49 protein-coding genes, 1 tRNA gene and 2 pseudogenes (2 of these 52 running past the window's edge) are annotated in these 57,671 nt (G+C 43.9%); 31 read left to right on the plus strand and 21 right to left on the minus strand.

Annotated features, from left to right (window positions below; genetic code table 11):
• The 6 genes from hemA to kdsA all read left to right on the plus strand — a co-directional run.
• On the plus strand, window positions 1-1,055 hold the 3' portion of the coding sequence (gene hemA, locus ACYX4W_RS10630; RefSeq protein WP_474807622.1) for a glutamyl-tRNA reductase. The gene continues 220 nt to the left of window position 1, outside the view; only the last 1,055 of its 1,275 coding nucleotides appear in the window; the start codon falls outside the window, past its left edge; it ends in the stop codon at window positions 1,053-1,055.
• Window positions 1,056-1,070: 15 nt separating this feature from the next.
• Window positions 1,071-2,156: a peptide chain release factor 1 gene (gene prfA, locus ACYX4W_RS10635; protein WP_474830967.1), complete on the plus strand. Its 1,086-nt coding sequence runs from the start codon at window positions 1,071-1,073 to the stop codon at window positions 2,154-2,156.
• Window positions 2,157-2,192: 36 nt separating this feature from the next.
• A complete protein-coding gene (gene prmC, locus ACYX4W_RS10640) occupies window positions 2,193-3,032 on the plus strand; it encodes a peptide chain release factor N(5)-glutamine methyltransferase (protein ID WP_476073152.1) in 840 nt (279 codons plus the stop codon).
• Window positions 3,033-3,189: 157 nt separating this feature from the next.
• On the plus strand, window positions 3,190-4,755 hold the full coding sequence (locus ACYX4W_RS10645; RefSeq protein WP_476073153.1) for a DUF3369 domain-containing protein: 1,566 nt from the start codon (window positions 3,190-3,192) through the stop codon (window positions 4,753-4,755).
• A 332-nt stretch (window positions 4,756-5,087) separates the two neighbouring features.
• Window positions 5,088-5,453 carry a SirB2 family protein gene (locus ACYX4W_RS10650; protein ID WP_474807615.1) on the plus strand — a complete coding sequence of 122 codons (366 nt, stop codon included), beginning with the start codon at window positions 5,088-5,090 and terminating at the stop codon, window positions 5,451-5,453.
• Between the two features lie 20 nt (window positions 5,454-5,473).
• Window positions 5,474-6,328, plus strand: a complete 855-nt coding sequence (gene kdsA / locus ACYX4W_RS10655) for a 3-deoxy-8-phosphooctulonate synthase (protein WP_476073154.1) — start codon at window positions 5,474-5,476, stop codon at window positions 6,326-6,328.
• Between the two features lie 61 nt (window positions 6,329-6,389).
• On the opposite strand, the gene ACYX4W_RS10660 is transcribed toward kdsA, so the two are convergent.
• Window positions 6,390-6,668 (minus strand): hypothetical protein, encoded by a 279-nt coding sequence (locus ACYX4W_RS10660; protein ID WP_474855752.1) that lies wholly within the window; start codon window positions 6,666-6,668, stop codon window positions 6,390-6,392.
• 216 nt (window positions 6,669-6,884) lie between these two features.
• Here ACYX4W_RS10660 and ACYX4W_RS10665 point away from each other — a divergent pair, with 216 nt between their 5' ends.
• The 9 genes from ACYX4W_RS10665 to ACYX4W_RS10705 all read left to right on the plus strand — a co-directional run bounded on the left by ACYX4W_RS10665 (window position 6,885) and on the right by ACYX4W_RS10705 (window position 16,273).
• Complete coding sequence (locus tag ACYX4W_RS10665) at window positions 6,885-7,787, plus strand: transcriptional regulator GcvA (protein ID WP_474807609.1); 903 nt, start codon at window positions 6,885-6,887, stop codon at window positions 7,785-7,787.
• 70 nt (window positions 7,788-7,857) lie between these two features.
• Entirely contained in the window at window positions 7,858-8,508 is a 651-nt protein-coding gene (locus ACYX4W_RS10670) for an alpha/beta family hydrolase (RefSeq protein WP_476075465.1), read from the plus strand.
• A 42-nt stretch (window positions 8,509-8,550) separates the two neighbouring features.
• Window positions 8,551-9,063, plus strand: a complete 513-nt coding sequence (locus ACYX4W_RS10675; RefSeq protein WP_476073155.1) for a DUF423 domain-containing protein — start codon at window positions 8,551-8,553, stop codon at window positions 9,061-9,063.
• Window positions 9,056-10,153, plus strand: a complete 1,098-nt coding sequence (gene rlmM, locus ACYX4W_RS10680; RefSeq protein WP_476073156.1) for a 23S rRNA (cytidine(2498)-2'-O)-methyltransferase RlmM — start codon at window positions 9,056-9,058, stop codon at window positions 10,151-10,153. Before ACYX4W_RS10675 ends, rlmM begins: the two co-directional genes overlap by 8 nt.
• A 183-nt stretch (window positions 10,154-10,336) precedes the next feature.
• Window positions 10,337-12,424 (plus strand): elongation factor G, encoded by a 2,088-nt coding sequence (gene fusA / locus ACYX4W_RS10685; protein WP_474807604.1) that lies wholly within the window; start codon window positions 10,337-10,339, stop codon window positions 12,422-12,424.
• 305 nt (window positions 12,425-12,729) lie between these two features.
• Complete coding sequence (locus ACYX4W_RS10690) at window positions 12,730-13,860, plus strand: hypothetical protein (RefSeq protein WP_476073157.1); 1,131 nt, start codon at window positions 12,730-12,732, stop codon at window positions 13,858-13,860.
• Window positions 13,857-14,930 (plus strand): hypothetical protein, encoded by a 1,074-nt coding sequence (locus tag ACYX4W_RS10695; protein ID WP_476073158.1) that lies wholly within the window; start codon window positions 13,857-13,859, stop codon window positions 14,928-14,930. The genes ACYX4W_RS10690 and ACYX4W_RS10695 overlap by 4 nt, the downstream gene beginning before the upstream one ends.
• 11 nt (window positions 14,931-14,941) lie before the next feature.
• The gene (locus tag ACYX4W_RS10700) at window positions 14,942-15,367 is read left to right on the plus strand and encodes a hypothetical protein (RefSeq protein ID WP_476073159.1); all 426 of its coding nucleotides are present in this window, start codon (window positions 14,942-14,944) and stop codon (window positions 15,365-15,367) included.
• A 21-nt stretch (window positions 15,368-15,388) separates the two neighbouring features.
• Window positions 15,389-16,273: a peptidoglycan-binding protein gene (locus tag ACYX4W_RS10705; protein WP_476073160.1), complete on the plus strand. Its 885-nt coding sequence runs from the start codon at window positions 15,389-15,391 to the stop codon at window positions 16,271-16,273.
• Window positions 16,274-16,480: 207 nt separating this feature from the next.
• Here ACYX4W_RS10705 and cynS read toward each other — a convergent pair whose 3' ends face one another.
• From cynS to ACYX4W_RS10740, 7 genes are all read right to left on the minus strand, one after another.
• Window positions 16,481-16,930, minus strand: a complete 450-nt coding sequence (cynS, locus tag ACYX4W_RS10710; protein WP_476073161.1) for a cyanase — start codon at window positions 16,928-16,930, stop codon at window positions 16,481-16,483.
• A gap of 18 nt (window positions 16,931-16,948) precedes the next feature.
• Window positions 16,949-18,061, minus strand: a complete 1,113-nt coding sequence (locus ACYX4W_RS10715) for a serine/threonine protein kinase (RefSeq protein WP_476073162.1) — start codon at window positions 18,059-18,061, stop codon at window positions 16,949-16,951.
• Window positions 17,976-18,860 carry a PP2C family serine/threonine-protein phosphatase gene (locus ACYX4W_RS10720; RefSeq protein WP_476073163.1) on the minus strand — a complete coding sequence of 295 codons (885 nt, stop codon included), beginning with the start codon at window positions 18,858-18,860 and terminating at the stop codon, window positions 17,976-17,978. The genes ACYX4W_RS10715 and ACYX4W_RS10720 overlap by 86 nt, the downstream gene beginning before the upstream one ends.
• A gap of 127 nt (window positions 18,861-18,987) precedes the next feature.
• Window positions 18,988-19,836 (minus strand): formate/nitrite transporter family protein, encoded by an 849-nt coding sequence (locus ACYX4W_RS10725; protein WP_179982984.1) that lies wholly within the window; start codon window positions 19,834-19,836, stop codon window positions 18,988-18,990.
• Between the two features lie 494 nt (window positions 19,837-20,330).
• Window positions 20,331-22,397: a transglutaminase TgpA family protein gene (locus ACYX4W_RS10730; RefSeq protein ID WP_476073164.1), complete on the minus strand. Its 2,067-nt coding sequence runs from the start codon at window positions 22,395-22,397 to the stop codon at window positions 20,331-20,333.
• On the minus strand, window positions 22,394-23,578 hold the full coding sequence (locus ACYX4W_RS10735; protein WP_476073165.1) for a DUF58 domain-containing protein: 1,185 nt from the start codon (window positions 23,576-23,578) through the stop codon (window positions 22,394-22,396). The genes ACYX4W_RS10730 and ACYX4W_RS10735 overlap by 4 nt, the downstream gene beginning before the upstream one ends.
• Before the next feature lie 27 nt (window positions 23,579-23,605).
• Window positions 23,606-24,553, minus strand: a complete 948-nt coding sequence (locus ACYX4W_RS10740) for an AAA family ATPase (RefSeq protein ID WP_476073166.1) — start codon at window positions 24,551-24,553, stop codon at window positions 23,606-23,608.
• A 233-nt stretch (window positions 24,554-24,786) separates the two neighbouring features.
• Between ACYX4W_RS10740 and seqA the strand changes: the two genes are divergently transcribed.
• The 8 genes from seqA to ACYX4W_RS10780 all read left to right on the plus strand — a co-directional run bounded on the left by seqA (window position 24,787) and on the right by ACYX4W_RS10780 (window position 36,285).
• Window positions 24,787-25,611: a replication initiation negative regulator SeqA gene (gene seqA, locus ACYX4W_RS10745; RefSeq protein WP_476073167.1), complete on the plus strand. Its 825-nt coding sequence runs from the start codon at window positions 24,787-24,789 to the stop codon at window positions 25,609-25,611.
• A gap of 46 nt (window positions 25,612-25,657) precedes the next feature.
• Complete coding sequence (pgm, locus tag ACYX4W_RS10750) at window positions 25,658-27,310, plus strand: phosphoglucomutase (alpha-D-glucose-1,6-bisphosphate-dependent) (RefSeq protein WP_476073168.1); 1,653 nt, start codon at window positions 25,658-25,660, stop codon at window positions 27,308-27,310.
• 218 nt (window positions 27,311-27,528) lie between these two features.
• Entirely contained in the window at window positions 27,529-30,006 is a 2,478-nt protein-coding gene (locus tag ACYX4W_RS10755; protein WP_476073169.1) for a glycogen/starch/alpha-glucan phosphorylase, read from the plus strand.
• 316 nt (window positions 30,007-30,322) lie between these two features.
• Complete coding sequence (locus ACYX4W_RS10760) at window positions 30,323-31,627, plus strand: putative bifunctional diguanylate cyclase/phosphodiesterase (RefSeq protein ID WP_476073170.1); 1,305 nt, start codon at window positions 30,323-30,325, stop codon at window positions 31,625-31,627.
• A 286-nt stretch (window positions 31,628-31,913) separates the two neighbouring features.
• Window positions 31,914-32,945, plus strand: a complete 1,032-nt coding sequence (astE, locus tag ACYX4W_RS10765) for a succinylglutamate desuccinylase (RefSeq protein WP_476073171.1) — start codon at window positions 31,914-31,916, stop codon at window positions 32,943-32,945.
• Entirely contained in the window at window positions 32,938-33,348 is a 411-nt protein-coding gene (locus ACYX4W_RS10770; protein WP_476054449.1) for an HIT domain-containing protein, read from the plus strand. The genes astE and ACYX4W_RS10770 overlap by 8 nt, the downstream gene beginning before the upstream one ends.
• 54 nt (window positions 33,349-33,402) lie before the next feature.
• Window positions 33,403-33,729, plus strand: a complete 327-nt coding sequence (locus tag ACYX4W_RS10775) for a heavy metal-binding domain-containing protein (protein WP_025254804.1) — start codon at window positions 33,403-33,405, stop codon at window positions 33,727-33,729.
• A 138-nt stretch (window positions 33,730-33,867) separates the two neighbouring features.
• Window positions 33,868-36,285 carry an alpha/beta hydrolase family protein gene (locus ACYX4W_RS10780; RefSeq protein ID WP_476073172.1) on the plus strand — a complete coding sequence of 806 codons (2,418 nt, stop codon included), beginning with the start codon at window positions 33,868-33,870 and terminating at the stop codon, window positions 36,283-36,285.
• 125 nt (window positions 36,286-36,410) lie between these two features.
• Here ACYX4W_RS10780 and ACYX4W_RS10785 read toward each other — a convergent pair whose 3' ends face one another.
• The 7 genes and pseudogenes from ACYX4W_RS10785 to ACYX4W_RS10815 form a co-directional block, all read right to left on the minus strand.
• On the minus strand, window positions 36,411-37,724 hold the full coding sequence (locus ACYX4W_RS10785) for a dicarboxylate/amino acid:cation symporter (protein WP_476073173.1): 1,314 nt from the start codon (window positions 37,722-37,724) through the stop codon (window positions 36,411-36,413).
• 177 nt (window positions 37,725-37,901) lie between these two features.
• A complete protein-coding gene (locus ACYX4W_RS10790) occupies window positions 37,902-38,168 on the minus strand; it encodes a DUF2897 family protein (protein WP_476073174.1) in 267 nt (88 codons plus the stop codon).
• Window positions 38,169-38,182: 14 nt separating this feature from the next.
• Window positions 38,183-38,863 (minus strand): M15 family metallopeptidase, encoded by a 681-nt coding sequence (locus ACYX4W_RS10795; RefSeq protein WP_476073175.1) that lies wholly within the window; start codon window positions 38,861-38,863, stop codon window positions 38,183-38,185.
• A gap of 14 nt (window positions 38,864-38,877) precedes the next feature.
• Window positions 38,878-40,014: a succinyl-diaminopimelate desuccinylase gene (gene dapE, locus ACYX4W_RS10800; RefSeq protein WP_476073176.1), complete on the minus strand. Its 1,137-nt coding sequence runs from the start codon at window positions 40,012-40,014 to the stop codon at window positions 38,878-38,880.
• Entirely contained in the window at window positions 40,008-40,355 is a 348-nt protein-coding gene (locus ACYX4W_RS10805; RefSeq protein ID WP_476073177.1) for an ArsC family reductase, read from the minus strand. The genes dapE and ACYX4W_RS10805 overlap by 7 nt, the downstream gene beginning before the upstream one ends.
• A gap of 241 nt (window positions 40,356-40,596) precedes the next feature.
• Window positions 40,597-41,097, minus strand: coding sequence for a PTS sugar transporter subunit IIA (locus tag ACYX4W_RS10810; RefSeq protein WP_476073178.1), 501 nt, complete (start codon window positions 41,095-41,097; stop codon window positions 40,597-40,599).
• Between the two features lie 4 nt (window positions 41,098-41,101).
• A pseudogene (locus tag ACYX4W_RS10815) lies at window positions 41,102-41,492 on the minus strand (ACT domain-containing protein).
• A gap of 622 nt (window positions 41,493-42,114) precedes the next feature.
• Between ACYX4W_RS10815 and ACYX4W_RS10820 the strand changes: the two are divergent.
• A complete protein-coding gene (locus ACYX4W_RS10820; protein WP_476073179.1) occupies window positions 42,115-42,480 on the plus strand; it encodes a VOC family protein in 366 nt (121 codons plus the stop codon).
• A 195-nt stretch (window positions 42,481-42,675) separates the two neighbouring features.
• Here ACYX4W_RS10820 and hppD read toward each other — a convergent pair whose 3' ends face one another.
• Window positions 42,676-43,749, minus strand: coding sequence for a 4-hydroxyphenylpyruvate dioxygenase (gene hppD, locus ACYX4W_RS10825; protein ID WP_474807561.1), 1,074 nt, complete (start codon window positions 43,747-43,749; stop codon window positions 42,676-42,678).
• 299 nt (window positions 43,750-44,048) lie between these two features.
• Window positions 44,049-45,344, minus strand: coding sequence for a homogentisate 1,2-dioxygenase (gene hmgA / locus ACYX4W_RS10830; RefSeq protein ID WP_476073180.1), 1,296 nt, complete (start codon window positions 45,342-45,344; stop codon window positions 44,049-44,051).
• Between the two features lie 220 nt (window positions 45,345-45,564).
• Here hmgA and ACYX4W_RS10835 point away from each other — a divergent pair, with 220 nt between their 5' ends.
• The 3 genes from ACYX4W_RS10835 to ACYX4W_RS10845 all read left to right on the plus strand — a co-directional run bounded on the left by ACYX4W_RS10835 (window position 45,565) and on the right by ACYX4W_RS10845 (window position 47,535).
• Entirely contained in the window at window positions 45,565-45,993 is a 429-nt protein-coding gene (locus ACYX4W_RS10835; RefSeq protein ID WP_476073181.1) for a MarR family winged helix-turn-helix transcriptional regulator, read from the plus strand.
• Window positions 45,994-46,225: 232 nt separating this feature from the next.
• The gene (locus tag ACYX4W_RS10840; protein ID WP_476073182.1) at window positions 46,226-47,299 is read left to right on the plus strand and encodes a patatin-like phospholipase family protein; all 1,074 of its coding nucleotides are present in this window, start codon (window positions 46,226-46,228) and stop codon (window positions 47,297-47,299) included.
• A 159-nt stretch (window positions 47,300-47,458) separates the two neighbouring features.
• Window positions 47,459-47,535 (plus strand) — tRNA-Val (locus ACYX4W_RS10845).
• Window positions 47,536-47,572: 37 nt separating this feature from the next.
• Here ACYX4W_RS10845 and ACYX4W_RS10850 read toward each other — a convergent pair.
• Complete coding sequence (locus tag ACYX4W_RS10850) at window positions 47,573-47,788, minus strand: hypothetical protein (protein ID WP_476073183.1); 216 nt, start codon at window positions 47,786-47,788, stop codon at window positions 47,573-47,575.
• Window positions 47,789-47,921: 133 nt separating this feature from the next.
• On the opposite strand from ACYX4W_RS10850, the gene ACYX4W_RS10855 reads away from it, so the two are divergent.
• The 4 genes and pseudogenes from ACYX4W_RS10855 to ACYX4W_RS10870 all read left to right on the plus strand — a co-directional run bounded on the left by ACYX4W_RS10855 (window position 47,922) and on the right by ACYX4W_RS10870 (window position 53,393).
• Window positions 47,922-48,065: a hypothetical protein gene (locus ACYX4W_RS10855; RefSeq protein ID WP_476073184.1), complete on the plus strand. Its 144-nt coding sequence runs from the start codon at window positions 47,922-47,924 to the stop codon at window positions 48,063-48,065.
• Between the two features lie 549 nt (window positions 48,066-48,614).
• Complete coding sequence (locus tag ACYX4W_RS10860; protein WP_476073185.1) at window positions 48,615-49,484, plus strand: Lcl C-terminal domain-containing protein; 870 nt, start codon at window positions 48,615-48,617, stop codon at window positions 49,482-49,484.
• Window positions 49,485-49,980: 496 nt separating this feature from the next.
• Window positions 49,981-51,076 (plus strand): annotated as a pseudogene (locus ACYX4W_RS10865) (IS3 family transposase).
• Window positions 51,077-51,665: 589 nt separating this feature from the next.
• Window positions 51,666-53,393, plus strand: a complete 1,728-nt coding sequence (locus tag ACYX4W_RS10870) for a sensor domain-containing protein (protein ID WP_476073186.1) — start codon at window positions 51,666-51,668, stop codon at window positions 53,391-53,393.
• Window positions 53,394-53,498: 105 nt separating this feature from the next.
• On the opposite strand, the gene ACYX4W_RS10875 is transcribed toward ACYX4W_RS10870, so the two are convergent.
• The 3 genes from ACYX4W_RS10875 to ACYX4W_RS10885 form a co-directional block, all read right to left on the minus strand.
• Window positions 53,499-55,433 carry an EAL domain-containing protein gene (locus tag ACYX4W_RS10875; protein ID WP_476073187.1) on the minus strand — a complete coding sequence of 645 codons (1,935 nt, stop codon included), beginning with the start codon at window positions 55,431-55,433 and terminating at the stop codon, window positions 53,499-53,501.
• A 300-nt stretch (window positions 55,434-55,733) separates the two neighbouring features.
• Entirely contained in the window at window positions 55,734-56,756 is a 1,023-nt protein-coding gene (locus tag ACYX4W_RS10880) for an MBL fold metallo-hydrolase (RefSeq protein WP_476073188.1), read from the minus strand.
• Window positions 56,757-57,058: 302 nt separating this feature from the next.
• A protein-coding gene (locus ACYX4W_RS10885; RefSeq protein ID WP_476073189.1) for an efflux RND transporter permease subunit crosses the window boundary here: on the minus strand, window positions 57,059-57,671 show its 3' portion. It continues 2,435 nt past the right edge of the window; the window shows 613 of its 3,048 coding nt (coding positions 2,436-3,048); its start codon lies off the right edge, out of view; its stop codon occupies window positions 57,059-57,061.

Consider the following 57,671-nt stretch of genomic DNA (forward strand, 5'->3'; position numbering starts at 1 on the left):
TTCATCACTTAGACGTAGAAGAGATTGCCAGCAATAGCTATGTGCTCGCGCAAGATGAAGCAGTAAAGCACATTATGCGAGTAGCCAGCGGCCTTGATTCACTCATCTTAGGCGAGCCTCAGATATTAGGGCAGGTAAAGCAGGCGTTTGGTGATGCAAAGCATTCAGGTATGGTGAGCAGTGAGTTTGATAAGCTGTTTCAACATACCTTTTCAGTGGCCAAGCGCGTTCGCAGTGAAACTGATATAGGGGCGAACGCAGTTAGCGTAGCCTATGCAGCAGTGCAACTTGCCAAGCATATTTTCGCTGAATTACCAAAGCGCTCAGTGCTACTAGTAGGCGCTGGTGAAACTATTGAATTGGTTGCACAGCACTTGAAAGAGCAGGGGGTAAGCTGCTTAGCCGTTGCAAACAGAACAGTGGCTAGAGCAGAAGCCTTAGCCGAAACACTGGATGCGAGCGTGTTTACCTTGTCACAAGTACCAGAGCACTTAAAAGATTTTGATATCGTGATAAGCTCTACCGCTAGCCAACTGCCCTTAATTGGCAAAGGTATGGTGGAAAAAGCGCTTAAACAGCGTAGAAACATGCCTATGTTTTTGGTCGACTTGGCAGTACCGCGAGATATAGAGTCAGAAGTAAACGAGCTAGGTGATGCCTATCTTTATACTGTCGATGACTTACAGCACATTGTTCAAAAGAATTTAGAAAACCGCGAGCAAGCTGCAAAAGAAGCGGAAAAGCTTATCGACAAGCAAGCTGGCGACTATATGACATGGAAACAGTCGCAGCAATCTATAGATTTAGTAAGACAGTATCGCCAGAAAGGCATGGCGCAGCGTGACGATATTGTGGAAAAGGCCAAAGCGCAATTAGCGGAAGGTAAGAATGCCGAAGCGGTATTAGAAGAAATGGCGTATAAACTAACCAATACGCTGTTGCATTCAACAACCCTAGCGTTACGCGAAGCTGCCATGCACGATGACCCGGCGTTAAGCCGTTGGATGGGACAGGCATTAGATTTATCTGACTTTTCGTCAGACAATAATAAATAAGGTAATAAGAAGCATATGAAAGAGTCGGTAGTTAGGAAACTCGAACACTTAGTCGAGCGTTTCGAAGAAGTTCAGGCGTTACTCGGTGACCCTGAAGTTATCGGCGATCAGGATAAGTTTCGCAACTTGTCAAAAGAGTTCAGTCAGCTAGAAGATGTAGTCGCTGGCTTTAATGCCTATCAGCAAGCGCAAGAAAACTTAAGCTCAGCACAAGAAATGCTGAACGAAGACGATGCTGAAATGCGTGAAATGGCACAAGAAGAGATGAAAGAAGCTAAGGCAGAAATTGAGCGCCTTGAAACTGAGCTTCAGGTATTACTTCTGCCAAAAGATCCTAACGATGACAACAACTGCTTCTTAGAAATTCGCGCAGGTGCGGGTGGTGACGAAGCGGCAATATTTGCAGGCGATTTATTCCGTATGTATAGCCGTTACGCAGAAAGCCGCGGTTGGCGTGTTGAGTTGGTGAATGCCAACGAAAGTGAACATGGCGGCTATAAAGAGGTGGTTGCGAACGTTAGTGGTGATGGCGTCTACGGGGTGCTCAAGTTCGAGTCGGGTGGTCACCGCGTACAACGTGTACCAGAAACCGAATCACAAGGTCGTATCCACACTTCTGCATGTACTGTTGCCGTATTACCTGAGATCCCTGAGTCAGAAGCCATCGAAATCAACCCGGCTGAGCTTCGTATCGATACCTTCCGTGCATCGGGCGCAGGTGGTCAGCACGTTAACAAAACTGACTCTGCTATTCGTATTACTCACTTGCCAACAGGCTTGGTTGTAGAGTGTCAGGACGAACGTTCACAGCACAAAAACCGTGCTAAGGCTATGTCAGTACTTCAAGCGCGTTTAAACCAAATTGAAGAAGAAAAGCGCGCGGCTGAAGAAGCTTCTACCCGTAAGAGCTTAGTAGGTAGTGGTGACCGCTCAGAGCGTATTCGTACTTACAACTTCCCGCAAGGTCGCGTTACCGATCACCGTATCAACCTGACTATCTATCGTTTAGATGAAGTAATAGAAGGGGATCTAAAACAGCTCGTCGATCCGATTTTGCAAGAACATCAGGCTGACTTGTTAGCCTCGCTTTCTGACGAGTAAATTCGTCTTGCAGCAAAAATAGCGTTAAAAAAGATAATGCGCATAGATAGCGCCCTAGCATGGGCTGTTAAACAACTAGAGGGTGGTGAGTCACCCTCTGTTGATGCCAAAGTGATATTGGCAAATATTCTAGGCAAGTCTCAAACTTACCTTTTCACATGGCCAGATAAAACCTTGGGTGACACTGAGCAGGCGCAATTTGAATCTGCAGTGGCAAAAAGAAAACGGGGTGAGCCTGTTGCTTATATTATCGGCAAGCGCGATTTCTGGACTCTATCACTATTTACCTCGCCGGATACGTTAATACCGCGCCCTGATACTGAAGTGCTGGTTGAGCAAGTGCTTAACTGGGCCAATGAACATCTAGCTCATCCTCTATCAATCTGCGACTTAGGAACAGGCACGGGCGCTATTGCTCTGGCGTTAGCAAGCGAATTACCTGAATCATCAGTTACTGGTGTGGACTTCCAGCAGGGAGCGGTAAAACTTGCTACTCGCAATGCACAAGCTAACAACTTAACTAATGCCCGCTTCGTGCAAAGTGACTGGTTTAGTGCACTCAATGGCCAAACTTTCGACATTATTGTTTCAAACCCGCCTTATATCGAAGAAGCCAGCCCATACCTTGATGAAGGCGACGTGCGTTTTGAACCGAAAACAGCCTTAACCTCGGGCCATGATGGCTTAGACGATATAAAACACATCATCAAGAATGCGCCTGAATACCTCAATAAAGGGGCTTTGTTAGCCTTCGAGCACGGCTTTGATCAAGGAAATGCGGTAAATACACTGCTCACCAATGCAGGCTTTGTTAAGGTTAAGACTGTCAAAGATTTCGGTAACAACGACCGCGTGACGCTAGGTCAGTGGCGCTAGCGCTTTCATTACTTTCATTACGCATAGAATTGGCAGTAATCATTGCTGTTTAATTGCAAACTTGCTTATATCTGGTTTTGCATTAGTATTTGTTTAGCGTCAAAGAAAACTAAAAAGCGCCAAGTTAAACAATCTCTTACAGGACAGGACGTACCAGATGAATGATGACTTTCTTTTCGCAGAAGACGACGATGAAAATGAAGTGGATGATCTGGGTAGCTGGAAAGTACTCATCGTTGATGATGAAGCTGAAGTCCACGCCGTTACCAAGTTGGCGCTAAATGACTTTAGCTTAAATGGTAAAACATTAGAGTTCGTAAGTGCCTATAGCGGTGAAGAAGCCAAATCTATTTTTAAAACCCATGACGATATAGCAGTTGTGTTACTAGATGTAGTCATGGAAACCGATGATGCCGGCCTTCAAGTGGCAGACTACATTCGCAACGAACTCGATAATCACTTCACTCGCATTATTTTACGCACCGGTCAACCCGGCCAAGCTCCAGAAAAAGATGTCATCATTAACTACGACATCAATGACTATAAATCTAAAACCGAACTAACTGCACAAAAACTATTCACTGTTATTATTGCTGCACTGCGCTCTTATCGCGATATTATTGTTATAGAAGAAAACAGGTGCGGGCTAGAAAAGATCATTGATGCATCTGTTGATTTGTTTTCTTCACGTTCTCTCGAAAAATTCATGCAGGGCATCATCCAACAGTTGGCCTCGATTTTAGGCTGCTCGAAAGATGCCGCCTATATCACTACTGCGGTTGCCACTACATCGCGAACAATCAATACAAACAATAGTCAGTTGGGCAAAGACGAACTGTATGTGTTTGCAGGGAATGGCCAATACGCCAGCAAAGAAGGCGTGCCGCTAAAAGAGGCGATTAGTGCAGAAGAATATGCACTATGTGCACAGGCAATGCGCGATAAACAGATTGTATATGCAGAAGATCACGTGGTGGCTTACTGTAACAGTAAAACTCACGACGGTGCATTGTTGTATTTGTCGGGCTTGCCCAGAAGAATTGGTGATAATGATCGACATTTGGTAAAACGCTTTTCAGATAGTGTGCAGCTGGCGTTCGATAACGTACTAAAAACCGTTGATGTTGAAGCAACGCAGAAAGAAATTATTGAACGTTTAGGCCGCGCTTTAGAGCATGAATCAAATGCGTCAAAACATCTAACGAGAATGGTTGAGATGGCGCAACTACTGGCAGAAAAAGCAGGGCTTAGTGAACAGGAAGTTGATACTCTGCGCCTTGCTATACCGTTGCATGATATTGGTACCTCTATTGTGCCTAAAGCTATTTTGCAAAAAACAACGTCTTTAACCGAAGAAGAGGTTTTTAAAATACGCCAGCATGCAGAGTTTGGGTATCAAATTTTGCAAGACTCAAGCCGCCCAACGGTTCAGCTTGCCGCCATGTTAGCAAAACAGCATCACGAGCGTTGGGATGGGACAGGTTATCCCGATGGGCTTAAGGGCGAAGAAATAGATATTAAAAGCCGCATTGCCACATTGGTAGATGTGTTTGATGCGCTAATAAACTCGCGACCCTACAAGCCAGCATGGGCAGTTGATAAGGTCGAAGCTGTATTGAAAGAGGAAAGTGGTAAGCACTTCGACCCTGGCCTGGTTCAAATTATGCTGACTGAGCTCCCAGCATTTATAGCGATACAAGCTCAATATCCTGACGCGAAGTGATGCATTTCCCCGTTATTTACGTATTGTAATACGTTACAATAAACGCCTTTAAACAGGCGCCATAAAAATAAGGCAGGAGTAAGCAAATGCATCTGCCTTTAAGATGACAGCTCGTACTTTAAGACGTGAGGCTAAGGCAATTGCATATTGCCTTAGCTCTTGTAGTGAAATACTTATAGCAAAATACCTTAAAGAGAATGACCTCAACTTAGTTGTCTTTCACAGGTTTTTTGATTTTGATATTAAAGATCAAGCAATGCCCAATTAGCACATGTGGTAGAGTAACGAGCAGCAGGCTCATCATCTAATAAAAACAGGAACACACTATGTACATGATGGCAAAACACCTTCATTTAACCGCCGTTGGCTTAAGCATTTTATTCTTTGTCTTTCGGTTTATTTGGAGCCAATTCGACGCAACAGCATTGAGCAAGAAGTGGGTTAAAATCCTCCCTCATATCATTGATACTGTGCTGTTAGCTAGTGCAATTTGGCTATGCTTCATTTTATCTCAATATCCTATTGTCAATGCATGGCTTACATTCAAAGTTATCGGCGTAGTTTTGTACATTGTGTTTGGATTATTTGCATTGAAAAAAGCCAAAACAACCTTGGGCAAATGGAGCTTTTTCGTAGCAGCACTCGTTGTGCTTATGGCAACAGCAATGGTTGCTGTAACCAAACAACCTCTTTTTTAAGATTTAATTGGAAATAAATAATGTCTGAATCAAAACAGATTATTAATGTAGGTAACGTCGAGGTTGCCAATCATTTACCTTTTGTACTGTTCGGCGGGATGAACGTACTCGAGTCTCGTGACCTTGCGATGCGTATTGCCGAGCACTATGTTGAAGTAACACAAAAGCTCAATATCCCTTACGTTTTTAAAGCCTCGTTTGATAAAGCTAACCGTTCATCAGTAACCTCGTACCGCGGCCCTGGTATGGAAGAAGGCTTAAGTATTTTTGAAGAGATTAAGTCGACTTTTAACGTTCCTCTTATCACTGATGTACACGAACCGCACCAAGCGGCACCTGTAGCAGAAGTGGTTGATGTTATTCAGTTACCTGCTTTTCTGGCGCGTCAGACCGACCTTGTGGTTGCAATGGCAAAAACAGGTGCCGTAATAAATGTTAAGAAGCCTCAGTTCTTAGCGCCTCACGAAATGCGCCATATTATTGGAAAGCTAGGTGAAGCGGGCAACGATAAGGTTATTCTTTGTGAACGCGGCAGTTGTTTTGGCTACAACAACCTTGTTGTAGATATGCTTGGTATGGATGCAATGAAAGAATATGCGCCAGTGATATTTGATGCGACTCACGCACTACAGATGCCAGGTGGTCGTGCTACCTCTGCAGATGGTCGACGAGCACAAGCTGCTCAACTAGCAAGAAGCGGTATGGCGTTGGGCTTAGCGGGCTTGTTCATTGAAGCACACCCTAATCCTGATAAAGCACTATGTGACGGACCTTGTGCACTGCCGCTGGCGAAATTAGAACCATATTTGCAGCAAATGAAAGCGTTAGACGAGTTAGTGAAAGGTTTTGACGCGTTAGATACCAGTAATACCTAAGCAGATGTTGATGGCGTATGCCGGTGCAAGCACCGGCATGCGTATCAGGTGTGTGAGTAGCTTATTCCGCTTCAGAAACGTTTATGCGCTCTTCACCTTTTGCCATTGCTAATAAGTTTTTGTGAAGCTGAACTTGCGTCTCTTCAGCTAAAATTGCCTTTGATTGCTTCTTAACAACAATGTGAGCATCGTTTTCTGGCAAGACTTCAGCCATTTTTACACTGGTCATTGCCGTGTTGATTAACGATTGTAGATTGATCTTTTCTGGTTGTGCGTTAGCATTTGCAGCAGCGCTTACGAAAGCCATAACAGAAACGCTAGCTAAAAGTAATTTTTTCATTTTCACACCTAATAAAAATAATTAAAAAATTGTTGATGAATGTTAAAATGTTTAACATTTAATCATTATAATATACTGAAATTTAATGGTCTTTCTTAATTTCGGGTAAATTATAATCAGCGTGTGGTGAAAAATAAAACGAGTAAAAGTATGGGTTATCATTAGAAAAACTAATGAATTTGTCATGCTTCGGTCAAACTGGATTCAAAACAAACTATGCACCGACGGTTACCCCCTCTTAATGCCCTCAAATCGTTTGAAGCGGCTGCGCGCCATTTGAGCTTTACTAAGGCTGCCGATGAGCTGTTTGTTACTCAAGCAGCAGTAAGTCATCAAATAAAAGCGCTTGAAGATTTCTTATCTATGAAGCTGTTTTTAAGAAGAAATAGAACTTTGCTTCTCACCGAGGAGGGGCAGGCCTATTTCCTAGAGTTGAAAGATATCTTTAAAAACTTACAGGACGCGACAGAAAGATTGCTTGCGAAGGGAAGTAAAGGTGCCATTACAGTCGCAATGCCGCCGAGCTTTGCAAGCCAATGGTTGGTGCCCCGAATTCATAAATTTAGTTTGGCACACCCAGATATTGACGTACGCATAAAAGCAGTAGATTTCGACGAAGGTTTCTTAGAAGACGATGTGGACGTTGCCATATATTACGGCAAAGGCCGCTGGGCAGGGCTACAGGCTGATCAGCTGCACCGAGAGTTTTTAACGCCGCTATGTTCACCTATGCTTTTTCAAGGACCTAAGCCTCTTTCTAGTTTGTCTGACTTACGACACCACGTGTTGCTTCACGACTTAAGCCGTACTGCGTGGAAAAACTGGTTAAAACATGTTGGCGTTGTTGGCGTGAATGTAAATCATGGCCCGGTTTTTAGCCATTCTATGTTGGTATTGCAAGCGGCTGCGTTAGGACAAGGTATCGCGTTGGGTAATACAATATTGGCTAGGCCAGAAATTGAAGCAGGGAGACTCGTGATGCCGTTTGAAGAACGGGTAGAGAGTCGCGACGCATTTTATTTAGTGTGTGAAGAATCGCAAGCTGAATTAGGAAAGATTGCAGCGTTTAGGGACTGGATCTTAGCGCTAGTTGAAGCTGAACAAGAGGATTTGTTGTAGTATGGCGAAATTAAAAGAAAGCAACACACAAACTGATACAGAAAAGAATACAAACGAAGTTGTTTTCGATATGGAAGTGCACGCTGCCAAATCACCTGTCGCTTGCTTAATACTTGGGCATGGCGCTGGTGCAGGTAAAGAGCATGAATTCATGCAAGACATGGCAAACGAACTTGTGGCTCAAAACATATCAACGGTGCTCTTCAATTTCCCTTATATGCAAACCATTAAGGCTACGGGTAAGCGCAGACCTCCTGATAAGGCCGACAAACTCATGTCACACTTTACTGCGGTAATTGAAACCTGCAGTAAAGATAACAATGCCTTACATAACTTGCCTGTGTTCATCGGCGGGAAGTCCATGGGCGGGCGTATGGCCACCATGGTATATGAAGGTATAAGCAACGTAAAAGGCGCGATAGCGCTGGGCTATCCATTTCACCCACCGGGTAAGCCGGAGAAAACCCGCACAAAACACTTGCTAACAGCAGCGAAACCTCTGCTTATTATTCAGGGGGAAAGAGATACCTTTGGTACTAAAAATGAGATTGAAAGTGGTGAAAAGAACTACACGCTACCATCAACTATTGAGTGCGTATTTTTAGAAGACGGTGACCACAGCTTCAAACCAAGAAAGGCCAGTGGTAAAACCCAACAAGAGCATATTGTTAAAGCTGCTGAATTAACTGCGGCGTTCATAACCCGCAATCTGTCCAGTTGATAAATAAAACAACATTTGAAATGAAAGCGAACGATTAAATTAATGAGTAACGAAAAACTTAGTTTGGCTAGCCTTGCTAAACCTTATCTTGTTATTGGAGCGGCGCTTGCAGGCTTAGCGGTCGTGCTAGGCGCGTTTGGCGCACATGGTTTAAAAAGTGTATTAAGTGCACAGCAACTCAATACATTTGAAATAGGTGTGCGCTACCAAATGTATCACGCGTTAGCTTTGATACTGTTGCCTGCTCTGTCTGCTTATGTTTCATCGAAGTGGGTTAATCGCGCGGCGTTTTGTTTTGTTACCGGTACGGTATTGTTTAGCGGAAGTTTATACGCGCTCGCCATCAGCGGTATTAAATGGTTTGGCCCAGTTACCCCATTAGGCGGTCTATTCTTTATCGCTGGGTGGACTTTATTAATGATTGGTTTGCTTGTGGGGCGGTCTAAAGAGAACGAAAGCGCACAGCAAAACTTATCTGATTTAGACCGGACAAATGCTAAACACATGGCGCAAGCCGAAACAAACGATAAAAACAGAGGAGCAGGTAATGTCTAATGCTAGTATTTTAGGCTATTGCCGACCGGGGTATGAAAATGACACGGCGAATGAACTCACGTCGAAATATGGTGAAGCGCAGTGCTACGGTTACCCTGTGTCTAAGAAGAATAGTGGCTTTGTGCATTACCATTTATACGATGCTTCGCAATTAGAGCAAACCATTACCCAGTTTACTGTTCACGACAGCATCTTTCCTCGCCAGTTAGTGGCCGTTTTTACCACGTTAACTGAAGTGGAAAAAGAAGATAGAGTGGGGCAGGTACTTGAAGCACTAAAAGAAGTAGAAAAGCCGTTCTCTATATTTGGTGCTATCGACGTGGAGTACCCAGATACCGAGAATGGGAAAACCCTCGCTAAGTTTTGCCGTAAATTTACCGTACCCCTTCGCCAAGCGCTAAGAAAAGCAGGGTGGCTTACTGCAAAAGAAAATTTAGGTAAACCTAAGCTGCATATTTTCTTTGAGTCATTTGAAATTTGTCATATTGGCTATACATTACCTAGCCACGCAAGTCGTGATCATCTCGGTATCTGCCGATTGAAATTTCCAAGTGATGCGCCTAGCCGGTCTACGCTTAAACTCGAAGATGCACTTGTAAACATGCTGAGCGACACTCAGCAAACGAAAGTACTTCGAAGCGGTGGTCGTGCGGTTGACTTAGGGGCGTGCCCTGGCGGCTGGACCTATCAATTGGTGAAGCGCGGCATGTATGTGGAAGCTATCGATAATGGACTTGTAGCCGATAGTTTAATGAGTACCGGGTTGGTTGAACATCACGCAGCAGACGGGTTTACTTATCGACCACAATTTGGTCGCGTCGATCTGCTTGTCTGTGATATGATAGAACAACCCGATAGAGTAGCGAAATTGATGGGGGATTGGCTGGTCAAGCACTGGGCGACCCACGCCATTTTTAACTTAAAGCTACCTATGAAACAACGCTATGAAACTGTAGTCGAAGCCATGGCGTTGCTAAATAGCCGTTTAAATGCCTTAGATGATGCATTCGCGGTTAAGGTTAGGCATCTCTACCACGACAGAGATGAAGTTACAGTAACAATTGTTCGCACTTCAGCTGATGAGGTGTGATTTTGTTATTTTTCAAAAAAGTGTCATAACATATTAAGTTGTTGATACTTATAGAAAAGAATTGATGCTGGCGCGGATTTTGACAAGCGAATTTGAGGTTTATGCTAAAAAAGGTGTAAATCTGGTATAGAAATCCTTTATAATCCAGCCGTTTTTTTACTCTGAACCAATGAAAGTGAACTAATGTCAGACTTATCTTTATACAGAAACATTGGTATTTTCGCCCACGTAGACGCGGGTAAAACTACCACAACAGAACGTATCTTGAAGCTTACTGGTAAAATCCATAAAACTGGTGAGGTTCACGATGGTGAATCAACAACTGACTTCATGGAGCAGGAAGCTGAGCGTGGTATTACCATCCAGTCAGCGGCAACAACCTGTTTCTGGAAAGATCATCGCATGAACATCATCGATACTCCGGGACACGTTGACTTTACAGTTGAAGTATATCGTTCACTTAAAGTACTAGACGGCGGTATCGGTGTATTCTGTGGTTCTGGCGGTGTTGAGCCTCAGTCAGAAACTAACTGGCGTTATGCTAACGAATCTGGCGTTGCACGCTGTATTTTCGTTAACAAGCTAGACCGTATGGGTGCAGACTTCTACCGTGTTGTTGGCCAAGTTAAGAAAGTACTTGCTGCTAACCCACTAGTAATGACACTTCCAATCGGTATCGAAGACGAGTTTACAGGTGTTGTAAACCTTCTAGACATGAAAGCGTACATCTGGGACGACTCAGGCCTACCTGAGAACTACGAAGTAGTAGATATCCCAGAAGATATGGTTGAGAAAGCTAACGAATACCGTGAGCAACTAATCGAGACTGCAGTTGAGCAAGACGACGACCTAATGATGGCTTACATGGATGGCGAAGAGCCGTCTCTAGAAGACATCAAGCGTTGTATCCGTAAAGGTACTCGTGACCTAGCGTTCTTCCCAACTTACTGTGGTTCTGCATTTAAGAACAAAGGTATTCAGCTAGTTCTTGACGCGGTTATCGACTTCCTACCTTCTCCAACAGAAGTAGACCCTCAGCCTCTTACAGATGAAGAGACTGGTGAACCTACTGGTGAAGTAGCAACAGTATCTGTTGACGAGCCGTTCCGTGCGCTTGCGTTCAAAATTATGGACGACCGCTTCGGTGCGCTTACGTTTATCCGTATTTACTCTGGTGTACTTAACAAGGGTGACACTGTCCTAAACAGTGCTACAGGTAAAACTGAGCGTATCGGCCGTATGGTTGAGATGCACGCTGATGAGCGTACTGAACTTACTTCTGCACAAGCGGGTGACATCCTAGCTGTTGTTGGTATGAAGAACGTTCAAACTGGCCACACACTTTGTGATCCTAAGAATGCTTGTACACTAGAGCCAATGATCTTCCCTGAGCCAGTAATCTCGATTGCTGTTAAGCCAAAAGACAAAGGCGCTAACGAAAAGATGTCTATCGCTATCGGTAAACTAGTAGCAGAAGATCCATCTTTCCAAGTTGAAACTGACGAAGATTCAGGCGAAACCATCCTTAAAGGTATGGGTGAACTTCACCTTGATATCAAAGTAGACATCTTGAAGCGTACTTATGGCGTTGAGCTAGAAGTTGGTCAGCCACAGGTTGCATACCGTGAAACTATCACGCTACCTGTTGAAGACAGCTACACGCACAAAAAGCAGTCTGGTGGTTCTGGTCAGTTCGGTAAGATTGATTACCGCATCAAGCCAGGCGAAACTAACTCTGGCTTCAAGTTCACATCTACTGTTGTGGGCGGTAACGTACCTAAAGAATTCTTCCCTGCAATCGAAAAAGGTTTCGCAGGTATGATGGAAGTGGGTCCTCTAGCTGGTTACCCAGTACTAGACGTTGAAGTTGAGCTATACGACGGTGGTTTCCACGCAGTTGACTCATCAGCAATCGCGTTCGAAATTGCAGCGAAAGGTGCATTCCGTCAGTCAATGCCAAAAGCAGGTCCTCAGATTCTTGAGCCTGTGATGAAAGTTGACGTATTCAGCCCAGAAGACAACGTTGGTGACGTAATCGGTGACCTTAACCGTCGTCGTGGTATGATCAAAGACCAAGAAGCTGGCGCTACTGGCGTTCGCATCAAGGCTGACGTACCTCTATCTGAGATGTTTGGTTACATCGGTCACCTACGTACTATTACATCTGGTCGTGGTCAGTTCTCTATGGAATTCAGCCACTACTCAGCATGTCCTCAGAACGTAGCTGACAAAGTAATTGAAGAAGCGAAAGCACGTAAAGACGCTAAGTAATTAGCCTTTGCGAACGTTAGCTAGCTTGTGTTAGCTAACGCTTCAAAAAAATACAAAAAAGCCGGTCGCATGACCGGCTTTTTTTTGCATGGAAATTACGGGCACAGAAAAGGAAAGGTTATCGGTCCCTAGTGCGTGTTTGTGAAAATTGTACGCAGGATAAAAAGACGAAAGTAGAATTATTTGAAATTGTTTAAAAAGTGAACTATTCTGAACGGGTCAACATCTCTTTTAATAACGGAAAAGCGTATCTAGGTTAGTCATTAGCCTGTAGTTGATTTAAATGCTCGCCAGGGATTGGGTTTATGCATAACACGACGTCAACCAAACGCCCCGGACAAACCTTTGTCCACTTTATTATCATTGCCACCGTTGCGTGGATCATTCTCTACATCTTGTTGCATTTGGCTATCGATCCTGAAGGTCGGTTTGCTAAAAACAATATCAATGACGCTTACTACCTGACCGCTCAGGGAGAGTTTTTGTTATTTGATGCGACAACATTGACCTGGAATGTAGGCAAAACCAAAGCGACCACCATTCTTCAGCGATTAGATGAGCGCAATGTGACTATCCGGCAGTCAATGGAAAATCTTCGTATTGATGCCGCACGGTTAAGGGAGAGCTTAGACAGAGAATTAGGTGACACTAAAATTACAGGTGAGGCGCATCCCACTTATATAATTGAAATGGCTCTCAGCGCGGGAACGGATGATAACTGCAAAACGTCTGCAACAGAGTGCTATCAACCTACATGGGATGCGCCTTTGCGCAAAGTGTCAGCTTTATATTTAGAACTGCAAAATATAGAGGGACATCAAGAGTCTAATGCCGCACTTGCCCGCATAACGAGCTATTTATCTCAACTTAAGCAGCAATCAGATGCGCAATATATTGATGCTAATGCTTTACGTGGGAGTCGTGCCCAGTCATTTTTTTGGTCCAGTCCTGAAGGGAGTTCAGCTGAAATTATATTCTTCGCGGTATTCGGCGTACTGGCTAACCTTCTAGTTAACTCAGCTGAGTATTTAAGAAACAATAACTTTAAACAGAATGAGCGTTGGGTTGCTTATACCAAGTTAGTGTATGGCCCAATTATCGCGTGGATCTTAGTGACGGCAATTGCAGTAGGATGGTTAGATTTGGGGGAGTATCAAATTGGCACGTATAGTCTACCTCTACTGGCTTTTGTGCTGGGGTTTTATTCGCGAAAAACAGTTAACCTATTCAGTCGATTTGGCGACCATTTACTTGGTAAGGCCAGTGAATCCATTGAAAAGGGGCCAGCTGAAATACTGGCAAGTCGGCAGGCCTATCAGGCGCAGTTTCTCAATACACAACGTCCCCGTTCATATCAGGATCTGAAACAAACGGCATTTGATATTCAATATGAAATAGTGAAAACGGAAGTCATGGAAATGGAGGCACGCAAATGAAAATTAGCGTAATGCTTATTATGTTTTTAATAGTGTGTGGCTGTCGTTCTACAGACACTGTTCCCCGTCTTCACGAGGCGCTTAATAAAGAAGTCGATTTTTTGCACAAGCGCCATATTGAAACCATCGAAGCTTATGGTACGTCGCTGCAGCAAACCAAATCTGACGTTACTTCTATCAGTAGCGCGCTAGAGGCGTCAGATCGTGAACGTTTGTCTGCGTTAAGCCAGCGCAATCAGGCAACGCAAAATGTGTTGGTCAGCGAAGTACTTAGTCAGTATGACCAGCGCGTTTACGATGAAATTATCGCCACCTTTGATCAGACTCTCGAAGCGGTGTTTTGGCCGAACATTGTTAATAATCAAAATGCCTATCGCGATAAAGAAGAGGCATTGGGGGCGCAACTGGCTGCCCATCAGTGTCACAAAGTCAATAGTGGGTGTAGTAATATCGGCTTTGATAATTACCGCAAACTTGCCGAACAATATCGCACTTACGGCGTGCTTAGTGAGTACATTATTCATTTGGGTTACAAACAAGAAAGTGAAATCTGGCAGCGATTGTCAGAGTTAACCCACCAATTTAAGCAGTCAGCGAAAGCCCAGGCACAACAGGTGTCAATAAAGACCAATGGCAGTGAAGATTTACTACAACCTTTGAAAGGCCAATTTAAAGTAGTGACTGAGAAATTAGATTCCGGTATTGATGCGTTGCAACAAGAGCGCAATGCGATGACAGAACACTGGACGATAACGAAGCAGTCGTTAGTCCTGTTACAGCAAGAGGTTAACAAACCTGAAGTGTGGGAGCTCATTTTAGCCGGCGGAACCGAGCGTGTAAAAGACGAAGTGGCTATTTACACCAGTGCCATTCAAGAGACAGTGGGCGGTATAGCGGGGGCACCTGTTGGTAATGTCGCAGCCACCCTTTTTGATCAGACAGTAAATGGCATTGTAGATAACAGTGTCAGGTCACTGGGCAGATCGATAGAGATGCTTTTCAGTAACGCCGAAAACCAAGTACATAGCGAAGTGACTGATTTCTTGCAGTTAAACAAACTTAATCCATAGGGAAAGATGATATGCCGACTTTCAGACCGCCTAATATTGACCCCGTTTTAAGCCAAGAGGCGCAACATCTGGTAAGCACAGCAGCTGCTAAAATGGATGAGTGGTTAACCAACGCGTTTAAAAAACTTGAGGCAGACTTAGCCGACGACCTTAAAGACTTACAGGCAAAAATGCAGGCAGAGCACGCGCAGTTTATTGCAGAAGAAAGAAAGCGAAGTGAAGAGCTACTTGAACAAATAAAGCGCCTGAAAAGTGCTGGGAATAATCTTACGCCTTTAGATCCTGAACAAAAGCAAGTTATAGAACAACTGGCGCAACTTACGAACCAGGCCGAAACTGAGTTAAATGCCAGAGAACAACGATGGAAGGAGTTCGGTAATAAAACCACATCACTTGCCCTTAATGGGGTGAAAACCCTATTAAAAGGTATTATTTGAAGGGATTAAAGGCAAAATAACATGCTCAAACTTGACGATGGTTTTGCAAGAGGCCGTCCCGGCTGCAAAGCGGAAGTAATGCATTTACAGCGGTGTTTTAACAAGCTGTCTATCCACATGGCGGTGGACGGTTATTTTGGTAAAAGTACAGAATTAGCGGTGGCAGAGTTTCAACACGCACATGGTTTACCTGTGACCAAGGTAGTCGACAATGGGACCTGGCTTCGCATTGAGCAACTATTGTTTGACCAGTATGAGGCAACAGGAGCCTCAACCACACCAGATGCCCCTCAGACTGACAAAAGTGAAACAGCTTCAAGTAAGCCAACTAGCGACATTTGGACATGGTTTCGCGGTGATCTAGCTTGGTTACATGATAGAGAAGGGCACGCTGGCAAAGCATACTGGCCGGGCAGTGCATCTGGGATTACCCTCGACCCAGGCTTTGATTTGGGCTATCAAGAGCCCGAAGAATTGGAAAAGCATTATGCGTCTATGCTTAACTCTGCTCAGCTTGAGGCATGCAAAGGCGTTTTAGGATTAAAGGGGCGGGGGGCGAAAACATTTCTCAATCAATCCCTTGATCTATTGAGCATTCGCATATCGAAAAACCAAGCGCTTAAGGTGTTACCCCACATTGCAGAGCCTTATTGGGTGGCAGTGACAAAGCGCTTCCCTATCGTGAAGGATGTTAGTTGTCCTGGGGCAGTACATACTGCCTTGTTATCACTGGCGTTTAATCGTGGGCCAAACAACGATGCGCTGGAATGTTTACATGCGCCGCTTGCTCAACAGGACTGGCAAGCTTGTGCGACAGAAATTGGTAATATGCAGCAAGATCACGCGCTTGCTGGCATACGCAAGCGCAGGAAAATGGAAGCTGAATTGATTACAAAGAGCGTGTAGCAATATTTTGCGTTAACTTGGTTTACACCAAGCTATCGCCCAACCTTTGCAATCTCGTTCTTTTATAAGCTCGCTTATGCAGCACCTAGAGCCCTTTAACTTAGTTCAGCTTTTTGGCTATTGGGCCTCAAGGTCTGTTTCGCAATTGAAAGGCGTCCAGTTAGAACACAATTCGCAAACCAAAGATCAACAGGTTCTCGTTGGATGTTAATACATTTTGTAAGGTAAGAATTTACCAGACATTACAACATGGACGCGATCACCTTTAGGATCGTTTTCGCGCTGTAAATCCATAGAAAAATCAATTGCACTCATGATGCCGTCGCCAAACTCTTCATGAATTAATTCCTTTAAGGTAGTGCCATACACATTCACCAATTCATACCAGCGGTAAATTAGCGGATCGGTAGGGACTTCTGTTGGTAACGAGCCTTTGTAAGGCACAATTTGAAGCCAGGCAATCGCTTCGTCGGTAAGCTCAAGTAATTCGCCCACGGCTTCAGCTTGCTGCTTTGTCATGGCCATTTGGCCTAAACAGGCTGCAGTACTCCATTCTTTCGATTGGCCAACAACCTCAGCAATATGGCTCCATTTTATGCCTTTTAAAATCTTGGCTGACTGGATCATGTCGGTAACTTGGGTTCTCGATGTAATCATTTGCATTTCCTTAAACGTTTAGTTAAACAAAATGAGCGTAACTAGATTGCTGAAAATAAGTGCCAGTATTAGCACCTTGTACACAAAAAGAGGGTGTCGTTTTACTAACGGCTGGTACTCCGTATGTTGTGATGGATTTGGGTAGCGAAGCGAAAAGAGAAACTCAGATAGTGTTGAGAAGCGTTTGTCAGGGTTCACATGTAAAGCGCGTTTAAGGGCGCTATCAACCCAATTGGGTATAGGTCGTTTAGGGTCTAGTGCGGTTTGGTATGTTAACTTTTTCTGCTCGGCCAAGGTGCGACAGTGAGCGAGCTTTGTACGATAGGGGTAGCGACCGCACAAAAGATAGTAGGTGAGTACGGCTAAGGAGAACAGATCAGAGCGCTCTGAGCCGACATTTCCTATAAAGTACTCAGGTGCGGCAAAAAGTGCCGCGCCAGGAATAGGTGTGTCACTATAAAGGCTTGGGGCATCGGCTAAGGCTGCTGAGCCCAAGTCTATAATAGTACAGTGCCCTTGTTCGCTAATAATAATATTGTCGGGTCGTACATCCCTGTGAAGAATTCCCTGACGGTGCATCGCCTGTATACCTTTACCAACCTGCTCAATTATATTCCTAACTTGCTCTAAAGGCGGTGTAGGATTATCAATAGCCCATTGAGCTAGCGTTTGACCTTGTACATACTCACTAACGCTGTAATAAGCAGAGGGAGAGTACGGTAAACCCAAATCAGTAAACGTTGGGCTTTTAATAACATGTGACGAATTAATCCGTCTCGCAAACCAGCTTTCTATTAAGAACCCGTTTAGCATTTCCGGTGATAGGGCAAAGTCTGTAGCCGGCGTTTTTACAACCACAGGGCTGTTTGTGTGTATAGCTTCACAAGACGAATGGGTGGCAATAAAGACATGACTTCGGGCCGACGTATAAAGCTGTCGCTCTAACTTCAACCCATCAATTTCATCACCCGTTGAAAGGTTTGCAGTAGCGGGTTCTTCGCATACTTGTAAATCAGACTGCTGATTTGAGTAATTAACCACAGCATCAGATACCTCGGAATTGGTTATCAGACTGGTCGCCCAACGGCCTGTTAAGTACAGATGAATGAGGTGAAGTTGAAACGCCTTCATACGGTGGGTGTCTGTGAACGTTTAGGCCATCTGAGCTAGCTACAAGAACCTTTACGAGAAGTAAGGTGAGGTTGTCGTCGCTTCCTCTACTAAATGCCTCATGTACTACCAACGCAGCTTGGTTTTCAGGGAGTATTTCGGCCTCATTGATTTTCTTTAGAATGGTAGGTAGCGATATAAATTCATAAACCCCATCGCTACTTATCGAAAGCGTACTCGATGAGTTGAGGGTGAGTGTTGTATGCTCGATGTCTATGTTCGCTTGAACACCTAAAGCATTAGTAAGGTAACTCTGCGAAGGCTCACTTTCCGATACTTGACGATGAGGTTTTGTGAGTAAGATAGGCGATTGTGCGTTCTTAGAAAGAACTTGAATTTGGCAATCCCCCACATGAAACACATCCACGCGATTGCCCGTTACCACTGCCACTGTAAACGTGCACACATAACCTTTTTCTGGTGTATAGCAAAAGGGGCTTCTCTGCGTACGAGTATAAAGTAGCGCGTTTATTTCCTTGATAATGGTTTCAGCGCGCGTCTTAACCGACCATTGTTCCGGCGCCATGTTAAACAGTTTAACAAACTGCCTGGTAGCAAAGTCACTAGCAACTTGGCTAACCGTACTACTGCTCACACCGTCAGCGATAACAAAAACACTGCTTTGATTTGGGTTATCAGAAACATAGAAAGCGTATGCATCCTGGTTTATCGCTTTTACGCCGGCTGTAGAAAATGCACTTACACTGAGCGTGTTAGCTGGCGGATTAAATGGGGCGTTAAGCGGGGCTTGCTCATTCATGTTTTATTGCTTCTTACCTGCATATTTAATCTTGAGCCCAGTTAGTTACATCCAAGGAGAGTGGATAACGCCATCATGACTTGCCTTATAGGGACAGGGCATGATGGCTTTAAGATAAGTGCCCTAATTAAATAGGTAGTGTTTGCGAGGCAGCGGCCTTATCAACAGGGATAGTACGTTTTGGTAGCGTCTTAACATGGGTGGTGTATAGGGTTAGTCCAGTAAAGGCGAGGCCCCCAACAAGGTTTCCGAGTGCAGTTGGGATCTCGTTCCAGATGAAGTAGTCCATAACCGAGAAATCGCCGCCCATAATAAGACCAAATGGGAAAAGGAACATATTTACCACAGAGTGTTCAAAACCCATGAAAAAGAACAGCATGATGGGCATCCACATAGCCAACACCTTACCGCTTACGTGGGTTGAGATCATCGCTCCTACAACACCTAGTGACACCATCCAGTTACATAGCATGCCGCGGATGAAAATGGTGAACCAGCCGGCTGCGCCATGCTCTGCATAGCCTAACGTACGGGCTTCGCCAATACTGGCAACCTTGGTCGCAATCGCGCCGCCATCTACGTTGTATCCCATGGTAAAAATAAACGACATCATAAAGGCAACGGTTAATGCGCCGCCGAAGTTACCTAAAAAGACTAAGCCCCAGTTTCGTAATATCTGTTTTGGCGTAACCCCTGGGCGCTGGGCAAGCCATGCTAGCGGCGTTAATACAAACACGCCGGTTAAAAGGTCGAAACCCATCAGGTAAAGCATACAAAAGCCAACTGGGAACAGCACGGCCCCTAGCAGGAAAATGCCAGTTTGAACGGCTATGGTAATTGCAAAAACGGCAGCGAGTGCCAAGATTGCACCTGCCATATAAGCGCGTATTAGAGTATCTCGTGTAGACATATAAATCTTTGCTTCGCCTGCATCTACCATTTTGGTCGCAAACTCAGCGGGGAGAAGATAAGCCATGGTTTCACCTCACGTTGTCGTTATTAATAAGTTGCCAGTTGCCATCCGAAAGTTAGCTATCTACATGCGCTCTTGCAGATCAAAAAAAGGCGTCCGCAGCACTCTCGTTAGAGAGAACTGGGGACGCCTTTGTCCAAAAATTGTGCATTGTAGTAGCTATCAGATGTAATTTTTTAAAACGCTTTATATGTGCACGCCTTTGTACACTACAGTTCTTAAGCAATAATACATTGCAGCCATCGCTTCGAACTTTTTACTATCTATGGTTTTAAAACAACGAAAGAGTAGCCAAAAAAGTGCCAATAGATGAAAAATTAGCAATGGTGTCGAAAAAATCATATAAAACAAAATGTTAATGTTGTTTTTTTGGCAGGGTAAAAAGTGGCCTCGGTGAAAATATCAGCCATTTGCACTAAAAAGGTGGGTTCGTGAATGTTTAAGGTGCAATGTCGCTATCTATTTCACAAGCACACTAACGCTTTTAGCTAGGTTCTTTATTTGAGTGACTGTTTGAGCGTTTTTAATTGAAGCTTCATGGCTACATGTCTATCAGAACCTTGATCCCTCTTTGCATAATGCTCACGTTCAAATAGCTCGCAAAGTTGTTTAAATGATTTGGCTGCGTGCGGGGATAAAAAAGCGCTGGTGGCATTTATATAGGCAGATAAGGTTTTATTATCTCTATGTACCCCTGTCTTTATTTCAACAAGCTTTATCGCTTTTAGCAATATGCGATACGAAGGCGACAAGTGTTCCTTTTGTTTTTTAGGTAAAAAGTATAGCGCTAATATAAGCCCAATTAGCCCAAGCGCCGATAAAAATACTGCACGCATTTTTTGCGGAGTCAGCGCGCCTAATAGCTCCTCGAGCATATTGGTCTGAGCTGCATTATCAAAGCCCAGCACCCACTTGCTCCACGAATAGTCAAGTTGCTGAAACCAGCTTTGCAAGGTTGTAAAAAATGCAGAATTGCCAAGTTCACTTAGTATGGTTGTTTCCCGTGACTCTCCTAATTCTTCTAATGCGTGTTCAAGCCCAAAAGATAATCGAGACGGCGCGACCATGCTGGTGGGGTCAAAACGTATCCACTTGCCGTCTATTAAGGCCTCTACCCATGCGTGGGCATCGTACTGCCTTACTTGAAGGACGTTATCACTCAGTGCGCTGCCACCTTGGTAGCCGGTCACCATTCTAGCAGGCACGCCAGCTGCGCGAAGCACGTACACCATAGCGCCAGCATAGTGAGCACAAAAGCCGGCCCGTTGTTCAAATAAAAAGCTGTCTACAGGGTCCACGGGCATAGCGTTTGGGGAAAGAGTATAGCGGAAGCCCCCTTGATTGAATTCACGCATTACTGCATTGACGAGCTCTTTCGCATTGCTGTATTGATTAGCTAGCGTTTGTCCCCAAGCCCTGGCTTCGGGGTTGCCATTTGTTGAAACTTGCAAATTTAGTTGCGCTTCAAAGTTTCCTATTCCGTTAATGATTGGTGCGTTTGGAAAGTAGCGTAAATAAAAGGCTTTTTTGCTGGATATAGGGGTGTCGGCACGCAAGGTATAATCAAATAGCGTGCTGACAGTAATACTGTTCTTAAGGTTATTAGGCAATGAAGGTTCTAGTGCGAATAGCCACCTTTGTTGAGTAGGCTCTACAATCAATTCATAGTCAGTTACAAGGGGCAACTCTTTTTCTGCTAGATTCGATAGAGGCGTTGACCTTCCCATGGAAGCTAACTGTTGCTCGGCCCGTTTGCGTTTATCACTAATAGACCAGGTTTTTCCATCAAAATGCTCGAGTGTCATTGCACGCCAGTATCTAAAAGGCGCATCGGGCACCTCTTCTTCATTATTGAAGGTAGCACTAAAAGCGAGTTCAGATGAGCTAGCAAGTGATGCTATATCCCCAGGTGTTACTGTATCAGAAAGCCCGGTTTCTGTGGATTTTGATGTGGGCATTTGCCAAAGGGGCGGAAGCTGAGGCAACAGCAGAAATAAAAGTAGCGCAATGGGAAAAGCTTGAACAATAAGTACACTGACGAATTTAACGCTTCTCGCTATAGAAACATCAGCACCGTGATAAATGGCCGTTGCGACGAGCAATAATGTTAATATAGCTGTATAGCCTATCCATGCAAATACACTCAGTGACGAAATAAACCCGCAGCCGATTAAGAATAAGCAGGTACATATTAGTAGATGAAAGTCTCGCTTATTCTTAACGAGCATGATTTTTAGGGCGCACGCAATAGTCAACAAATTGATCATGCTATCAAGAAGACCTACTGAGAACCCGAACCAAGACAAAGCAAATACGGCAAGTAAAGCAAGCAAATTCACCGTACGTGAAGTAGGTAAGCTATGCAATGTGCTAAGGCCTGCGATTCTCACCACCACAGCACACCCGCTAAGCATCAATACCCAAATCATTAAAGGTGAGGTAAGCGTAGAGAGTATTAGGGAAAAGGCTGCGCAAAGTAGAAGAACAGCCACAGGCTGGGGTTGGCTAAATACGTTTTTTAAAACTGCTAATTGTGAAAACTGGCTAGAAGTAAGGATGTTCATCTTAAAGGCCTTATCTTCTTCTTTTGCTTGGAAGCTAAAGAAACGGGCCTGTTTATGGTTGAGCTGAACGACGAAGTATTATGGTTTGTGTTACTTACAGGTGCTAAACAAGCAAGTGCACTAAGGCATTCATGTATGTGCTCAGCTCCATGGTCAGGCGCAATATTTAGCCCTTTGAACTGTACACCGAACCCGCGTTCCGCACTCGCCCAAGAGCCCGCATTTGTCCAAGAAAGAATGGCATGAGTAAGTGCTGAAACAGCAGTTTCTAAATCTGTATTCGACGGTATCGAAAATATATAGCTGTCGCTTTGCAGAGAAGTAAAAGATTTAGAAACCCAATTTCCATTTTTAGCTACATGCTTCCACGATACCCGGTTAAGTGGCTGTCCAACTTCATAATCCTTCAAAGCGTAAAAGTCTTCACTACTGCTTGGGTCGCTCAATTCACTGACACTTTCTGATTCATTTGTATTTGCAATCTTATCGATAGTGATAGGGCCTTCTTCAGGCTTAGCATACACAACAACTTGCTGGTCAAAATCAAGGTGAGTCCAGCATTTATAAAGCCCAAGAGGAAAGTCGCAGGCGATGGTCATTCGCCCCAAAGTAAACGGTCCCCGCTTTGGTATTTGCAAAGGTACCCTGAGGCTTTGTCGTTGATCTTTGTTTGAACCTGGATGTTTATTTAACGCAAAGCTAAAGCTTCGCTCTAAAAATGCTGATTTGTCGAGTTGACTTGTCTTTTGACTGTGCGTATCTGCTGTGCGTACTACATTCAGCCATTTTACCGACAGTACGCCATTGCAGGCTCTCAACGGTGTGTTCTTATGAGGGATGATCTGAAGGTGTATTTCACCGTCTACGTTGCAGTGAAATGAGTCGGGCGGAAGCGCTTTAAGTGCTAAACGGGCAAAGTTTTGATGAGTGTAAAATAACGTGAGCAGCATAATGCTTAAGCACAAATAGCTAAGCAGTAACATCAAGTTGTTTTGATAGTTGGTCCCGAGTAAAAACAAGCACAGTGACAAAATAATAAACGACCACCCAAACCCACTTGGTAGTATAAAAATACTGTTCAAGTTTAGATGATGTTCGGGGGAAGCCGGAACACGCTTATCTAGCCACTTCAGTAGTCGATGTTTGAAGTAATTTGACAAGGAGGCTGGCACTTTACGCACGTGTAATACTCCAACAATCCATAAATACTACGCTGCTAATGGGTCGATACTATTAAGTAATTTTTGGCTCAGTTTTTCTCCATCAAAAGTTTGGTTATGTTGCCCCTGAGGAGCTTGGTGGGAAGGTAAACTTAATCGGTGTGCGGTAATTGCCACAAATACAGCCTGCACATCTTCAGGCGTCACATAATCTCTACCACACACATATGCCCATGCCTTAGCACCTTGAAGTATTGCTCGGCTTGCTCTCGGTGAAAGCGGGTTAGGGTAGTCGCCGCTATCTCTGCTTTCGCTTACCAGTCGCAAAATATAGTTGAGAATGGCATCGCTCGTATGAATAGCAGACACTTCACTTTGCATCTGGTGTAAGTTTGCTTCAGTTAGAATTTGGCTAAGAGGCGATGAAGCGTCTTGCTGCATAAGCATCGCTTTCTCTGCTTCCCAAGCAGGATAGCCCAGTGAAATACGCATAAAGAAGCGGTCTAGCTGCGACTCTGGTAAAGGGTAAGTGCCAGATTGATAGCTAGGGTTTTGTGTTGCAATTACAAAAAAAGGCGAGGGAAGTGCATGAGTTACACCATCAATACTCACTTGGCGCTCTTCCATTGCCTCTAATAGGGCACTTTGAGTTTTAGGGCTTGCTCTATTTAGTTCGTCGGCTAGAACCACTTGGCTGAAAATAGGGCCATGTTTAAAAGAGAAGCGTTTTTGCTCATCGCTTTCGTGACTGTGAAAAATGTTTACGCCCAACATGTCCGATGGAAGCAAGTCTGACGTAAACTGAATACGCGCATAGTGAAGACCAAAAACTTGTGAGAGGGCATGTGAAAGGGTGGTTTTTCCCATTCCAGGTAAGTCTTCAATTAACAAGTGACCATTGGCCAGTAAACACGTAATGGCGAGTTTCAGCTGATGCTCTTTGCCAATAATCTTTTGACTAAGAGCTTGCTGAATACGAATAATATCTTGGCGCATAGTTTTGTCACTTTTATTTAAAAATACTCTGTCAATCTATAAATGATAGTTTTAATCATGGTAGCAACGATAGGGTATCGCTTTCTATTCTAATACCTCTGTAAATTTATACGTTGGTATGCAATAGGTCTGTTCAACGTTTAATATTCACGATTCCTCAAAACATCTGCTATTAAGTGCTGCGTAGTTTAACTGTGTTGTCTATAATGGTGCCTCTTAAAAAGGAAGTAGTTATGAAAAGCATTGAAATAGATGACGATTTATATGCCTTCATCGCCAGCCAGACTAAGCATATTGGTGAGAGTGCATCGCAAATTTTAAGACGTTTACTTTTACCTGAAGACGGAGCTGTATCGCAGGGCACAGAGCCTAGTGCAGCATCATCGACGCCTGCAAAAACAAGCGAAACAAAAAGTGCAGACGTTACAGAGTCGATAAGTAAGCCAAGCACGGCGGTAGAGGTAGAAGTGGAGCCTAAAGCGCCATTAGCTAAAACTGCTACTAAAGCGTATAACGTTTCGGTAAAGTCAACGGCGAATAAAGCCTCGGTAAGTAGAACTGCGGCAAAGAAAGCGCCAGCAAAGGCCACTCCAGCAAAGGCCACGCCGGCAAAAACTGCTGCAGCGAAAACATCCGCAGGCACCAGAGCGGCGAAAAAGCCATCGGCACCTACTGAAACACCGCTTTCAAACGAAGCCCACACCAAACGAGATATTTTGGATGCCGTTTCAAAAGATGCATTAAGCACCTTTACTAAACGGGTTGATCAGTTCTTGTTTGTTTTAAGTGCAGCGCACAAGCTTAATGCAGAAAATTTTGCGAGTGTTGAAAGTATCAAGGGGAAAAACCGTACTTACTTTGCGACAAGTAAGGAAGCGTTACTTGAAAACGGCAGCAGCACTAATCCGAAAGCTATACCAGATAGCCCTTTCTGGGTGGTGACAAATAACAACACTGCCAAGAAAACAAACATGCTGGAACAAGTTTTGCGTAACCTAGGTTATCAACCAGATGTAATTGAAACCGTTGTTGCGCGTTTCTCTTCAGAAGGTAAATAGCAAGCCAAGTAACAAACAACGAAACTTCTAAATAAGGACTTTTTTCATGGCATTACATCCGCAGGCTGGAGAGCATGCAGCAAAAGAACAACTCATTAACGTCCCCCAGTTAGTGAGCCAGTATTACAGCTACAAACCGGATATGAATGACCCGGGCCAGGCGGTGTCTTTCGGTACTTCTGGCCACCGTGGCACGGCGTCGAACGCTACCTTTACTGACACTCACATCAGTGCAATTTGCCAAGCTTTGGTAGAATACCGCAAGCAGGAAGGTATCGACGGCCCGCTATACGTTGGTAAAGATACCCACGCGTTATCTGAACCTGCCATGATCACCGCCATAGAAGTTTTATGTGCTAACGGCGTGGATGTCGTGGTGCAACGTTCAGATAACGAAAGCCTGGGCTATACGCCAACGCCTGTTATTTCCCGCACTATCATTCGTTATAATCGTGCTGGTAATAAAGACAAGGCGGACGGAATTGTTATTACGCCCTCTCATAACCCTCCTTCAGACGGCGGCTTTAAATACAATCCCCCACACGGTGGCCCTGCCGATAGCGATGTAACTAAGCAAATTCAAGATCGCGCAAACACGTTAATTGCTGATGGCAACAAAGATGTTCAGCGTATTGATATTCGCCAAGCTACCGAGCGTAAATTGGTTCGTGAAGAAGACTTTATGGAACCTTATATCGAAGACTTAGCTAAAGTCATCGACATGGATGCGATTGCAAAAGCGAAATTAAAACTAGGCACAGACCCATTGGGTGGCGCAGGAGTAGGGTATTGGTCGCGTATTTCTGAAAAATACGGGTTAGATATCACAGTGGTTAACGATGCTGTCGACCCTCAATTTGGTTTCATGCGCCGTGACAAAGACGGCAAGCTTCGCATGGATTGTTCATCTGCTTACGCCATGGCAGGGTTGATTGAGTTAAAAGACAACTTCGATTTAGCATGGGGTAACGACCCGGATTTCGACCGTCATGGTATCGTGTGCAAAAGCGCAGGGCTGATGAACCCTAACCATTATTTGGCTGTGGCGATTAATTACCTTTATACCCACCGTCCGGACTGGCCTAGTGACTTGAATATCGGTAAGACACTCGTATCTAGCAGCATGATTGACCGCGTAGCGAATAGTCTAGGTAAGCCGCTGGCTGAAATGCCTGTTGGCTTCAAATGGTTTGTAGATGGTCTATCTAACAGCACTATTGGCTTTGCGGGTGAAGAAAGTGCGGGTGGTATCTTTCTAGAGCGCAACGGTAGTACCTGGGCGACAGATAAAGATGGCTTTATTCTTTGTTTACTAGCAGCAGAAATTTTAGCCGTTACGGGTAAAGATCCGGGCGAGCACTACAAAGCGCTAACGGAAAAGTTTGCAGCACCGGTATACAGCCGTGTTGATGTAGCAGCAACCCTTGAGCAAAAGCAGAAACTTTCAGCGATGGATGCATCGGTAGTTACTAGCGATACGTTAGCAGGAGAGTCTATCACTTCTGTGCAAACTCATGCTCCGGGTAATAACGCGGCTATTGGCGGCGTTAAAGTATCGACGGAAAATGGCTGGTTTGCAGCACGTCCTTCTGGTACTGAGCAGATCTACAAAATTTATGCAGAGAGCTTTAACGGTGAAAGTCACTTACAGGAGTTAATTGCTGAAGCCGAAGCTTTAGTTGGTAAAATCATAAAGTAAGTACAAAAATAAACCGTTTTTAAATTAATTTTGTAATAAGAATGTTAAAAACCGCATGAATGCATACGAATTCATGCGGTTTTTTGTTATTTTAACAAAATAATTACAACATAATCGTTTAAGCGCTGCTATATTGCTGTCATATTCTGAAGTTATTCTGTAATTAAATTACGTTTTTGGTGTGTAAACACCGCTTCTACTTAAGAGTGAGACGCAAAATGAACGCAAAAGCGACCAAGACGCAACCCTCTCCAGTGATCGATAAGGCTGCATTCAAAGCAGCGGTTATCAAACACTTACACTGCACACTAGGCACCGACGAAAACAAAGCAAACAACCACGCTTGGTGGAAAGCAACTTGTGCGGCAATTCAAGAGCAAGTGCTTGAAGGATTGCGCAAGACGCAGAAGAGTCACTATTTGAACGACACCCGCGCCGTTCATTACTTCTCGGCCGAGTTCCTTATGGGTCGTTTACTTTCAAACAACCTGCAAAACTTTGGCTTGTTCGATGTTGCTGGCGGTGCACTGAAAGAGTTAGGCGTTGAGATTTCAGATATTCTTGAAGAAGAGCCTGACATGGCACTGGGTAACGGCGGCCTTGGCCGACTAGCAGCATGTTTTATTGACTCCCTTGCAACCATGGAATTACCTGCAATTGGGTATGGTATTCACTACGAACACGGTCTGTTCCGTCAGGAAATTAAAAGCGGTGCGCAAATTGAGCGCCCAGATAGCTGGCGTGATTACGGCAACCCGTGGGAAATTTGCCGTCCAGAGTCTATACAAGAAGTCTCTCTTTATGGCTATGTAGAAACTAAGTACGGCGAAAATGGTCGCGTGCTTAAAGAGTGGCACCCAGGCTCCATTGTAAAAGGTGTACCATGGGATATTCCGGTTGTAGGCTATGAAGGTAAAACCGTAAACGTACTGCGTTTGTGGCAGTCAGAAGCGTCTGATTACTTCAACTGGGACGTATTCAATGCAGGTGGCTACGTTGATGCACAGCGTGAAAACGTGCAGGCAGAAACTATCTCGAAAGTACTTTATCCAAACGATGAAACCGAAGCGGGTAAAGAGCTGCGCCTTATTCAGCAATACTTCTTCTGCTCATGCTCGCTTAAAGACATTATTCGTCGTTACAAGCGCGCCCACGGTGACGATTGGAGCCGTTTCGCAGATCAAGTTGTTATCCAGCTAAACGATACTCACCCAGCTATTTCAATACCAGAGCTAATGCGTATTCTTGTGGATCGCGCAGAGTTAGGTTGGGACGAAGCTTGGGGCATCTGTACGAAAGTATTCGCCTACACCAACCATACCTTGCTGCCAGAAGCACTCGAAAAGTGGCCTGCACGTATGATTGAGAAAATTCTTCCTCGTCACTTGGAAATCATTTACGAAATCAACCATCGCTTTATGGCAGAGGTTGATAAGAAATGGCCTGGCGACAATGCCATGAAAGCTAAGCTTTCAATCATTGAAGAGGGTAACGAGAAAATGGTGCGAATGGGTCACCTTTCGGTAATCGGCTCGTTTGCGGTTAACGGCGTGGCGGAAATGCACTCTCGTCTTGTTAAATCATCGCTTTTCCCAGAGTTCGATGAACTGTATCCGGGTAAGCTTACTAACGTGACCAACGGTATTACGCCGCGTCGCTGGTTGAAAGCGTGTAACCCTGGGCTGTCTAAGCTTATTGATAAGAAAATTGGTGATGACTGGCCGCGCGACTTAGACAAGCTTCAGGGCTTGGCAAAATTCGCAAGCAACAAAACGTTCCAAAAGCAATTCATGAAAGTGAAGCTTGAGAACAAAGAGTTGTTAGCAGAAGAAATTCGCAATTCACTGGATATAGAAGTAGACGTTAATGCTATTTTTGACGTGCAGATTAAGCGTTTGCACGAATATAAGCGTCAACATTTAGCACTATTAAATATTATGGCCTTGTACCGTCGTATTCTTGAGAATCCTGATTACGATATGCACCCACGTGTCTTTGTATTCGGTGCAAAAGCGGCACCGGGCTACAAGCTAGCAAAAGATATTATTTACGCGATTAATAAAGTTGCTGACAAGATCAATAACGACCCGCGCGTTAATAACAAGATTAAAGTGGCATTCTTACCAAACTATCGCGTGTCGCTAGCAGAGAAAATGATCCCTGCAGCAGACGTGTCTGAACAAATCAGTACAGCAGGTAAAGAGGCTTCGGGTACGGGTAATATGAAGCTTGCGCTAAACGGCGCGGTGACTATCGGTACCCTTGACGGAGCAAACGTTGAAATTGCTGAAGAAGTAGGCGACGACAACATCTTTATCTTTGGTCTTACGGTAGAAGAAGTTAACGAGCTTAAAGCTAGCGGCTACAACCCGCACGACTACTACTATAAAGATCCTGAAATTAAAGCTGTGCTGGATTGGTTAGAAACCGATTACTTCACTCCGGGTAAACCAGGTGCCCTGGTATCTATTAAGCAAAGCTTGCTAGATAACGGCGACCCCTACATGGTACTCGCGGATTTCCGCGCCTATTCTGACGCGCAAATTGCCGTTGATGCAGCTTATCGCGACAAAGAGCGCTGGGCGGAAATGGCGATTATCAACACAGCGAAGATGGGTAAGTTTACTTCAGATCGTTCAATTCGTGATTACGTAGAGCGCGTTTGGAAACTTTCACCGTGTAAGATTGAAAGCTAATCGCAGAAGCGTATAGAAAGAACCCGGCAGTGGTAAACTTGCCGGGTTTTTTTATACCTCTTAAAAAACGTCTATATTGTTATAGCAGTGTTTCGTTTTACGGCACTGCCTTGTTTTAAAGGTTCGCGTGTTATTTTAATAACGATAGCTAATTAGCTATGGGGTAGACGAGGACCAGAATTATACTTTTGTTGTACAAAAGTATAAGAAGGTATGCAAAATCATACTCACGTGCCGTTGCGCCATTTGTATCGGCATGGTCTTATATAAGTAGTTGTTTTTAGTACCTAGAAGCGTAAAGCTCAAGGAAAACATCATGAGCCAACATACATCACTGGCAACCATTCCCAATCGCTATGCGTTTATCGATAGCGTTTTAAAACAAGCTTCTCAAAGCACGTCTGTATCTTTGATGCTAGTTGATGTTGTGCGTTTCTCAGATGTAACAACGAGTCTAGGCATTCACGTCGGCGACCGCTTCTTGCTAGAAATTGCCAACCGTATTCAACGCCTTTTTGGTCAGCAAGTGCTTATTGGCCGAATTAGCGGCGATGTATTTGGAATCGTTTTTCCCAACGAAAATAGGGAAGCGGTGATGCGACAAATGTTCGAACGTCTTGTCGAGCATTTTAAAACGCCCATGCATTATGAAGGTACGGCATTTATCGCTGACTTTAATGTAGGCGTGGTATGTGGCGAAAACGACAAGTTTGATATTACCGCGTTTGTATCTCGGGCAGAATCAGCATTAAAGCAGGCCAAAGAGAATAAGTACGAAAACTACTTCGCACTGACCAAGTCAGATAAATCTGATACGGGCAGAAGTTTAGCGCTAAAAGCTGACCTAAAACGCGCACTGTCCCAGAATGAACTTGAGCTTTACTATCAACCCAAGGTAGACCTAAATACCCTTGAAGTAGTGGGGGCTGAGTGCCTGTTGCGTTGGAACCATCCTCTTGACGGTGTGTTGTTTCCTGGGCCATTAATCGAAGCCGCAGAGTCATACAATATGATGAATGAGCTGGGTTACTGGACATTGGAGCAAGCATTTAGAGCACTCGCTGAACTGGATGTACTGCGGATGCCGATTGTTCTGTCGGTAAACATTTCACCTACTCAGCTTTATGACAATCAGTTAATACCTACACTGAAAATGTTAAGTGATACCTATGGTTTGCCGCTATCTCTCATTGAATTAGAACTCACCGAAGACGTTGCGCTATCTAATTCCTTAATGGTGAAAAGACAGCTAGATGAGCTAAGAAGTCTGGGTGTGGCTATATCAGTAGATGACTTCGGCAAGGGATATTCCAACCTTGCTTATATTCGCGACCTAGATATCGATGCCCTGAAAATAGATAAATCCTTCGTGATGGAATTAGAAGCACATCCGGTTAATAGGGCGATTATTGAGGCGGCAAAAGTAATAGGCCAAGCCAAGAATTGTTGTGTGGTTGCTGAGGGCATTGAAACTGTTGAGCAGCTTCACATTCTTCGAGAGGTCGGGGTCTCTCAAGGTCAGGGGTATTTATTCTCGCGTGCTATACCTTTTACTGAATTCGTGCAACTTATTCAGCAAGAAATCATTGTCGGTAGTTCGCCAAGAAGGGCCCAAGCCTAGCCACTACCACCGCTAGCCAATCGTAATTAACCTCAGTAGCTTTGTACTTTATTGCGTCTTTGTTTCTAGTTTTTTATTTTTGGGCGCCTAATTAGGTTAAGTATTGCTACCCCCTTAGTACTAAAGAAACTGCGTAGTCTTGTAGAATATCGCGACTAGTGCAGAAAAGCGTTATTTATTAGTTACAGCCTAGCGCAATAAAACCTTGAGATAAGGTGATTTTGATAGACTGTCTCGGTACACTTAAGTTATTCGAGATTAGACAAAGTCAACAAAGCTCACACTTATGCAAGAACTTATCGAAAACGGCCAATTTTTAACACTTTCTCGCCGTCAACCCGAGTTATTCGAACGCGTTCATCAATTTACGCTAGCCAACGGCACTGACGTTAGTATCACTGCGCCTGGCATCATTAGTTTTTCCGTACAGCCTACCTCTACGCCAAGTAGACGCATTGTTTTGTCCTGTGGTGTTCACGGTAATGAAACTGCACCTATCGAAATTTGTGATGAATTAGTTAAAGGCATCCTTACAGGGGCAATGACGTTAGCGCACGATGTACTGTTCTTATTCGGTAATTTACCGGCCATGGATATTGCTGAGCGCTTTGTCGAAGAGAACATGAACCGCTTGTTTAGCGGGGCGCACTCAACTGGCGAGGGTTTAGTGAACGCTGAACGTGTGCGTGCTAAGCAGCTAGAAGAGGCGGTGGCGTCTTTCTTTGAAGCAGCTGAAGGCACCCGTTATCACTACGACCTGCACACGGCAATTCGCGCTTCGAAAAATGAAAAATTTGCGGTATATCCTTATCTTCACGACAGAGTTCATAGCAAAGGGCAACTAGCGTTCCTTGCGGCGTGTGGGGTAAAAACCATTCTACTTTCTGAAAGTTCAACCACCACGTTTAGCTATTTCTCTTCTTATCAATATAACGCTCATGCGTTTACCGTTGAACTTGGAAAAGTACGCCCGTTTGGGCAGAACGATATGAGCCGATTTGCGGATGCTAAAACCGCACTTACGCAGCTTATAACTGAACAAGACTTTGCTCCTTCGGTAAATATGGACGACCTTGATATCTACCGCGTGAACCAAGTAATAAATCGCCAAGACGAAGCGTTTACACTTCATTTCGACGACGATACACCAAACTTCACTGACTACCCTAAAGGCACCGTATTGGCGTCTGAACCAAACAAAGAATACGTAGCTGAGCAAGACGGTGAAGCCATTGTATTTCCTAATGCAAAGGTTGCCATTGGGCAACGTGCCTTATTAACCGTAGTGCCTACCACGCTGGATAAACTAGATGTTTAAACTCGATAGCCGTTTACACAATGATACATTTTTTGTCTGTGATCTTTCGCTGTGTCGTGTACTGTTAATGAACGACAGTCAATTTCCGTGGCTGATACTGGTGCCGATGAAAAATGATATCGCGGAAATTATCGACTTATCAGAAGATGAGCAGGTGGTCTTGCTAAGAGAATCTGCGCGGGCTTCAAAAGCGATGCAGGCCATATTTTCACCGTTAAAACTAAATGTAGCCGCATTAGGTAACGTGGTAAGACAGCTTCATGTGCACCACGTCGCGCGTTTTGAAAACGACTGTGCTTGGCCAAAACCTGTATGGGGTAATCAGCCTACAGTGGCCTATGACACCAGTGAAGCGCAAGCACTTGTTGAGACCATCAAGCAATGGTTTAAAGACAACGGTTAGGCGGGTATGCCTAAATAGCGGTAAATTAACAGTTCACATTAAAAGGAGTTACGCATGATTGTTTCAACTACCCCAACCTTGGAAGGTCACAAAATTGAAGCCTATTACGGTATTGTCGTGGGCGAGGCCGTAATGGGCGCAAATGTGTTCAAAGATCTCTTCGCGTCTATTCGCGATATCGTGGGCGGGCGTTCGGGGTCTTATGAAGAAGAGCTTACCACTGCGCGAAAACTCGCGTTTACCGAACTAGAACATGAAGCAAGAAGTATGGGCGCGAATGCGGTGGTTGGTATAGACCTAGACTATCAAGTCATTGGTGACAAAGGCAGCATGCTAATGGTGAGCATTAGCGGTACTGCAGTAAAAACGACGCCAGTATAAATACAGAAAAGTGTATATTTTAACGTATGCGCTTATCAATCAATTGAAGCGAGACTTGAGCCCGTTGTTTATCTACGGTGGCAATGTCTCGCTTTTTTTGTTTTTTACCCTCAAAATAAACCTAATTAAGGAAATGGAATGCTAAGAAAATGGATGTTTGTCCTATTTGCCGCATGCTCCTGTCAGCTATTTGCGCAGGATGGTCTTCAGTATCAAAAACCGTCTAAAGAAATTCTAGATTTAGTGGATGTTACGCTTGCACCAGCGACTCTCGTAGATGATGCACAGAAGAATATGGTGCTGTTGTTTCGCGATAACTATAAGTCGATAGAAGACTTATCTAAAGAAGAGCTTCGCTTAGCAGGCCTGAGAATTGACCCTGCCACCAACATTGGAAGTCGCGTCACTTACTATAATAAATTAGAGGTTCAGCGAGTCGGCAGCAAGGACAGCGTTACGGTCGAAGGCATGCCTGAAACACCGCGTCTAACTAACTTTTCTTGGTCACCGAATCAGCGCTATATGGCGTTCACTCACACCACAAGTAAAGGTGTTGAGTTGTGGGTGCTTGATATCAAAGCGGCTGCAGCGAGACAGCTGTTTGATAAACCCATAAATGCGAACATGGGGGATACCTTAAATTGGAATGCAGATAGCCTTTCACTTTTGGTAAAAGTAGTACCCACAGATAGAAAAGATTTAATCGACACCAGCGTAGCAGTGCCGACTGGCCCAACGATCTCAGTGAGCGACGGTAAAAAAGCACAAAACCGCACATATCAAGACTTGCTGAAAAACAAGAACGACGAGTTCAATTTTGAGCAATTAGCCCGTTCTGAAGTTTATAAAGTGCCTTTAAAAGGGAAGCCTTCGCCGTGGTTAGCGTCAGGAATGTATGGCGATATTAGCGTTTCTCCGGCCGGCGACTATGTGATGGTGCAGGAGTACAACACGCCGTTTTCTTATTTAGTGACCTACCGCCGTTTTCCCCACACTATCAGCTTGTATAATAAAAATGGAACTCTGGCTAAAACACTTGTCGACGTTCCCCTTATTGAAGACTTACCACAAGGTTTCATGGCTGTTCGTACCGGGCCTCGCGACGTACAGTGGCGCAACGATAAACCGAATACAATCGTATATGCTGAAGCGCTAGACGGAGGAGACCCTGACACAGAAGTCACGCACCGTGACAAGCTAATGCAGCTTGAAGCACCATTTAGTGGCGAAGCTGAGCAAATCCTTAAAACAGAGGACAGGTTTTATCGCTTTATTTGGAGCGACGACAGTGTCGCGATAGCGATGGATTATTGGTGGAATACCCGCAACCTTAAAACGTATCTGTTTAGTCCTGACCAAAATAAACCTGCGAAGATTATCTCAAACCGAAGCTACCAGGATAAATACAGTGATCCGGGCAATTTTGTTACTCGCAAAAATGAGTACTTCAAAGACGTGCTTGCGCTAGAAGGAGATAATGCGTTTTTGCTTGGAGATGGTTTTACGCCTGAAGGGCAGTTTCCATTCTTAGATAAATTAAATCTTAGAACTCTTGAAACATCGCGGGTGTATTCAAGTGAGTACACTGATAAATTTGAAGACTTGCGCGATTTCAATATGAAAAATGACCGCTTGTTGGTAAGAATTGAGTCTAAGCGAGATTATCCGAACTACTATTTCCGTAGCTTAAAAGATAGCACGCTGACTCAGTTAACCCACTTTGAAAACCCTTTCGAAAGCATTCAAAACGTTAAGAAAGAGGTGATTACGTACAAGCGTAACGACGGTTTAGATTTAACAGGTACCTTATATTTGCCAACAGATTACGAAGAAGGCAAACGCTACCCGATGATCCTATGGGCTTACCCAGAAGAATTTAAGGATAAATCTAGCGCAGGTCAAAACACACAAAACCCTAATCGTTTTATCTATCCATGGTACGGTTCGCCTATCTATTGGGTAACCAAAGGCTATGTGGTGCTAGACGATGCTTCTTTCCCTATTGTAGGGGAGGGGGACGAAGAGCCTAACGACACCTTTAGGCCTCAGCTAGTTGCCAACGCAAAGGCAGCAATTGATGCGCTAGACGAAAAAGGGCTTATTGACCCCGAGCGCGTCGCGGTAGGCGGGCATAGCTATGGTGCCTTCATGGTAGCAAACCTGTTGTCCCATTCGGACTTATTTGCTGCCGGTATTGCCCGTTCTGGTGCCTACAATCGTACACTGACCCCGTTTGGTTTTCAGTCGGAAGAACGCCATTACTGGGATGCGCCAGACGTGTATTACACTATGTCGCCATTTATGCACGCTGAGAAAATGAAGACGCCACTTTTACTAATACATGGTGAAGCAGACAATAATTCGGGTACGTATCCTATGCAAAGTGAGCGTTATTTTAACGCTTTGAAAGGCTTAGGCGCAGTGACGCGACTAGTTATGTTGCCAAAGGAAAGTCATGGATACCGTGCGAAAGAAAGTGTATTGCACACCCTTTGGGAACAAGACCAGTGGCTTGAAAAGTATGTGAAAAACAAAGGCGCTAAACAGTCACAGTAATATTATCTATTAATTCATAGCGTAACTAAAAAAAGGTGGTCACCTATTAAGTGACCACCTTTTTCTTTTGCTATAAAACTCATTTCTATCTTGGCAGTTTCACTACCAATAGAGTGCACATGTATCTAGCTCTTATCTGTGTCCATCTTCTCTTTGAAAGTTGCATAGCCAGCATTATCATTAATGTCAGCTTTATCAATAGCACTATCGTCAGCGTTAGTTTTATCAATAGCAATTTCATCAATAATAACGGCACAAGCCGCATCACCGGTAATGTTTAGCGCGGTGCGGATCATGTCAAAAATTCTGTCGAGGGCAAACAATAAGGGTAAGCCCTCAATAGGAATGCCTGCAGCAAGTAACACGGCAACGACCAAGAATGACGGGCCAGGTACTCCTGCTTGACCAACAGCCCCAAGGGTAGAAGTCAGGATAATAGCGACATAGGCGCCCATGGATAAATCGATATTGAAAAGCTGTGCAAAAAACACCGCGACTAGGCCGTAATAAATAGCGTTTCCGCTCATATTAATGGTAGCACCTAAAGGCAGTACAAACGACGCCGTTGCATTTCTTACACCTAGCTCGTTTTCAACAGTATTCATAGTAACTGGTAGCGTTGCCATAGATGAAGCAGTTGATAGCGCCACTGCTTGCGGCTTTTTCATCGCAACAAGAAAAGACTTAGCCGATGTTTTTGTAAATAGTTGAACCAGTAGGGGGTAGACCACAAAACCAAACACTAAAATAGCAGCAGTAAACACTAAGAAAAGTTTGAACACCACCATAAGCGCGGCAAAACCGAATGTGCCTACAGCCTCTGCCATTAAGCCGAAAACGCCGATAGGGGCAATTTTCATTACGCAGTTAATCATCCACACCATGGCATCAACAATGGTGTTTACTCCATTTAAAATAGGCTCACGGTTCTTTTTCGGCTGTTTGGAAAGGGCAAGACCGAAGAATAAGCAAAACACCAAAACTTGTAGAATGTTAGCGTTAGTTAATGATGCAAACACATTAGTTGGGATCATGCCTGTCACGGTTGCCCAAAAGGAGGGAAGTTCACCTTTAGAAGCGTATTCACCAGAGAACATGCCTTGCACCGATGATACATCAATACCAATACCAGGCTTAAACACTTCTCCCATTATTAGCGCAAGCCCTACAGCTAGAGCAGAGGTTAAACCAAAATAGGCTAGGGTAGATAGCCCCACTTTTCCCGCGTTGGTGCTGTTACCTAGCCCCGCTGCACCTGAGATAAGCGCCACAGCGACCAGTGGAATAACCAGCATTTTTATCAGGTTGATAAAAATAGCTCCCAAAGGTGCGAACATTTCGGCGCTTTCACCCATAAAGGCACCAACGGCAGTACCAATGATCATAGCAATGACAACTTGTACGCCGATATTGCTAAGTAAGGATTGTTTATTAGACACGTCTAGAACCTCTTAGAGTGTATTTATGTGATGGAAAGATAGTGAGCGGTCTGTGCTAGTAGCTAGCCTAAACGGCATACTTAGATGCACATAGTGACTGAAAGCACCTAACTAAAAAGAATTGGATCAGGTGCTCGCTTTAAGCGCGACTATCGGTAATGCGTTTATATTGCGTTGCTATTTCTCGGGTTTCTTTTCGTTATCGCCACTATCATTATGTGCTTGTGTCAACGAAGCATGGTCGCTGGCCGTTTCAGTCTCGGCATGACTGCGGTCAGAAGCTTTGTTTGGATTGCCGTACTCGTCACCGTCTTCGTCATCATCATCAAAAGGCTTAGAGGGGGTAGGAAATTTAAACTTAGCGCTGTATTTAAGTAACGTAATATTTCCAATAACTACGCCTAATACCAAAACAATAACGATGATGACCCAGGTAGTACTCATAAAAATTCCGTAGGCTAGCGCCCTTTGTTCAAAACGTAGCGATTATACAAGTTAGGCAGCTGCGGCAAAATACACGATTTACCTTCTATATCGCTTTGTTCAATGGCTTGTGTAAAACCGTCTAGGTTTCTGGCACTTTCAAAGGTACTGGCCGTGCTTTTAAAGCTCAAATGCCAAGGCTCAACGGCCACACCACCACTATTAACAGAGAAAGGACGGTAGAAACCGAACTGTTCCATATTATCAGCTAGCCAACAGGAAAGATTATGGCAGGGGCCGCCACTAAGATATTCGCTTTCTACAAGGTTAAAGTTGCCGTCCCAATTGTGCACAGCAGCTCTGTCATAAACGTCAACATCGGTACCCCAATGATGACGACTGCCGCCAGGTAGCGCAGACCAGGTCAAAATAGCATGGAGTTTTTCATCGTCACTTAGCGTTTCGAAAGGAAGTTCTGTGCCGTTAACGTCAAGAAGCTGCGCCTGTCCCGTCCACTTGCGGTTAAAAATGGCAGCTTGCCTATCAAAATCGCGAAAGCTACTGACTAACTGTAAGTCTATACCGTCATTGTGCGCAGCATCTTGCATAGCAAGAAAGGGCGAAATGACGTCTTGATGAAGCCTATGGCCATTGCCAGCATCAACAAGGTAGTCGTTGTGCTGGCCCAGCCATGCTTGTTGCGGTATCTGATTCATATAAGACAAAAAAGCTATTTTGCCAGCAAGCGTTCTAAAATACCGAAATACATATCGGCAAGTTGCTCTAGGTCAGCCATTTTTACGCACTCGTCAATTTTGTGAATAGTGGCGTTAACCGGGCCTAGCTCAATAACTTGTGCCCCCGTAGGTGCAATAAAGCGGCCATCAGATGTGCCGCCAGCAGTAGAGAGTACCGTAGGTGTACCTTTAACTGCAGCAATCGCACCTTGGGTTGCCTCTAATAGCGCGCCTGTATCGGTCAAAAATGGTTGTCCATTAAAGGTCCAGTTTATCTCGTACTCAAAATCGTGGGCGTCTAAAATAGCGGTGACACGTTCAATAAGAAGTTGGTCAGTTACTTCTGTTGAAAAACGGAAGTTGAAGCAAACGTGAAGTTCGCCAGGTATTACATTACCTGCACCTGTACCTGCGTGAATATTTGAAATCTGAAAGCTGGTGGGTGGGAAGAAGTCGTTACCGTTATCCCAATGTGATTTTGCTAATTCATCAAGCGCTGCCATGGCGCTGTGTACAGGGTTGTTAGCTAGATGAGGGTAGGCAACATGACCTTGCACGCCCTTTACAACTAAATCACCCGTTAATGAGCCTCTACGGCCATTTTTAACAATATCACCCACTTCGTCTGTTGAAGAGGGTTCACCAACAATACACCAGTCAATCTTTTCGTTTCGCGCTTCTAGGGTGTCGATTACTCGTGTAGTACCGTTAATAAACGGGCCTTCTTCGTCGCTCGTGATAAGGTAAGCAATGCTTCCCTTGTGGTCTGGATACTTGTTCACAAATTCACGGGTGGCGACTAGCATAGCGGCAAGGCTGCCTTTCATGTCGGCAGCGCCGCGCCCGTGCAAATAGCCATCAACTTCTGTCGCCGTAAATGGTGGTGTTTTCCACGCTGACTCTGGGCCGCTTGGTACCACATCGGTATGGCCAGCAAAACAAAATACGGGGCCTTCTTTACCTCGGCGAGACCAAAGGTTAGTGGTGTCTTCAAACACCATAGTTTCATTGTCAAACCCCAGAGCGCTTAGAAACTCGCCCATGGCCTCTTGGCAGCCCGCATCTTCTGGCGTTATTGAGCGGCGGTTTATGAGTTGCTTAGCAATTTCGATAACAGAGTCGTTTAACAAAATATTTCCTCATACTGTGCAGGCTTAAAACCAATGTAAAAAGCATTATCGTGATAAAGAATAGGGCGTTTAACCATAGCGGGATGTAGCTCTAGCAGAGCGAGCGCTTTGTCTTTATCTAAGCTTGCTTTTTCTTGCTCTTCTAGCTGGCGATAGGTTGTTCCACGTTTGTTTAACATGGTTTCCCAGCCAAGCTCAGACTCAGCGCGTACAAGGAAATCGTTGTCGATACCGTCTTTACGGTAATCGTGAAAGGTGAACGGGATATCGTTATCTGCTAACCATTTTTTCGCTTTTTTAATGGTGTCACAGTTTGGGATCCCATAAAGGATTGTGCTCATGGTGATTTATTCCGTACTACTTTGTTGTTTATTTGAAGAAGACACAGTTGCCAGCGTGCCATGAAGTCCAGTATTTATGCCAGTGCATAAAAAGAAAAACGCTAAGCGCGTCTTGCGCACCAGCAGGATTTCAGCTTTCGACTTTTCTTATTTGCTACATCATACAAGCAGTTGATACGTTGTTAAACTCACTGGCGATGGTTTTTGGAGGTGAAAACCTATGTTTTGGCAAAGGGTAAAGCTATAAGTAGAGTGTTAAAAGTGTATCTTCACCGGCTTCTACAAATTTTTGGTGGGTGGACAGCACACCGATAAGCGCTTGGGCATTAAGCAAGGTTAGCGCACACGTGTTGCTTACACCACGTTGTTTCAGCCATGCGGCATTTACAGTAAAAAGTACCTGGTTGGGTTTAATTTGATCGCCGCGCTTCAACGCGCAGACAAATTGTGCGCCATGTAGATGGGTTGTATCACCGCCGTATTTAATTTTGCATTTAAGACCAGCGGTAGACTGTATATCGATAGCATAATCTAGCGGCGAAACGCTTAAAACTTTGCCAGCGAAAGGCGAAATCACGGAATTTGAATTAGAACTTATGGCGGCGCCTGGCCCCATAAGCCCATTTTTATAAAAAGGGTCGTCAATATCGCAAAGTGATACTACCTGCCCCGAAAATGGACTTAAGATGACGAATTGCTTGGTATAACTGTCTGGCGGGCACTGCAATTGCTTAGCGTTCACGGTTTTAAATGTCCTGACTTACTGTATAACCCGCGCCTTTGAGGGCGCTAATAGCATCTTTTAGTTTGTTATCTTTTACTAAAAAGAAATCAGTATCAAAGGTTGAGACAACGAAAATTGCCACCTTAGCCGATGCTAATACTTCGCCTATTTGTGCCATGATCCCTACCATAGACAAATGCAAAGGCCCTAGCAGTCTCGAGTGCACGCCAACCTTCATCGCTATCAAGGGATGGAACATGGATAGAGTCTGGCACAACGATAGACAATTCATCTTCTGTTTTACCCAGAAAAAAGAGCGGGCTATTGAGTACAGAGGCTGGGATATCACTTTCTGGATCCAGGCTATGAATTGTAAACAAAGATTCTCTAACTAGCAGTGTTTGTTTTGGCATGAAAAAATCGGAAAAAAGATAACTTCGAAGATATTCACATTAAACCACTAACTGTGATTAAGTGCTACGTGTTATCCACTTAATCTGTGGATAAGTTTGTTGAGTAGTTTGGGGTCTTATTGTAAGTTGCTGATATTAAATAATTAAATAAACTGTACAAACAATGTTCAGTGGATAACATTCTCTATTTTACAAGCATTTTCCACAGGTCATGTCTACAACTAAAATAAAAAATGTTTGATGATTTTGCAATTTCTTAGCTTGACAAGCGTCACTTTTTTAAAAAATTTAGAACAGTAATAAGCGGCGACTTACCAGGGATCTACCGCTTAAAAACTTTTGTTTAAAACCGTGAGTAAGTTAAATCGATCTTTTATTTAACAAATAATTCGGAAAGTACTAAAGTCAGAACCAAGGTGGAGGGTTTTCTCCAAAGTACAAGAACAAGATTTGGGTTAAGGCTTGAGGCAAAAGTAGGAACAAACGTCGGGTCAAAGCACAGCAAAAGCATGATTCAGTTATAACAAAACAGCTATAGCAAAACAGTTTTATTGCACGTTTAGCCTAAGCTTTTACGAAAGCGATTGACCTTATTCCTAACTCTAACAAAAGAGAAAAAACAATGTCAGATTCTTCATGGTGCGATATTACTGTAGAAAATGCAGATGAACTCGTCAGCTTTTATGAAGCAGTGATGGGGTGGAAGAAAGAACCCATTGATATGGGAGGCTACAACGATTACGTCATGTTGAAGCCTGACGGTACGCCAGTAGGCGGTATTTGTCATAAGCAAGGTGTTAATGCGCAGTACCCAGGCGGGTGGATTAACTATTTCACGATGGAAAACCTCGAGTCAGCGTTAAATGCGGTTATTGAAAAGGGCGGAAAGCAGGTGGGTGACATACGCCACCATGGCAAAGACAGCTTTTGTGTAATTACTGACCCAAGTGGTGCAGCATGTGCGCTTTATGAAAAAGGACAAAGCTAAGCAGGGATTAAATAATCACTACGATTAGAAATCGCGCTCTAAAATCGAAAAATTAAAAAGCAGCGTGTAGAGCTACTCGCTGCTTTTTTCGACAGCCTACTAAGCGATTTAGCTCGCCTAGCGCGAAGGGAATACTTGCTTAGCGTTACGGGCTCGCTTGCTAAATACGCCCGGGGTTACTTTTTTGTGTCGAGGCTACTTGTTTAGCACACCACGGTTAACTTGGTCTCGTTCAATAGATTCAAACAGGGCTTTAAAGTTACCTTCTCCAAAACCTTCATCCTGCTTGCGCTGAATAAATTCAAAGAACACTGGGCCAAATACGGTTTCAGAGAAAATTTGAAGTAACAAGCGGGGTTCACCATTCTCGGTAGTACCATCAAGCAAAATACCGCGCTTTTGAAGTTCGTCAACGTTTTCACCGTGACCAGGCAAGCGCTCTTCCAGCATCTCATAATAGGTATTGGGCGGAGGCGTCATAAATTTCATGCCTCTTGCTTTTAGCTTATCTAAGCACGCCACTAGGTCGTCACAAGCGAAAGCAATATGCTGAATACCTTCACCGTTATACTTCATTAAGAATTCTTCAATTTGGCCGCCACCGCCAACTGCTTCTTCGTTGAGCGGTATACGAATTTTACCGTCTGGCGCTGTCATGGCTTTTGACAGTAGGCCGGTATATTCACCTTTAATGTCGAAGTAGCGAATTTCTCTAAAATTAAATAGCTTTTCGTAAAATCCTGCCCAGAAATCCATGCGACCGCGATACACATTATGGGTAAGGTGGTCTAGGGTGTGGAATCCACATCCTTCAGGATGGCGATCTACCCCTTCAATCCAGTTGAAGTCGATATCGTAAATGGTGTTCTCGCCTTCATAACGGTCAATAAGGTACAGCATAGCGCCACCAATACCTTTAATTGCGGGTAGTTTCAATTCCATAGGGCCTGTGTGTGTGTCCATAGGCTGTGCACCGCGAGTAAGTACTTCTTTATAAGCGTGCTGGGAATCTTTAACGCGAAAAGCCATGCCACATGCTGACGGACCGTGCTCTTCAGCATAGTAGCCTGCATGACAGTCTTTTTCGTAGTTACTCAGTAGGTTGATGTCGCCCTGACGCCATAGCTCGACGTCTTTTGATTTGTGGCGTGCGACAAGGGTAAAGCCCATCGCTTCAAAGATAGGCTCTAGTATGCCTTTTTCTGGCGCAGTGAACTCTAGAAATTCAAACCCATCCAAACCAATTGGGTTTTCAAACAAATCAGCCATAGCAATACATCCTCAACGTAAATCATACTTTATAATTGTTGCTCGATTGTAAAGCTGCAGTGAAAAAGCAAGCAATAGGTAGCGTGTATGACCTTTTTGCGAATGGAAAGCGAGGCTGTAACGTTTAGTTTTCACCTGTGGCTGTAACCTTAGGTTAGAGTAAATAGACACGCTCTAACCTATTGAAATTATTATTTATATAACAAGTTTTACGGCTGATCCCTGTGTTCATAAATTGATACAGGTAGCAAAACGAGTAAACCTTTTAATACTTGTAAGCATCAGGGGGAGTCGCGCGCCTACTTCTGCCCATCGTAATATTTCTTAAGACCTTTCCAGCACGCCAAATAGTCCCGTTGGCGAATGTCATTATTCAAAGCAAATTCCGTCGGTGCAATGGCATAACGAGACTCAAACATAAATGCCAATGTGTTTTCGTAGCGCTGGGGGGCTAAATCAGCGTTAGATGCTTTTTCAAAAACTTCCGCTTCAGGTCCATGAGGGGTCATGCAGTTGTGGAGACTCATACCGCCAGGCACGAAGCCGTGTTCTTTTGCATCGTACGTACCCTCAATAAGCCCCATAAATTCACTCATGATGTTTCTGTGGTAATACGGTGGGCGAAAGGTATTTTCCGCTACCATCCACCTTGGTGGAAAAATGACAAAGTCTACGTTCGCTGTACCCTCTAGCTCAGACGGTGAGGTAAGTACGGTGAAAATAGACGGATCAGGATGATCGAAACTCACGGTATTCATTACGTTGAAACGAGAAAGATCGTATTTGTAAGGTGCAGAGTTACCTACCCAAGCCACCACATCAAAGGGCGAATGATCAAGTTGGGCTTCAAATAGATTACCGCAGAACTTGTTGATCATGGTATGAGGCGTATCGTTATCTTCAAACCAAGCCGTGGGGTAACAAAAGTCTCGTTGGTTAGCATAGCCATTTGCGCCAACCGGGCCGCGTTCAGGCAATACAAAAGGGTGGCCGTAGTTTTCGCAAACATACCCGCGAATCGGGCCATTAGTAGGGTTAACAGCGAAACGAACACCACGAGGTATAACCGCAATTTCACCCACCGACAAATTGAGCTTGCCAAATTCGGTGGTAATGAGCATGTTGCCAAGTTGAGGAACAATAAGCATTTCACCATCAGATGAATAGAAAACACGGTTTTGCATATTTGCGTTGGCGCTGTAGCAATGAATGCCCATACCTACCAGCGCCTTAGCGTCTCCGTTAGTGGCAATGGTGATGAGCGAATCTACAAAATCAATGGCTTGTTCAGGGAGCGGTATTGGACTCCATCTCAATACATTAGGTGGGCAATGCACGTCAGTTTCTGGCGCAGTTCTTACCAAGCCATTATCAATTCTTACAAAGTCCCCCATTGCGATAGATGGGCGCAGACGATACGTCCAGCTGCGGCGATTCTCAGCCCTAGGAGCAGTAAATGCAGTACTGCTAAACTGTTCAGCATAAAGCTTATAGTTCACTTTCTGTGGGCTGAACTGGCCTTTAGGAAGTGCGCCTGGCAGCGCTTCAGTCTCGTGCTCATTGTTAAAGCCCGTTAAATAAGACAAGTTTTCCATATACCCTCCAATAGGCGGGCTCAGTGTTGGATCCTGTTCCCGAATCAATAGTAAAGTAGTTACAAATGAAACTATATGTTTTAGGCTAGAGGTAAATGAAATGTAAATCAATAATAGGCAGACAGTTGGCGGGTTAAGGGTAAAGCAGGTGTTGGTACGCTAGCTTTACACCTTTAGTAATAGGCGTTAACTGGCTTTCTTTTATAAAAGGAAATAGCACATGAAGCTAGAAGACATGCTGGCCTACAAGGTAGCCATGTTAGCAAGTGGTTTAAGTGAGTCGCTCGCAAAAGAATATGCTGACTTTAATCTCACTGTCCCAGAGTGGCGTATCCTAGCCACGTTAGGAGCTACGAATGATAGTGCGCCAGGGGCTTCGCTGACAGCAAAGGAACTCGCTATGGCAACGCGTCTTGATAAGGTTCAAGTTTCACGAGCGCTAGAGCGACTGGCGAAACGAGACGCTATCCATAAACGCTCCTGTGAAGATGACAAACGCGCCACCTTTATTTCGCTGTCTATAAAAGGTGTGCAAATTTACCAAACCTTGTTACCGAGAATCATCCGCTGGCAAAATAGGCGATTAGAAAATATCACTGACGCTGAGTACCAAATATTTCTAAAAGTGATAGATGCGCTCAGGCCTTAAAATTCGGGTGAAATCCTTGATGGCTCTGGTCTGAACAGACGTGTGTTACACGCCATAAAGATTACTTTTACCCCTTTAACTGTTAAATTCCTCTGAACTAATCAAATGGCGCAGCAGTGGCGTCTATTATTCATGGCTTTTTGCCCTATAAATATTCAGCAATCGCTATTAGTCAGCGCTTGTATTAGAGCTTATATAAGAGCTTCATCTAAAAACTTAGCAAGGAAATTGAGTGGCCCCCCTAGATATATACGCAGGTAAAAAAGCACGTGAAACCATAATGAAAAACGGGTTTACGCCAGAGTTGTTCAGCTATTTTTTAGGGGCTTCTGGCGGCCCTAAATGGTTTTCGCTGGCGGGCCTGGACCGCGTAATATTTCCCGAATGGTTTGCCAATGTTAACCATCAAATACATGTTATAGGTTCATCTGCGGGGGCGTTCCGAGCAATTTGCGCTGTTCAAGACGACCCGCTGGCAGCCATAAACCGGCTAGCGACATCTTACTCGACAACGACATACAGCGAAAAACCAACACCGAGAGAAATCACCGCAAAAGCCGAAGACTTGTTGAAAGAAATGGTAAACGACGCGGGCAAGCAAGAGGTGCTGTCTAATTCTCGCTTCAAAGCCCACCTTATTGTTGCTAAGTGTTTAGGGGCTACCCGTTTTGAAAGTAAATTCAGGCAGCTTTCGGGCTTAGCTATGAGCGCAGCGGCTAACACAGTTAATCGCAAAAATTTGTCGCGCTTATACACACGTTATGTCTTTTCTACCCCGAATACGGACTTTGCCATTAACGACCCTTACCAGTTTCCTACTAAGTACCATGATCTAACACAGGGGAATATACACTCTGCGTTACTTGCATCGGGTTCTATTCCCATTGTGATTGAAGGTGTACCGGAAATAGAAGGTGCACCTGTAGGTATGTATCGCGATGGCGGTATTATCGACTACCATTTCGATTTGTCATTTGGACCTGACGACGGATTAGTGCTGTACCCGCATTTTTACGATAAGCCTATCCCAGGATGGTTTGATAAGGGCTTAAAGGGCAGGGTGCCCCATAGTTCAAGCTACGATAATGTAGTGATGTTAGTTCCTTCAGCGTCTTTTGTAGCAAATTTGCCTTACAGCAAAATTCCAGACAGGAAAGACTTTGAAGTGCTCGATGCTGACACGCGCATTAAATACTGGCAAACGGTGCTAAAGGAAACCGACAGGTTGGGTGAATACTTTATGCGTGCTGTAAACGACGGGACCTTAGTTGACGCTATCAAGCCACTTCCTTTTAAAATGATATAAAGGAAATGCAATTCTTTAACTAAATGGCTAATTGCTGTCAAATTAGTCACTTGAACCTTCTTTTGATAAGTTTTTCTTGCAGGTGGCGCCTATGCTAAGTATTATACGCGCCGTTGTCTGGCAATCGCCCACCTCACAGGTGCAACAAAATTTCTAAATGCGTCTATAGCTCAGTTGGTTAGAGCGCTACCTTGACATGGTAGAGGTCCCCTGTTCGAATCAGGGTAGACGCACCATCTATAAAGACTTTTTAAGTTAATATACGCTAACTTATTAATCCAAAACTCCCACCTGCAAACCATATGCAAACATTAATTGTTTCTTCTTGGCTAGGTCGGTCTGTACGCTTTCCATTATTTCTTTAATCAGTTTCAACATAATAGTCACATCATAATTCGTTAATAAACTGCTCTCGCTTTCCTCATCATTCAATTTTATCGGTGCCTCTATCAAAACTTCTGCTTGTTCTAATTTTTTCTGTAGTTTCATTTCATGTGCCTCCTGTTCCATTTAAAGAGTACTATCTTTGGGTATTCTCAACACCTGTACCTGTTGACTGTATTTATTAATTAGTTAGTGCCTTGCTGAATAATAAAAGCCAAGCAAATTACTAAGGTTTTCAATGAATATTAAGACTCGACGATATGTAGAAGATGCGGTAAAAATTGACCTCACCGGACTAACAAAAAGTGGCTTAATGACAGGAGGCAGGGAAGGGAAGTCTACAGGGTCATTGAATGGTCGATATTTGTGGTCTATTGGTTAGTGTGTATCTAGTAAGAAAGATAAATTGGAAGTCTATTATACATGCCAGAAAAAAGAATACAGACACTCGATTAAACTACATCATCAACCTGTTTATTTTGGTGGGACTCGTATGTATTTGATGTGTGATTTGTGCGGCAATAAAAGGAAGCAACTCTATATAGTGTCTAAGCTAGTAGGCAGTAGAGAGTGTCATCGACTCGATTATAAAACGCAGTCTAAAACAGAGACTGAAAGAGATTTAGATAGTTATCTTAGGCTATCACGTAAAGTTGATTATTTTGGTTTTGGTGCCTATTTGAAACGTAAATATCAACACTGGGATACATTCTCGAAGATACATAAAAAAATGGATTCGATTCATAGTAAGCACCCTGCTATATTCAATTGACGGTTTTTGCTAGCGTACTGAGTTAATAAGAAATACATTAATAATTTTGCTGTTTGTCTGCGTTTTTCGGAGGTAGGGCGCTTGTACATCTCTGTTTAGCCAAAACTTTTTTGATATGCTATCCTCCGCTACAGATTAAATGTCAGTAAAAGGAAGTTCATGACTAGGTTGAATTTTGTACCCAAATTTTTTTCTACCTCATTTTTAGCGCTTATTTTGACTGGATGTGGTGGTGGAGGTTCTGAAGGTTCGTCCCAAGTATCGCAATCTATATTAAATGCCCCTCAAAATGTACAAGCGGTAGCCCAAGATAGAGAAATATTAATTACGTGGAGCAGTGATGATAGTGCTGACTCTTACGATGTTTATGTGGCTTCAGACTTAGAGTTAAACTTCGTAAACTATTCAGTATATGAAAACTCTACTAGGTTTCTCGATGTATCTTCACCTATCTCTTTTACGCCAAGCGACTTATCTCCGCTATATAGAGTTGTAGTCGTTGCAAAGCAAGGTGCGCGAGAGGCTGGGCATACTGACTTAGTTACGGTGGCACCACGATATACTGATCAGGGTGATACTGTATTAGACCACTTAACAAGCTTAGTCTGGATGAAGTGTGCGATTGGGCAGGTATTCGATGAGGGTCAAAACACGTGTTTAAATGATCCAGCGAGACTAACTCGTAGAGAGACAGAGTCTTACATCAGTGCCTATGCTCCTGAATTTCGGTTACCAACTGAATCAGAATTGATTACTTTGGTTCATTGCAAATCAGCTATGCCCAAATTTTTCTTAACTGATAAGGATGAGCAGTGTGAAAGTATAGACCAAGGGGCTTCCATATATACACCAATATTCTCTGGGACTATTTATTACAGTCCTATAGACGGCTATAGAACTTCAACTGTTTACGATAACTTCGATGGTATTATCACTTACACAAGAGTATCTTTTGGGCCTCAAGGTGGTAAATCTGGCATTCAGGCAAGCGACCCAGTGCCAATGAATGTGAGGCTTGTAAAGAGATAATGGCTTAAAAAGGAACTTGAGAACGGCTGCTTATTTAGAACAATAAGTGCATAGGGTGTTCCACCTGTTTATACTTTTGGTTGTTTTGGTCGGTTTAATTTATAAAGTGAAAAAGTGAGCGGTATATTTTCGATGGGTAGTTTTATCTAGCCAGAGGAAAACTGAATCAGTCATTGTAGCCATTTTTCTTTATAACACTAACTAAAACAACCAATACCTCCAAAACGCCCAAAAAGCTAATTAAACCAGAGAAACAAACACCACTTATTGCGTAAATATCTCTCTTGCAGGGGGAAGGGCTAGAGTAATCGTTTGAAAATGCGTTGGTTTTTCTCTCCCTTTTGTTTAGACCACCGATGCCCCTCAGACAATTTATTTCCTGTATGCTCTTTTAATACCTTTTTTGCTCTTGCTCTACTTACGCCTTTGTCCACTTCCCCTAAACTGAGACAGACTTAATTGGAGTTTTCTGTAATTATTAATGCTGGAGACGACTATGAAAAAATCACGCTACACAGAATCTCAGATCATCGGGGTGTTAAAAGAAGTTGATGCTGGTATGAAGGTTGAGGAGGTCTGCCGTCAACATGGTATCAGCAGTGCAACATATTACAATTGGAAATCCAAGTACGGCGGCATGGAAGCATCTGACGTCGAACGACTGAAAGAGCTTGAAGAAGAAAATGCCAAGTTCAAAAAGATGTTTGCCGATGTAAGCTTAGAAAATAATGCCATTAAGGAGCTTGTCGCAAAAAAGGGTTGGTGACAGCAGAGAAGCGAGAATGCGTCAACATCCTAGTTGATGCGGGACTAAGTATCGTAAAGGCCTGTCTGTTTGTTGGTATGGGCCGTGCGACCTTTTATCGTCCAGAGAGAGACTGGCGCAAGGTAGATGCTGCTGTCATTGATGCTATCAATGTGGTTTTGGAGAAGTCGCCACGAGCAGGCTTCTGGAAGTGTTTTGGCCGAATGCGGTTCAAAGGCTTCCCCTTTAATCACAAGCGCGTCTATCGCGTTTACTGCCAAATGGGATTGAATCTGAGGCGCAGAACTAAACGGGTACTGCCCAAACGAATAGCCCAGCCATTAGAAGTGCTGGATCAGGCAAACTGCACTTTATGCATGACACGTTATATTGCGGTAAAAGGTTCAGAACACTAAATGTAGTGGATGAAGGGACGCGAGAGTGCCTCGCTATTGAAGTCGATACGTCTTTGCCCGCTGGGCGTGTCGTACGCGTGTTAGAACAGCTTAAGTCTGAGCGAGGATTACCAACTCAGCTACGTATGGATAATGGTCCAGAGCTAATTTCGGCGACCCTAACTGATTGGTGTGAAACCAGTAATATTGAACTGGTATATATCCAGCCAGGTAAACCGCAGCAAAATGGCTTCGTGGAGCGCTTTAACGGTTCATTCCGCAAAGAGTTCCTTGATGCTTACTTGTTTGAAAATCTCAATCAGGTAAGAGACATGGCTTGGTTCTGGCGACTGGATTATAACGAAGAAAGAACACATGAAAGTCTGGGTGACCTGCCTCCGGCAGCTTACCGAGAAAAACTAGAAAACTCTAATTCAGCACTGTCTCATTAGTGGGGAAGTGGACAAAGCGTAAGGGGCACGAACGATGAACTTTAGTCGGAGATTTAAATAGGGAGCTTAAATTTATGAGGCGCCACCAATAGCTAGTAGTACATGTACGTATACTATTTGGCTTAAAAAAGTGGTGTGATAATTAGCAATTCCTGCGTAAGTCTACTTCGCTTTTTGTCTTTTTATGAAAGAGAAATTTGAACAATTTTGTTCAGATGCAGATTTATATACTCACAGCGAGATTGTCGTAAGTAATTTTATGTCAAGGTAGTTTTTTCTTATAGTAACATAGATAGTAGTATTTTTATTGTTGTATTAAATAATTGTTTTAATAAATAAAATTATAGGGTGGCTGTTCGAATCAGGGTAGACGCACCATTTATTTCTCCTTCACAAAGATTACAACCTTTGTCGTATCCTATTTTTGCTATTCGAGCGCTATGGTGTATCGGCAGTTACAGTATTTATTCATCCGTGTTCAGTATTGTATCTTATAAGACCATCTAATTACTGGTTTTATACTACACTGAAATAGCGCTGATAATTTTTTTCTAACGCTGAGTACTTAAACAGTAGTTACGGGAGTACGATGAGCTTGCAGAGATACGAAGAGCCCTTGTTGTTTGGACAACATGGTGCTGCCGAGAGGCGGTTCCTAGAGCTTATTAGTGCCTTACCAAAGGTATCCGTGCAAGGGTACGACAAGCACAGAAACGTCATTTACTGGAATAAATCAAGTGAAGATATTTATGGCTACAGCGAAACCGAAGCGCTAGGTAAAAAGCTTGAAGACCTCATTATCCCAAACTTTATGCGAGATGACGTTATCAGACTTCATCAGCGCTGGATAGAGTTCGGTGAGCCTATCCTCTCCGATGAGTTGGTGCTAAAGAAAAAGGGCGGTCAACCCATCCACGTTTTTTCTTCTCACGTAATGTTAAAGCAAGGCACTGATTCGCCAGAGATGTATTGTGTTGATATTGACTTAACTGAACAGCACGAGATACGTCAAGAGCTAGAGCTAATGGCGTCAACTGACTTACTCACTAACTTGCCCAACAGGCGCGCGCTAGAGCTATGTTTAACCTCTGTTATTGAAGATGCAAGGTCGTCTAACACAGGTTTTGCGTTGTTTTTTATCGACTTAGATATGTTTAAAGAGGTTAACGATACCCTAGGGCATAGTTGGGGTGATGAACTTCTAAAATCAGTTGCCAAGCGCTTGTCAGGCTGCATTGACAGCACCAACGGGGTACTTGCCCGATTTGGTGGCGATGAGTTTGTTTACTTGGCTAACGATGTTAGCTGTGAAATTAAGTGTGAGGAAATCGCTAAAACCCTGTCCGACTGTTTTCGTGAGAGCTTTGCGCTAAGTACTGAAAATGTCCATATTACCTCTAGCATTGGCATCAGTTTGTATCCTCGTGATGGCGATGTGATTGACGACCTTCTTAAGCATGCTGATGCAGCTATGTACCAAGCTAAGGCTGAAGGTCGTAACAGGTATCATTTTTTCACAAGCGCACTAAGTCAGCGGCTTCGCGAGCAAAGAAACGTAGCAGTTAACTTACGGGAATCGCTGCGCAATGATGAATTTAAACTTGTATTTCAGCCCCAAGTCGATTGCAACACCGGTAGGTTTACTTCATGTGAAGCACTGCTTAGATGGTGCCCTGTAGATAAAACCAAAGCCGCACCTCCTGATGTATTTATACCTATCGCTGAACGCGGTGAGCTTATAGGCGATATAGGAAACTGGGTGCTTAGAAAAGCGTGCCAACAGGCGCAAGAATGGAAGCAAAAAGGTATTGAAATTCGTATCGATATAAACGTGTCAGGTAAGGAGCTAGAGAAAAGCTCTTACTTTAAATGCCTTACTGCTTATCGCGACGAATACAACTTGCTGCCTAAAGATATTGGGTTAGAGCTTACTGAAAACGTGCTAATAAAATCAGACAGTACTATTTTAGAAAACCTTCGAGCACAGAGGGCGTTAGGCGTGGAAATCTCAATTGACGATTTTGGCACTGGCTATTCTTCGCTAAGTTATTTGAAGCACTTTCCGGTAACGCATCTAAAAATCGACCGCTCTTTTCTAGGGGGTGCACCGGAAAATGAGTACGATAGTGCATTAATGGAAGCCATAGTTAACGTGGGCCATAAGCTAAACTTGAAGATTGTGGTGGAAGGGGTGGAAACAGAAAGCCAATCTGACTATTGTAAATCCTTAAATGTAGAATTTGTACAAGGCTATCTGTATTCAAGGCCAATAAGCGCTGACGCCATAGAGAGCTTATATAAGGAGCAAAGTCGTTAGGTTTAAAAAGTCGTTTAAGGCGCTAAGTATTTTTCACACATCCGTGCCGTCTTCACACATTCGTTCACGGTAAACGCCTATCAAGTATCATCAAAAAGCGCTGTATTAATACACATTCCACAGTGATGGCTTTGCAAAATAGTAGCCCTGCTGATGATCAACTCCTAGCTTATTCAACGCCACCGATTCCGCTTCGTTTTCTACCATTTCGGATATTACCTTTATGTTCAAGCCTTTGGCTATGCTAACAAGGCTTGAAACAAATAGCTGGTTGTCTTTATTTGTGTGAATGCCTTGCGTTAGCCTGCCAGAGAGTTTTACAAACTGCGGTTGTATCGCCCGAAGGCCAGATAGTGAAGCAAAATTATCACCAAAACGCTCAATGGTAATGCCACAGCCTATGCTAATTAACTGGCGGCAAAGCGACTCTGTAACCTCTCTATATTGAATTAAAGCGGCATCTTCTACTTCAAAAAACAGTCGATGGCTTAGGGCCTTGCGCTTAGCGATTTCTTTCACTAACCAGTCTCTAAACTCAGCATTCGCAATTGAAGCTATGCTCAAGTTCACAGCAACATGTTGTGAGGTTACCTCTAACTTTTTCAGAACGATAGTAGTGACAAGCTTGTCTACCTGTGGGATAAGATCTAGTCGCTCCGAAGCTGGAATCAGCTGCGCCATAGGAATTATGTCATTCGTATCCTTATCTTTGAAGCGTCCTGATGCTTCGTAATAGGCGGGAACGTTTTGGTCTGTGTTCATTACAGGCTGTATCATAATATCTGCGTACTGTTGAGACACAATGTAATTTAATCGCTCGCGCCACTGGGTATTGCTATGCACTTTTGATATTTCTGATGCCAGCTGCCAGCCGTTTTGGGTTTTCATTGCGGTAATGAGAGCGCTATCTACACTTTCCATGATTTGCGGCATTGTCATAGTACCGACAAACCGCGTGATCCCCATAAAGATTGCTTTTGTTCCATCTCGAAGCGGTGATGCGCTTGAACATTGCTTCGCGAGGTTGTTAAGCATAACTTCTCGGGCTGCGCTTTCCATCGCTTCGCTAATGAGTGCGAAATCACCGCCCGACAATCGAAACACAAAGCGGATATTGTGGTTGTTCTTGGTTTCTTCTACCAAAATATTTGCCACCGCTTTTATGTAATTATCGCCCGGTACCATCCCCATTTTTGTATTTATACTGCCTAGGTGAGCTAGTCTGACAATAATAAGCTCTTTTTCTTGCGCAGAAGCATTTTCATTTAATAGAGCGCGCATATGACGCTCAAAAGCGCTTCTATTTGCTAGCATCGTGAGCGAGTCTTTACTGGCTTCTTTTTTGAATAGTTCTGATTGACGCTTTAGTTCATCGAATTTAGTGGATAATGTGCCTGCAAGTAAGTTAGCCGCTTCAGCTAATGGCTTAAAATCTTCACTCGACGCCGATATTTCAGGCGACGTGAAATTATGGCTGCCAATTTCATTAAGCTTTTTTACGGTGTCGTCAACGGGGCGCTTTATGCGTCGGTTGACGAGTAGAACGAAAAGTGAAAGAAGCACTGCGAGGACGAGAAAAGCAGCGATATTTTTAACGAGTACAGTGATGAAACTAGCCGAAAGCGTACCTTTACTCGCCGTAAGTACGAGGTTGTTCTCACTATTGTATAAAGCGACGCGCTTCACATATGCAGTGCTTGGGTCAACGAGTGAATACCACGATGGCACCGTGTTTTCACTTACGGCGTTTGCGCTCAACGCTTCTTTACCGTCTGCGCCAATAATCGATGCGGCAGAAATGTTGGGGTGTGACACGGCACTTTCTAGTAACGTTTCAAGCAATAGACGCTCGGCTTGAGGGGAAAGAGAAACCTGTTGAGCAACAGCCTTCTTATAAACTAACGCACTTTTTTCAGCCTGCAGCGTTACCGCCTCGGACGCGTTTAATTGCAACTTACGTAATTCGGCGACAGACAATGCAATAAATGCTAAAAGCAAAAGGGTTACAATACCCAAATTAGTTTGGCTAGATAGCTTCATTACTAGCAGTTATCTCCTTCGACTGAAAAATTGATTTTCGCTTTAGTGGTCACTTAGCTTTACTGTGCAATATTATGCAAAACCACGCTGAGCAATTTACACTCAAAGCGCACTGAGCCTATATTTAAAAACGCACTGAGCCTACACTCGAAGCGCGGTACTAATGCTTAAAAACACGGCGCTTAACATAATTGTAGCTTATACGACGGATGAGTGCGAATTATACAATGTAACCACAAATGTACAGTAAAACAAAATGTTAAGCGAGTAGTAATAAAGCGTTTACCTTGCCTATACGTTTTACCTGTTATCCAGCCACCATGTCTTATTAGGCGCTTCACCAGCATGTTTTATAGGCACTATTTCGCCAAAAAACGGAATGCTGGTAGGGATACCTTTGGCACTGGCAAGTTTAGTGATTTTTATTAAGGGCTCGTTCCAAATATGCAGCGCTAAATCAAAGGTGCTGTTGTGCACTGGCATCATAACGCTGGCTTGAATATCAATATGTGCTTGCAAGCTCTCTTCAGGCATCATATGAATCTCAGACCATAGCTCGTTGTACGCGCCGGTTTCAATCATCGACAAATCAAACGGGCCATACTTATCTCCAATCGCTTTAAAGCCGTCAAAATAGCCCGAGTCACCGCTGTAGAAAATATTCGTAGTTGAAGATTTGATCACCCAGCTAGCCCAAAGGGTTTCATCTTTATCAAATAAACCTCGGCCCGAAAAATGCTGAGACGGGGTGGCGACAATTTCAATATCGCCAATCTCAGTGTTTTGCCACCAATCCAATTCAACAATTCTGTTTGCATCTACACCCCAGTCACGTAAATGATTACCTACTTTTAGCGGTGTGATAAACATGTCCACTTTGTTTTTTAATATTTCAATACTGCCCTTATCTAAATGGTCGTAATGATCGTGACTTATGATAACGGCATCTAATTTAGGCAAGTCTTCCAGTGAAATTGGCGTTTGGTGGAAACGCTTGGGTCCCATCCATTGAACGGGAGACGCCCGTTCACTAAATACTGGGTCGATCAATATATAACGCTCGGCAAGTTTCAATAGGGTAGTAGAGTGGCCCAGCTTTATCACGCTATCTTCTGCAACCGCGTCAAGCATTCGTGGTGTAAGTGCCGACACGGGTATGTCAAACGTTGGCGTTGCAGAATCTCTATTGTCACGAAAATACGCTTTAGTCACTTTCCACATGTCTCGCCATGTCGTTTTATATTCGATATGCGTATTAGTGAATTTTTCTGGTTGTGACGCGCTTGCAGCATGGGTATTAGAAAAGCCACAGAAAGATGTCATAAATAAAACTCCAACAAGAAAGCGTGTGCGATTAAAAACGGGCATGCTCTCACCTTAAATTAAAAGTATACTGCACAGTGTAGTTTACTCATAATATAGAAATATTTTGAAAAGTAAACTGGGTAGTGTAATTATGCTATAGAGGAAAGGTTGTAGGTGAGCTAGAAAATAAAGCCAGCATCAAAATGTTTCTTGACGCTGGCTGTTAACGATATTTTATTTACACCGCAAGATTTAAGCTAAAGCGGCGCTTAGTACTACAAAGACAGCGTACAACTAACGTAACGAGTTGTACGTGCTATTTACTCAGACTTTATACCGTGGAACGTACAGTGCAGCACAGGCAATATAAGCAGTGTAAGTACGGTGGCAACAGTCAAACCAAATACAATGACTACCGCCATTGACGCGAAGAACGCGTCAGAAAACAACGGGATCATGCCTAGTATCGTAGTAATGGCTGCCATAGAAACTGGTCGTACACGAGACACCGATGCTTTAACTACGGCATTAAACGCATCGTTATTACCCTTAGCCTGCACGTTTATCTCCTCCATCAACACAATACCGTTTTTAAGCACCATACCGATAAGGCTTAAACTGCCAAGCAACGCCATAAAGGTAAATGGAGCACCAACGAGCACTAAGCCGCCGATAATACCGATAGTAGTAAGTGGTATAACGCCCCAAATCGCTAACGCTTGGCGCAATCTACCGAACAGCAATACGGTAATGATAAACATACCCAAAATTCCAATCGGCATGCTCGAAAATAGTGCGCTTTGTGCATCAGTCGAGGTCTCGTACTCGCCGCCCCATTCGATGCGGTAACCATCAGGCAACTCAAGATCATCTACAAGAGGTCTAACTTTCGCCTGCACGCTGGCTGCCGTTTCGCCCGATAGGGGCAAAGGC

Source organism: Alteromonas sp. ABH4_454 (genome assembly GCF_056311775.1).

Coding starts and splice junctions, on each gene's coding strand:
- prfA (WP_474830967.1), top strand. CDS start 1,071: ATGAAAGAGTCGGTAGTTAGGAAACTCGAACACTTAGTCGAGCGTTTC.
- prmC (WP_476073152.1), top strand. CDS start 2,193: ATGCGCATAGATAGCGCCCTAGCATGGGCTGTTAAACAACTAGAGGGT.
- ACYX4W_RS10645 (WP_476073153.1), top strand. CDS start 3,190: ATGAATGATGACTTTCTTTTCGCAGAAGACGACGATGAAAATGAAGTG.
- ACYX4W_RS10650 (WP_474807615.1), top strand. CDS start 5,088: ATGATGGCAAAACACCTTCATTTAACCGCCGTTGGCTTAAGCATTTTA.
- kdsA (WP_476073154.1), top strand. CDS start 5,474: ATGTCTGAATCAAAACAGATTATTAATGTAGGTAACGTCGAGGTTGCC.
- ACYX4W_RS10660 (WP_474855752.1), bottom strand. CDS start 6,668: ATGAAAAAATTACTTTTAGCTAGCGTTTCTGTTATGGCTTTCGTAAGC.
- ACYX4W_RS10665 (WP_474807609.1), top strand. CDS start 6,885: ATGCACCGACGGTTACCCCCTCTTAATGCCCTCAAATCGTTTGAAGCG.
- ACYX4W_RS10670 (WP_476075465.1), top strand. CDS start 7,858: ATGGAAGTGCACGCTGCCAAATCACCTGTCGCTTGCTTAATACTTGGG.
- ACYX4W_RS10675 (WP_476073155.1), top strand. CDS start 8,551: ATGAGTAACGAAAAACTTAGTTTGGCTAGCCTTGCTAAACCTTATCTT.
- rlmM (WP_476073156.1), top strand. CDS start 9,056: ATGTCTAATGCTAGTATTTTAGGCTATTGCCGACCGGGGTATGAAAAT.
- fusA (WP_474807604.1), top strand. CDS start 10,337: ATGTCAGACTTATCTTTATACAGAAACATTGGTATTTTCGCCCACGTA.
- ACYX4W_RS10690 (WP_476073157.1), top strand. CDS start 12,730: ATGCATAACACGACGTCAACCAAACGCCCCGGACAAACCTTTGTCCAC.
- ACYX4W_RS10695 (WP_476073158.1), top strand. CDS start 13,857: ATGAAAATTAGCGTAATGCTTATTATGTTTTTAATAGTGTGTGGCTGT.
- ACYX4W_RS10700 (WP_476073159.1), top strand. CDS start 14,942: ATGCCGACTTTCAGACCGCCTAATATTGACCCCGTTTTAAGCCAAGAG.
- ACYX4W_RS10705 (WP_476073160.1), top strand. CDS start 15,389: ATGCTCAAACTTGACGATGGTTTTGCAAGAGGCCGTCCCGGCTGCAAA.
- cynS (WP_476073161.1), bottom strand. CDS start 16,930: ATGATTACATCGAGAACCCAAGTTACCGACATGATCCAGTCAGCCAAG.
- ACYX4W_RS10715 (WP_476073162.1), bottom strand. CDS start 18,061: ATGAAGGCGTTTCAACTTCACCTCATTCATCTGTACTTAACAGGCCGT.
- ACYX4W_RS10720 (WP_476073163.1), bottom strand. CDS start 18,860: ATGAATGAGCAAGCCCCGCTTAACGCCCCATTTAATCCGCCAGCTAAC.
- ACYX4W_RS10725 (WP_179982984.1), bottom strand. CDS start 19,836: ATGGCTTATCTTCTCCCCGCTGAGTTTGCGACCAAAATGGTAGATGCA.
- ACYX4W_RS10730 (WP_476073164.1), bottom strand. CDS start 22,397: ATGAACATCCTTACTTCTAGCCAGTTTTCACAATTAGCAGTTTTAAAA.
- ACYX4W_RS10740 (WP_476073166.1), bottom strand. CDS start 24,553: ATGCGCCAAGATATTATTCGTATTCAGCAAGCTCTTAGTCAAAAGATT.
- seqA (WP_476073167.1), top strand. CDS start 24,787: ATGAAAAGCATTGAAATAGATGACGATTTATATGCCTTCATCGCCAGC.
- pgm (WP_476073168.1), top strand. CDS start 25,658: ATGGCATTACATCCGCAGGCTGGAGAGCATGCAGCAAAAGAACAACTC.
- ACYX4W_RS10755 (WP_476073169.1), top strand. CDS start 27,529: ATGAACGCAAAAGCGACCAAGACGCAACCCTCTCCAGTGATCGATAAG.
- ACYX4W_RS10760 (WP_476073170.1), top strand. CDS start 30,323: ATGAGCCAACATACATCACTGGCAACCATTCCCAATCGCTATGCGTTT.
- astE (WP_476073171.1), top strand. CDS start 31,914: ATGCAAGAACTTATCGAAAACGGCCAATTTTTAACACTTTCTCGCCGT.
- ACYX4W_RS10770 (WP_476054449.1), top strand. CDS start 32,938: ATGTTTAAACTCGATAGCCGTTTACACAATGATACATTTTTTGTCTGT.
- ACYX4W_RS10775 (WP_025254804.1), top strand. CDS start 33,403: ATGATTGTTTCAACTACCCCAACCTTGGAAGGTCACAAAATTGAAGCC.
- ACYX4W_RS10780 (WP_476073172.1), top strand. CDS start 33,868: ATGCTAAGAAAATGGATGTTTGTCCTATTTGCCGCATGCTCCTGTCAG.
- ACYX4W_RS10790 (WP_476073174.1), bottom strand. CDS start 38,168: ATGAGTACTACCTGGGTCATCATCGTTATTGTTTTGGTATTAGGCGTA.
- ACYX4W_RS10795 (WP_476073175.1), bottom strand. CDS start 38,863: ATGAATCAGATACCGCAACAAGCATGGCTGGGCCAGCACAACGACTAC.
- ACYX4W_RS10805 (WP_476073177.1), bottom strand. CDS start 40,355: ATGAGCACAATCCTTTATGGGATCCCAAACTGTGACACCATTAAAAAA.
- ACYX4W_RS10820 (WP_476073179.1), top strand. CDS start 42,115: ATGTCAGATTCTTCATGGTGCGATATTACTGTAGAAAATGCAGATGAA.
- hppD (WP_474807561.1), bottom strand. CDS start 43,749: ATGGCTGATTTGTTTGAAAACCCAATTGGTTTGGATGGGTTTGAATTT.
- hmgA (WP_476073180.1), bottom strand. CDS start 45,344: ATGGAAAACTTGTCTTATTTAACGGGCTTTAACAATGAGCACGAGACT.
- ACYX4W_RS10835 (WP_476073181.1), top strand. CDS start 45,565: ATGAAGCTAGAAGACATGCTGGCCTACAAGGTAGCCATGTTAGCAAGT.
- ACYX4W_RS10850 (WP_476073183.1), bottom strand. CDS start 47,788: ATGAAACTACAGAAAAAATTAGAACAAGCAGAAGTTTTGATAGAGGCA.
- ACYX4W_RS10855 (WP_476073184.1), top strand. CDS start 47,922: ATGAATATTAAGACTCGACGATATGTAGAAGATGCGGTAAAAATTGAC.
- ACYX4W_RS10860 (WP_476073185.1), top strand. CDS start 48,615: ATGACTAGGTTGAATTTTGTACCCAAATTTTTTTCTACCTCATTTTTA.
- ACYX4W_RS10870 (WP_476073186.1), top strand. CDS start 51,666: ATGAGCTTGCAGAGATACGAAGAGCCCTTGTTGTTTGGACAACATGGT.
- ACYX4W_RS10875 (WP_476073187.1), bottom strand. CDS start 55,433: ATGAAGCTATCTAGCCAAACTAATTTGGGTATTGTAACCCTTTTGCTT.
- ACYX4W_RS10880 (WP_476073188.1), bottom strand. CDS start 56,756: ATGACATCTTTCTGTGGCTTTTCTAATACCCATGCTGCAAGCGCGTCA.